The 56,702-nt window shown below is 71.8% G+C and carries 50 protein-coding genes (2 of these 50 running past the window's edge); 26 read left to right on the top strand and 24 right to left on the bottom strand.

Annotation, left to right across the window (positions count from 1 at the left end):
• From AC07AW_RS14545 to AC07AW_RS14535, 3 genes are all read left to right on the top strand, one after another.
• Positions 1-741, top strand: the 3' portion of a protein-coding gene (locus AC07AW_RS14545; RefSeq protein ID WP_478816244.1) for a carbohydrate ABC transporter permease. It extends 99 nt beyond the left edge of the window; the window shows 741 of its 840 coding nt (coding positions 100-840); its start codon lies beyond the left edge, outside the window; it ends in the stop codon at positions 739-741.
• A gap of 71 nt (positions 742-812) precedes the next feature.
• On the top strand, positions 813-2,183 hold the full coding sequence (locus AC07AW_RS14540; RefSeq protein WP_478815779.1) for a GH1 family beta-glucosidase: 1,371 nt from the start codon (positions 813-815) through the stop codon (positions 2,181-2,183).
• An 87-nt stretch (positions 2,184-2,270) separates the two neighbouring features.
• Complete coding sequence (locus tag AC07AW_RS14535) at positions 2,271-4,454, top strand: galactose-binding domain-containing protein (RefSeq protein ID WP_478815778.1); 2,184 nt, start codon at positions 2,271-2,273, stop codon at positions 4,452-4,454.
• Positions 4,455-4,501: 47 nt separating this feature from the next.
• Here AC07AW_RS14535 and AC07AW_RS14530 read toward each other — a convergent pair whose 3' ends face one another.
• Positions 4,502-5,329: a PhzF family phenazine biosynthesis protein gene (locus tag AC07AW_RS14530; RefSeq protein ID WP_478815777.1), complete on the bottom strand. Its 828-nt coding sequence runs from the start codon at positions 5,327-5,329 to the stop codon at positions 4,502-4,504.
• Positions 5,330-5,496: 167 nt separating this feature from the next.
• Positions 5,497-6,387 carry a fumarylacetoacetate hydrolase family protein gene (locus AC07AW_RS14525; RefSeq protein WP_478815776.1) on the bottom strand — a complete coding sequence of 297 codons (891 nt, stop codon included), beginning with the start codon at positions 6,385-6,387 and terminating at the stop codon, positions 5,497-5,499.
• 155 nt (positions 6,388-6,542) lie between these two features.
• Here AC07AW_RS14525 and AC07AW_RS14520 point away from each other — a divergent pair, with 155 nt between their 5' ends.
• The 4 genes from AC07AW_RS14520 to AC07AW_RS14505 all read left to right on the top strand — a co-directional run bounded on the left by AC07AW_RS14520 (position 6,543) and on the right by AC07AW_RS14505 (position 13,168).
• Complete coding sequence (locus AC07AW_RS14520) at positions 6,543-7,109, top strand: TetR/AcrR family transcriptional regulator (RefSeq protein WP_478815775.1); 567 nt, start codon at positions 6,543-6,545, stop codon at positions 7,107-7,109.
• A gap of 96 nt (positions 7,110-7,205) precedes the next feature.
• The gene (locus AC07AW_RS14515; protein WP_478815774.1) at positions 7,206-7,721 is read left to right on the top strand and encodes a VOC family protein; all 516 of its coding nucleotides are present in this window, start codon (positions 7,206-7,208) and stop codon (positions 7,719-7,721) included.
• A complete protein-coding gene (locus AC07AW_RS14510; RefSeq protein WP_478815773.1) occupies positions 7,718-9,385 on the top strand; it encodes an FAD-dependent monooxygenase in 1,668 nt (555 codons plus the stop codon). Before AC07AW_RS14515 ends, AC07AW_RS14510 begins: the two co-directional genes overlap by 4 nt.
• A 228-nt stretch (positions 9,386-9,613) precedes the next feature.
• Positions 9,614-13,168 carry an indolepyruvate ferredoxin oxidoreductase family protein gene (locus AC07AW_RS14505; protein ID WP_478815772.1) on the top strand — a complete coding sequence of 1,185 codons (3,555 nt, stop codon included), beginning with the start codon at positions 9,614-9,616 and terminating at the stop codon, positions 13,166-13,168.
• 92 nt (positions 13,169-13,260) lie between these two features.
• On the opposite strand, the gene AC07AW_RS14500 is transcribed toward AC07AW_RS14505, so the two are convergent.
• From AC07AW_RS14500 to AC07AW_RS14465, 8 genes are all read right to left on the bottom strand, one after another.
• The gene (locus AC07AW_RS14500; protein WP_478815771.1) at positions 13,261-14,271 is read right to left on the bottom strand and encodes an alpha/beta hydrolase; all 1,011 of its coding nucleotides are present in this window, start codon (positions 14,269-14,271) and stop codon (positions 13,261-13,263) included.
• Between the two features lie 177 nt (positions 14,272-14,448).
• Positions 14,449-15,852, bottom strand: a complete 1,404-nt coding sequence (locus AC07AW_RS14495) for an aldehyde dehydrogenase family protein (protein ID WP_478815770.1) — start codon at positions 15,850-15,852, stop codon at positions 14,449-14,451.
• A complete protein-coding gene (locus AC07AW_RS14490; protein WP_478815769.1) occupies positions 15,845-17,161 on the bottom strand; it encodes a flavin monoamine oxidase family protein in 1,317 nt (438 codons plus the stop codon). Before AC07AW_RS14490 ends, AC07AW_RS14495 begins: the two co-directional genes overlap by 8 nt.
• Positions 17,158-18,288 (bottom strand): ABC transporter ATP-binding protein, encoded by a 1,131-nt coding sequence (locus AC07AW_RS14485; RefSeq protein WP_478815768.1) that lies wholly within the window; start codon positions 18,286-18,288, stop codon positions 17,158-17,160. The genes AC07AW_RS14490 and AC07AW_RS14485 overlap by 4 nt, the downstream gene beginning before the upstream one ends.
• Before the next feature lie 5 nt (positions 18,289-18,293).
• Positions 18,294-19,187 carry an ABC transporter permease gene (locus AC07AW_RS14480; RefSeq protein ID WP_478815767.1) on the bottom strand — a complete coding sequence of 298 codons (894 nt, stop codon included), beginning with the start codon at positions 19,185-19,187 and terminating at the stop codon, positions 18,294-18,296.
• Positions 19,184-20,098, bottom strand: coding sequence for an ABC transporter permease (locus AC07AW_RS14475; protein WP_478815766.1), 915 nt, complete (start codon positions 20,096-20,098; stop codon positions 19,184-19,186). Before AC07AW_RS14475 ends, AC07AW_RS14480 begins: the two co-directional genes overlap by 4 nt.
• A 1-nt stretch (position 20,099) precedes the next feature.
• Positions 20,100-21,230 (bottom strand): polyamine ABC transporter substrate-binding protein, encoded by a 1,131-nt coding sequence (locus tag AC07AW_RS14470; protein ID WP_478815765.1) that lies wholly within the window; start codon positions 21,228-21,230, stop codon positions 20,100-20,102.
• 115 nt (positions 21,231-21,345) lie between these two features.
• Positions 21,346-22,563 (bottom strand): aromatic ring-hydroxylating oxygenase subunit alpha, encoded by a 1,218-nt coding sequence (locus AC07AW_RS14465; RefSeq protein WP_478815764.1) that lies wholly within the window; start codon positions 22,561-22,563, stop codon positions 21,346-21,348.
• Positions 22,564-22,910: 347 nt separating this feature from the next.
• On the opposite strand from AC07AW_RS14465, the gene AC07AW_RS14460 reads away from it, so the two are divergent.
• From AC07AW_RS14460 to AC07AW_RS14425, 8 genes are all read left to right on the top strand, one after another.
• Positions 22,911-23,342, top strand: coding sequence for a hypothetical protein (locus AC07AW_RS14460; protein ID WP_478815763.1), 432 nt, complete (start codon positions 22,911-22,913; stop codon positions 23,340-23,342).
• Positions 23,339-24,808, top strand: coding sequence for an NADH-ubiquinone oxidoreductase-F iron-sulfur binding region domain-containing protein (locus AC07AW_RS14455; RefSeq protein ID WP_478815762.1), 1,470 nt, complete (start codon positions 23,339-23,341; stop codon positions 24,806-24,808). The genes AC07AW_RS14460 and AC07AW_RS14455 overlap by 4 nt, the downstream gene beginning before the upstream one ends.
• Positions 24,805-24,996 carry a ferredoxin gene (locus AC07AW_RS14450; RefSeq protein ID WP_478815761.1) on the top strand — a complete coding sequence of 64 codons (192 nt, stop codon included), beginning with the start codon at positions 24,805-24,807 and terminating at the stop codon, positions 24,994-24,996. Before AC07AW_RS14455 ends, AC07AW_RS14450 begins: the two co-directional genes overlap by 4 nt.
• Position 24,997: 1 nt before the next feature.
• Positions 24,998-27,073 (top strand): acetate--CoA ligase family protein, encoded by a 2,076-nt coding sequence (locus tag AC07AW_RS14445; protein ID WP_478815760.1) that lies wholly within the window; start codon positions 24,998-25,000, stop codon positions 27,071-27,073.
• Positions 27,074-27,106: 33 nt separating this feature from the next.
• A complete protein-coding gene (locus tag AC07AW_RS14440; protein WP_478815759.1) occupies positions 27,107-28,282 on the top strand; it encodes an acyl-CoA dehydrogenase family protein in 1,176 nt (391 codons plus the stop codon).
• A gap of 234 nt (positions 28,283-28,516) precedes the next feature.
• Entirely contained in the window at positions 28,517-29,707 is a 1,191-nt protein-coding gene (locus AC07AW_RS14435; RefSeq protein WP_478815758.1) for an acyl-CoA dehydrogenase family protein, read from the top strand.
• A complete protein-coding gene (locus AC07AW_RS14430) occupies positions 29,704-30,564 on the top strand; it encodes a 3-hydroxybutyryl-CoA dehydrogenase (RefSeq protein ID WP_478815757.1) in 861 nt (286 codons plus the stop codon). Before AC07AW_RS14435 ends, AC07AW_RS14430 begins: the two co-directional genes overlap by 4 nt.
• A gap of 118 nt (positions 30,565-30,682) precedes the next feature.
• Positions 30,683-31,294, top strand: a complete 612-nt coding sequence (locus tag AC07AW_RS14425) for a TetR/AcrR family transcriptional regulator (protein ID WP_478815756.1) — start codon at positions 30,683-30,685, stop codon at positions 31,292-31,294.
• Positions 31,295-31,396: 102 nt separating this feature from the next.
• Here the strand turns inward: AC07AW_RS14425 and AC07AW_RS14420 are convergent, their stop codons facing one another.
• Complete coding sequence (locus AC07AW_RS14420; RefSeq protein WP_478815755.1) at positions 31,397-31,864, bottom strand: DUF6463 family protein; 468 nt, start codon at positions 31,862-31,864, stop codon at positions 31,397-31,399.
• 140 nt (positions 31,865-32,004) lie between these two features.
• On the opposite strand from AC07AW_RS14420, the gene AC07AW_RS14415 reads away from it, so the two are divergent.
• Together AC07AW_RS14415 and AC07AW_RS14410 are read left to right on the top strand one after the other, a co-directional pair.
• Positions 32,005-32,565, top strand: a complete 561-nt coding sequence (locus tag AC07AW_RS14415; RefSeq protein ID WP_478815754.1) for a TetR family transcriptional regulator — start codon at positions 32,005-32,007, stop codon at positions 32,563-32,565.
• Positions 32,566-32,697: 132 nt separating this feature from the next.
• Positions 32,698-33,303 carry a GOLPH3/VPS74 family protein gene (locus AC07AW_RS14410; protein ID WP_478815753.1) on the top strand — a complete coding sequence of 202 codons (606 nt, stop codon included), beginning with the start codon at positions 32,698-32,700 and terminating at the stop codon, positions 33,301-33,303.
• Positions 33,304-33,346: 43 nt separating this feature from the next.
• Here the strand turns inward: AC07AW_RS14410 and AC07AW_RS14405 are convergent, their stop codons facing one another.
• Positions 33,347-33,448: a LuxR C-terminal-related transcriptional regulator gene (locus AC07AW_RS14405; protein ID WP_478816243.1), complete on the bottom strand. Its 102-nt coding sequence runs from the start codon at positions 33,446-33,448 to the stop codon at positions 33,347-33,349.
• Between the two features lie 455 nt (positions 33,449-33,903).
• Here AC07AW_RS14405 and AC07AW_RS14400 point away from each other — a divergent pair, with 455 nt between their 5' ends.
• Complete coding sequence (locus AC07AW_RS14400; RefSeq protein WP_478815752.1) at positions 33,904-34,746, top strand: alpha/beta fold hydrolase; 843 nt, start codon at positions 33,904-33,906, stop codon at positions 34,744-34,746.
• Positions 34,747-34,765: 19 nt separating this feature from the next.
• Positions 34,766-35,461, top strand: a complete 696-nt coding sequence (locus AC07AW_RS14395) for an alpha/beta hydrolase (protein ID WP_478815751.1) — start codon at positions 34,766-34,768, stop codon at positions 35,459-35,461.
• Between the two features lie 116 nt (positions 35,462-35,577).
• Here the strand turns inward: AC07AW_RS14395 and AC07AW_RS14390 are convergent, their stop codons facing one another.
• From AC07AW_RS14390 to AC07AW_RS14345, 10 genes are all read right to left on the bottom strand, one after another.
• Positions 35,578-38,775 (bottom strand): glycosyl hydrolase family 95 catalytic domain-containing protein, encoded by a 3,198-nt coding sequence (locus tag AC07AW_RS14390; protein WP_478815750.1) that lies wholly within the window; start codon positions 38,773-38,775, stop codon positions 35,578-35,580.
• An 85-nt stretch (positions 38,776-38,860) separates the two neighbouring features.
• Positions 38,861-39,508, bottom strand: coding sequence for a LutC/YkgG family protein (locus AC07AW_RS14385; RefSeq protein WP_478815749.1), 648 nt, complete (start codon positions 39,506-39,508; stop codon positions 38,861-38,863).
• Positions 39,505-41,004 (bottom strand): LutB/LldF family L-lactate oxidation iron-sulfur protein, encoded by a 1,500-nt coding sequence (locus AC07AW_RS14380; protein WP_478815748.1) that lies wholly within the window; start codon positions 41,002-41,004, stop codon positions 39,505-39,507. Before AC07AW_RS14380 ends, AC07AW_RS14385 begins: the two co-directional genes overlap by 4 nt.
• Positions 41,001-41,741, bottom strand: coding sequence for a (Fe-S)-binding protein (locus AC07AW_RS14375; RefSeq protein WP_478815747.1), 741 nt, complete (start codon positions 41,739-41,741; stop codon positions 41,001-41,003). Before AC07AW_RS14375 ends, AC07AW_RS14380 begins: the two co-directional genes overlap by 4 nt.
• Complete coding sequence (locus AC07AW_RS14370) at positions 41,732-42,643, bottom strand: amidohydrolase family protein (protein WP_478815746.1); 912 nt, start codon at positions 42,641-42,643, stop codon at positions 41,732-41,734. Before AC07AW_RS14370 ends, AC07AW_RS14375 begins: the two co-directional genes overlap by 10 nt.
• On the bottom strand, positions 42,640-42,951 hold the full coding sequence (locus tag AC07AW_RS14365) for an L-rhamnose mutarotase (RefSeq protein WP_478815745.1): 312 nt from the start codon (positions 42,949-42,951) through the stop codon (positions 42,640-42,642). The genes AC07AW_RS14370 and AC07AW_RS14365 overlap by 4 nt, the downstream gene beginning before the upstream one ends.
• On the bottom strand, positions 42,948-43,958 hold the full coding sequence (locus tag AC07AW_RS14360) for an aldo/keto reductase (protein ID WP_478815744.1): 1,011 nt from the start codon (positions 43,956-43,958) through the stop codon (positions 42,948-42,950). The genes AC07AW_RS14365 and AC07AW_RS14360 overlap by 4 nt, the downstream gene beginning before the upstream one ends.
• On the bottom strand, positions 43,955-44,713 hold the full coding sequence (locus AC07AW_RS14355) for an SDR family NAD(P)-dependent oxidoreductase (RefSeq protein ID WP_478815743.1): 759 nt from the start codon (positions 44,711-44,713) through the stop codon (positions 43,955-43,957). Before AC07AW_RS14355 ends, AC07AW_RS14360 begins: the two co-directional genes overlap by 4 nt.
• On the bottom strand, positions 44,710-46,047 hold the full coding sequence (locus AC07AW_RS14350; protein ID WP_478815742.1) for an enolase C-terminal domain-like protein: 1,338 nt from the start codon (positions 46,045-46,047) through the stop codon (positions 44,710-44,712). The genes AC07AW_RS14355 and AC07AW_RS14350 overlap by 4 nt, the downstream gene beginning before the upstream one ends.
• An 11-nt stretch (positions 46,048-46,058) precedes the next feature.
• Positions 46,059-46,910, bottom strand: coding sequence for a fumarylacetoacetate hydrolase family protein (locus AC07AW_RS14345; protein WP_478815741.1), 852 nt, complete (start codon positions 46,908-46,910; stop codon positions 46,059-46,061).
• A 475-nt stretch (positions 46,911-47,385) separates the two neighbouring features.
• Between AC07AW_RS14345 and AC07AW_RS14340 the strand changes: the two genes are divergently transcribed.
• The 4 genes from AC07AW_RS14340 to AC07AW_RS14325 all read left to right on the top strand — a co-directional run bounded on the left by AC07AW_RS14340 (position 47,386) and on the right by AC07AW_RS14325 (position 52,042).
• Positions 47,386-48,435, top strand: a complete 1,050-nt coding sequence (locus AC07AW_RS14340) for a sugar ABC transporter substrate-binding protein (protein ID WP_478815740.1) — start codon at positions 47,386-47,388, stop codon at positions 48,433-48,435.
• A 187-nt stretch (positions 48,436-48,622) separates the two neighbouring features.
• The gene (locus AC07AW_RS14335) at positions 48,623-50,209 is read left to right on the top strand and encodes a sugar ABC transporter ATP-binding protein (RefSeq protein WP_478815739.1); all 1,587 of its coding nucleotides are present in this window, start codon (positions 48,623-48,625) and stop codon (positions 50,207-50,209) included.
• A 2-nt stretch (positions 50,210-50,211) separates the two neighbouring features.
• Positions 50,212-51,255 (top strand): ABC transporter permease, encoded by a 1,044-nt coding sequence (locus AC07AW_RS14330; protein WP_478815738.1) that lies wholly within the window; start codon positions 50,212-50,214, stop codon positions 51,253-51,255.
• A gap of 85 nt (positions 51,256-51,340) precedes the next feature.
• Positions 51,341-52,042 carry a FadR/GntR family transcriptional regulator gene (locus AC07AW_RS14325; RefSeq protein WP_478815737.1) on the top strand — a complete coding sequence of 234 codons (702 nt, stop codon included), beginning with the start codon at positions 51,341-51,343 and terminating at the stop codon, positions 52,040-52,042.
• A gap of 33 nt (positions 52,043-52,075) precedes the next feature.
• Here the strand turns inward: AC07AW_RS14325 and AC07AW_RS14320 are convergent, their stop codons facing one another.
• Entirely contained in the window at positions 52,076-52,840 is a 765-nt protein-coding gene (locus AC07AW_RS14320) for a DJ-1/PfpI family protein (protein WP_478815736.1), read from the bottom strand.
• 147 nt (positions 52,841-52,987) lie between these two features.
• On the opposite strand from AC07AW_RS14320, the gene AC07AW_RS14315 reads away from it, so the two are divergent.
• From AC07AW_RS14315 to AC07AW_RS14305, 3 genes are read left to right on the top strand one after another with little or no spacing between them, the layout of a single operon-like run.
• Positions 52,988-53,623, top strand: a complete 636-nt coding sequence (locus AC07AW_RS14315; protein WP_478815735.1) for a metal ABC transporter ATP-binding protein — start codon at positions 52,988-52,990, stop codon at positions 53,621-53,623.
• On the top strand, positions 53,620-54,498 hold the full coding sequence (locus AC07AW_RS14310) for a metal ABC transporter permease (protein ID WP_478815734.1): 879 nt from the start codon (positions 53,620-53,622) through the stop codon (positions 54,496-54,498). The genes AC07AW_RS14315 and AC07AW_RS14310 overlap by 4 nt, the downstream gene beginning before the upstream one ends.
• Positions 54,447-55,262 carry a metal ABC transporter solute-binding protein, Zn/Mn family gene (locus AC07AW_RS14305; RefSeq protein ID WP_478815733.1) on the top strand — a complete coding sequence of 272 codons (816 nt, stop codon included), beginning with the start codon at positions 54,447-54,449 and terminating at the stop codon, positions 55,260-55,262. Before AC07AW_RS14310 ends, AC07AW_RS14305 begins: the two co-directional genes overlap by 52 nt.
• 56 nt (positions 55,263-55,318) lie before the next feature.
• On the opposite strand, the gene AC07AW_RS14300 is transcribed toward AC07AW_RS14305, so the two are convergent.
• Positions 55,319-56,702, bottom strand: the 3' portion of a protein-coding gene (locus AC07AW_RS14300) for a class I adenylate-forming enzyme family protein (RefSeq protein ID WP_478815732.1). It continues 275 nt past the right edge of the window; the window shows 1,384 of its 1,659 coding nt (coding positions 276-1,659); the start codon falls outside the window, past its right edge; its stop codon occupies positions 55,319-55,321.

Here is a 56,702-nt window from a genome sequence, read left to right as displayed (position 1 = left end):
CTGAAACCCCTCGAGGACGTGTCGGGGACGTTCGAGTGGATTCCGTCCGGGCTCACGCTCCGCCCCTACGTCGACATCTGGGACACCGTCCCGCTCGCCGACTACTTCCTGAACTCCCTGGTCGTGGCCGGCGCGGCCACCGTGTTCTCCGTCGCCGTGGCGATCGTCGCCGCGTACGCGGTCAGCCGCTACGACTTCCGGGGCAAGCGGGTCTTCGCCGTCACCGTCCTGTCGACGCAGATGTTCCCCGGCATCCTCTTCCTGCTGCCGCTGTTCCTCATCTACGTCAACATCGGCAACGCCACCGGCATCGCCCTCTTCGGCTCGCGCGGCGGTCTGGTCCTCACCTATCTGACCTTCTCGCTGCCCTTCTCCATCTGGATGCTGACCGGCTACTTCGACTCCATCCCCCGCGAGCTCGACGAAGCCGCCCAGGTCGACGGCTGCGGCCCGCTCGGCGCCCTCTTCCGGGTCATCGTGCCCGCCGCCCTGCCCGGCATCGTCGCCGTCGCCGTCTACGCCTTCATGACCGCCTGGGGCGAGGTCCTCTTCGCCTCCGTCATGACCGACGACACCACCCGCACCCTCGCCGTCGGACTCCAGGGCTACGCCACCCAGAACGACGTCTACTGGAACCAGGTGATGGCCGCCTCCCTCGTGGTGAGCGTGCCCGTCGTCGCCGGGTTCCTGCTCCTCCAGCGCTATCTCGTCGCGGGCCTCACCGCGGGCGCGGTCAAGTGATCCGCCCTGCCGCACCCGCCGCGTCCGACGCTCCCTCCGCCGGCCTCCGGCCCTTCACGAAGAGGTCCACCGTGTCCGACACCACCGACCAGCACACGCTCGACCTGGGGGCGTTCCCCGCGGACTTCACCTGGGGCACGGCCACGTCCGCCTACCAGATCGAGGGCGCCGTCGCCGAGGACGGCCGCTCCCCCTCCATCTGGGACACGTTCTCGCGCGTCCCCGGTGCCATCGACAACGGCGACCACGGCGACACGGCCTGCGACCACTACCACCGCTGGCCCGAGGACATCGCCCTGATGAAGGAGCTGGGCACCGACGCGTACCGGATGTCCCTCGCCTGGCCCCGGATCGTCCCGAACGGCGACGGGTCCGTCAACAAGGCCGGGCTCGACTTCTACGACCGGCTCGTCGACGGGCTCCTCGACGCCGGCATCACCCCCAACGTCACCCTCTACCACTGGGACCTGCCGCAGGCCCTGCAGGACCGCGGCGGCTGGACCGTACGCGACACCGCCGAACACCTCGCCGCCTACGCGTCCGTCGTCGCCGAGCGACTCGGCGACCGCGTCACCCACTGGGCCACCCTCAACGAGCCGCTCTGCTCCGCCTGGATCGGCCACCTGGAAGGCCGGATGGCGCCGGGCCTCACCGACCTCACGGCCGCCGTCCGCGCCTCGTACCATCTGCTCCTCGGCCACGGCCTCGCCACCGCCGCCGTCCGCGCCGCCGCCCCCGGCGCCCACGTCGGCCTCGTCACCAACCACTCCACCGTCACCCCGGCCTCCACCCGCCCCGAGGACGTCGCCGCCGCCCGCCGCGCCGACGGGCACACCAACCGCTGGTGGCTCGACCCGGTGTACGGACGCGGATTCCCCGCCGACATGCGCGAGCTGTACGGGGTCGATCTCCCCGAACGGCCGGGTGACCCGGAACTGATCGCGGCCCCGCTCGACTGGCACGGACTCAACTACTACTTCCCGGAGACCGTGGCCGACGACCCTGCCGGGCCCGTCCCGCACGCCCGCTCCGTACGCCTGCCCGACGTGCCGCGCACCGGCATGGACTGGCCGATCGGCGCCGACGGCCTGGAGGCCTTCCTGCTGCGCCTCACCGAGGACTACGGCGTGCGGAAGCTGTACGTCACCGAGAACGGCTCGGCCTTCCCCGACGCCCTCGGCCCCGACGGCGAGGTGCACGACCCGGACCGCACCCGCTACCTGGAGCAGCACCTCGCGGCCTGCTCCCGCGCGCTGCGCAAGGGCGCCCCGCTCGCGGGGTACTACGCCTGGTCCCTGCTCGACAACTTCGAGTGGGCCTACGGCTACGACAAGCGCTTCGGCCTGGTGCACGTCGACTACGCGACCCAGCGGCGGACGGTGAAGTCGAGCGGCCGCCGGTACGCGGACATCATCCGCGCCCACCGGACGCAGAACGGCTGACCCGGGACGCCCGTACGGGCGTCCACCTGGCTCGAATGGTTCGAAGAGCGCTCTCCCCTTTTCCCCCACCTATCCCGAGGAGCCCCCATGTCCTCTGTCGGGTCCCCGCCGGCCTTCCGGCGCCCCGCTTCAGCAGTCCGACGGACCGCCGTCGGCGCACTCGTCGCCGCGCTCGCCGGCGGCCTCCTCGCCGTCGTCCCCGCCTCGACGGCCTCCGCCGCCCCCACCTTGCTCTCCCAGGGGAAGACGGCCACCGCCTCGTCCACGGAAGGCTCCCTCACCGCGGGCGGCGCCATCGACGGCGACCTCACCGGAACCCGCTGGGCCAGCGGGTGGTCCGACGCCCAGTGGTTCCAGGTCGACCTCGGCCAGAGCGCCACGCTCAGCAGCGCCGTCCTGACCTGGGAGACCGCCTACGGCAAGAGTTACGAGATCCAGGCCTCCGAGAACGGCACCGACTGGCGGACCGTCACCACGGTGACCGGCGGCGACGGGGGCACCGACGACGTCGCCCTCTCGGGCACCGGCCGCTACGTCCGGATGAACGGCCTCACCCGGGGAACCGTCTGGGGCTACTCGCTCTGGGAGTTCCAGGTGTACGGCACCACCGGCGGCGGCACCACCCTGCCCGGCGGCGGCGACCTCGGACCGAACGTCCACGTCGTCGACCCGTCCACGCCGAACATCCAGGCGCAGCTCGACAGCGTCTTCCAGCAGCAGGAGTCGGCCCAGTTCGGCAGCGGCCGGCACGCCTTCCTGTTCAAGCCGGGCACGTACAACGGCCTCAACGCCCAGATCGGCTTCTACACCCAGATCGCCGGCCTCGGCCTCCGTCCCGACGACACCACCATCAACGGCGACGTGACGGTCGACGCCGGCTGGTTCAACGGCAATGCCACCCAGAACTTCTGGCGCGGCGCCGAGGGCCTGGCCCTCAACCCGGTGAACGGCACCGACCGCTGGGCCGTCTCCCAGGCCTCCTCCTTCCGCCGCATGCACGTCAAGGGCGGGCTCAACCTCGCCCCCAGCGGCTACGGCTGGGCCAGCGGCGGCTACATCGCCGACTCGAAGATCGACGGCCAGGTCGGCAACTACTCGCAGCAGCAGTGGTACACCCGCGACAGCTCGATCGGCGGCTGGTCCAACGGCGTCTGGAACCAGGTCTTCTCCGGCACCGAGGGCGCGCCCGCGCAGGCCTTCCCCGAGCCGAAGTACACCACCCTCGACACCACTCCGGTCTCCCGCGAGAAGCCGTACCTCATCTGGGAGGACAACCAGTACAAGGTCTTCTCCCCCGCCGAGCGGACCAACGCCCGCGGCACCACCTGGGCGAACGGCACGCCCCAGGGAGAGAAGATCCCGCTGAGCCGGTTCTACGTGGTCAAGCCCGGCACCACCGCCGCCACCGTCAACCAGGCGCTCGCCCAGGGCCTGCACCTGTTGTTCACGCCCGGCGTCCACCACGTGGACCGGACGATCGACGTGAACCGGCCCGGCACGATCGTCCTCGGCCTGGGACTGGCCACGATCATCCCGGACAACGGCGCCACCGCGCTGCGCGTCGCCGACGTCGACGGCGTCCGCCTCGCCGGCTTCCTCATCGACGCCGGCCCGGTCAACTCGCCGACGCTCCTCGAGGTCGGCCCGCAGAACGCCTCCGCCGACCACGCCGCCGACCCCACCACCGTCCAGGACGTCTACGTCCGGATCGGCGGCGCGGGCGCGGGCAAGGCCACCACGAGCATCGTCGTCAACAACGACGACACCCTCGTCGACCACACCTGGGTCTGGCGCGCCGACCACGGCGACGGCGTCGGCTGGGAGACCAACCGGGCCGACTACGGCGTCCGCGTCAACGGCGACGACGTCCTCGCCACCGGCCTGTTCGTCGAGCACTTCAACAAGTACGACGTCGAATGGTTCGGCGACCGCGGCCGCACGATCTTCTTCCAGAACGAGAAGGCGTACGACGCTCCCGACCAGGCCGCCATCCAGAACGGCACGACCAAGGGCTACGCCGCCTACCGTGTCGACGACTCCGTCACCACCCACGAGGGCTGGGGCCTCGGCAGCTACTGCTACTACAACGTCGACCCGACGATCCGTCAGGACCACGGTTTCAAGGCCCCGGTGAAGCCCGGCGTGAAGTTCCACGGCCTGCTCACCGTCTCGCTCGGCGGCAACGGCCAGTTCAACCACGTCATCAACGACATCGGCGCGCCCACCCAGGGCACCGAGACCGTCCCCTCCACCGTCGTCAGCTTCCCCTGACAATCCGGCGGGACGCTTCTCCCGCCCGCCTCGCAGCTGTCTGCCGGTCAGGCGTGCAGGGTTCCTTCGAGGATGGTGACCGCGTACCCGGTGAGATGGACGCGGTCACCGTGCACAGCGGTCCTGACCAGCCCGGTCCGCGCGGACACCTGCAGGCCGGTGAGCCCGTCGCGGCCCATCCGCGCCGACCAGTAGGGGGCCAGGGCGGTGTGGGCGCTGCCGGTGACCGGATCCTCGAGGATGCCCTCGGCGGGTGAGAAGAAGCGGGAGACGAAATCGTATTCCAGGCCGGGTCCGGACGCCGGGGCCGTGATGATGACGCCGCGCAGGCCCTCACGGCGGGTCAGGTCGGCGATCGCGTCGAGGTCGGGTGTCACGGCCCGGACGGTGGCCTCGTCCGGCAGGACGGTCAGCAGGTCACCGAGCGCGCCGGTACGGAAGGTGGCCTCCGGCTTCACTCCCAGAGCCTCCGCCAGGCCTGCCGGCACCGGGACTTCGGTGCCGGGCGCGGCCGGGAAGTCCAGAGTGATGCTGCCGTCGTCGTTCGCATGCGCGGTGAGCATGCCGCTGAACCGGCTGCGGAACCGCAGCGCGCCGACAACCCCTCGCTCCCGCCGCAGCGTGTGCGCCGTGGCCAATGTGGCATGGCCGCACAGGTTGGTCTCGACGAGTGGGGCGAACCAGCGAATCTCCCAGTCGGCGCTGTCGCCCTCGGGGAGCGGACGCACGAACGCGGTCTCGGAGTGATTCATCTCGGCGGCGGTCTGCTGCATCCAGGCAGCTGAAGGCCAGTCTCCGGCGTCGAGCAGGCACACGCCTGCGGGGTTTCCGGCGAAGGGACGGTCGGTGAAGGCGTCTACGACGTGGATACGCATGCCGCGACCATATGGGCGCCAATCACAGCAGCACCAAGGCCAATCCGAGGGGATTGGACTGGCCAGCACTTCCGAGTCGCTGCCGGCTCGCCCACCGCTCCCCGGACGCTGTGGGCGGGTCGATCTGGCGTGCTCGCGGGCGTCCGACGTGCGGTGCGTTCCGACTGTCAGGCACCCGACGCCGCACCCTCGGGGGCGGCCCCCACACGGTTGCGGAGCGTGCCGATGCGCTCGACCTCGACCTCGACGAGATCGCCGGGGCGTAGATGGCGACCGGAGAAGACGCCGGCGCCGCGCGGTGTTCCGGTGAGGATCACGTCTCCGGGTTCGAGGGTCTGATAGCGGGAGAGGTAGGAGATCAGCTCGGGCACGTCGTGGATGAAGCCGCTGGTGCGGTCGTCCTGACGTACCTCACCGTTGACCAGGGTGCGCAGCCGCAGGTCGAACGGCGCGGTGAACTCGTCCGGGGTGACCAGGCAGGGGCCGAGCGGCTTGAAGGTGTCGAAGCTCTTGGCCACGCCGATGGACGCGGTCGGATCGCCCGACATGGCACGCTGCTGGATGTCGCGAGCGGAGACGTCGTTGGCGATGGTGAGGCCGGCGATGCGGCTCGCGGCCTCGGCGACGGAGACCGCGCTCGCGGACCGGCCGATCACGACGGCCACCTCGCCCTCGTAGTCGACCCGGTCGGCCGCGACGGCCGGGAGGCGGATGTCGTCGCCTGCTGCGATGACCGCGGATCCGGCGACCACCTGGAAATTCGGCTCGGCGGGCAGGACGATGTCGGGCCGCCCCATCGCGGCGAACATCTCCAGGGCCTCATCCGCGTGGCTGGAGTAGTTGAGGCCGACGATCAGGATCTTCCCGGGCCGGGGTACGGGGGCGTGCACCCGGGTCTCGCCGAGGGCGGCCCGCCGGACGACCGCCGCCGTGCGTGCGGCGTCGACACCTGGTCCGTGGAGGAGGGCTCCCAGGTCGGCGAACGGGAGGTCGAGTACGGAGAGCTCGCCGGGGCTCTCCTCCCTGGCGATGCCCAGGGCGGTGCTGTACAGGCGCATCACGGACTCCCACGTGTCGGGGACATGTTCTCTTGTTTACAAGTCAAGAGATTTCTTGTTTCCAAGTCAAGAGCTCGGCGATTGCCGCGTCCGATCCCGGATACGGCCCACGGGGGCCGGGGCGCCCCCGCGGATGCGCCGCCTAGGCTGGGCTGATGCCAAGGAACCGCCAACAGATCCCCAAAGCCGAGCGCGAGGCCGTCCTGGTCGACAGCGCCTGGGAGCTCTTCGCCGTCAAGGGATACAAGGGGACCAGCCTGACCGAGGTCGGAAAGGCTGCCGGCGTCGCGGCCAATGCCGTGCGCTGGTACTTCCCGACCAAGGACGACCTGTTCGCCGCCACGCTGGACCGCCTCTTCCTGCGCGAGCGGGAGCGCGTGGAGACGGATCCCGCGATCGGAGGGGACCCACAGCGGCAGCTGGTGACGTTCCTTTCCGACCTGGAGGCGTATCGCGGGCTGCACCGGGAGGCGTACGACCGCATGGACGAGTCTCCCGCCCTCGCCGAGGTCTACTCCCGGATGCGGGAATGGCTGGAGGGGCGCCTGCTCGCGGCCGTCGCGGACCAGCTGCCCGAGGGGGTCGATGTCGCACCCGTGGCGGACATGGCACATGTGCTCTTCGAGGGGCTGCTGGTCAGCGTCCGGGGGCTGGACCGGCCGACCGGGGACTTCATCGACCTGCTCATGGAGGCGCTGACGGCCGTCGCGGCGGCACGCTGACACCCTGCTCTTGACTGCCATACAAGAGATTGTCTACGTTCTCTTGTATGGCAGCCAAGAGGGCTGCCGTGCCCTCGACAAGGAGGTCGCCACGCCATGGCTTCTCCAGGCAAACTCGCCCACATCGTCCTGCGCACCGGCCGTCTGTCGCCCATGACTGACTGGTACGTACGCGTCCTCGAAGGCCGCGTCACCTTCGCCAACGAGGCCCTCGCCTTCCTGACCTACGACGACGAGCACCACCGGGTCGCGCTGGTCGCCACCGGAGCGTCCGAGCGTCCGACGGAGGCCCACACCGGCCTGCACCACGCGGCCTTCACGTACACCACGCTCGGCGATCTGCTCGGCACGTACCAGCGGCTGAAGAAGGACGACATCCTGCCCTTCTGGTGCATCAACCACGGCCCGACCACCTCGATGTACTTCGAGGACCCCGACGGCAATCACATCGAGCTCCAGATCGACAACTTCGCCACCGAGGAAGCCCTCGACGAGTGGTTCCGGTCCGGAGCCTTCGAAGCCAATCCGATCGGGGTCGAGTTCGACCCCGACGACCTGGTGCGCCGCTTCGACGCGGGCGAGCCCTTCGCCGAACTGGTCAGGCGCGCATGACCGGCATCGACGCCCCGGTCGTCATCGTCGGAGCCGGCCCCGTGGGCCTCGCCACCGCGCTCGTCCTGGGCCGGCACGGCGTCCGCAGCGTGGTCTTCGAGCAGTACGACGGGATCAATCCGCACCCCCGGGCCCATGTCGTCAACACCAGGTCCATGGAACTGTTCCGCAGCTGGGGCATCGCGGACGCCGTCCGAGCCGACGCGGCCGACCCGGCCTGGGCCGGCACCATCCTGTGGAAGCAGACCCTCGCCGGGGAACCTCTGGGCCGCATCGACCTCGTCGAAGGCCCGGAGGACCAGCTCCTGCACCGGATCCACGCCTCGGCCGAGCAGCTCACCTCCTGCGCCCAGGACCGTGTCCAGCGACACCTCCTCGACGCGGTCCTCGCCCAGGGCATGGCCACCGTGCACTACGGCACCACCGTCGTGGAGGTGACGGACCTCGGCGATCGCGTCGACGTCACCGTGGAAGGCGTGGCCGGGCGGCAGACGCTGCGCACCTGTTACGCCGTGGCGGCGGACGGGGCGACCGGGGGCCTGCGTGACAGGCTCGGCATCAGGATGGACGACTCCCCGATCCTCGGCCACCAGTTGAACATCTACTTCCACGCCGATCTCTCCCCGTGGATGAGTGAGGATCCCGCTCTGCTGGTCTGGCTGATCAACAGCGCCTCCCCGGGACTCCTCATCGGGATGGACGGCGTTCGCCGGTGGACCTTCCAGCGGAGCTTCGACCCTGCTGTCGAATCACCGCAGGACTACCCGCCCGAACGGTGTGCCCGGATCATCCAGGAGGCAGTCGGAACCACCGGACTCGACGTGGACATCCGCTCCGTGGGGTCATGGGTCATGACGGCCCGGACCGCCGAGACGTACCGCAGCGGCCGTGTGCTCCTCGTGGGCGACGCGGCTCACCAGTTCCCGCCGACAGGCGGCCTGGGGATGAACAGCGGTCTCGCCGACGCGGACAACCTCGGCTGGAGACTCGCCGCCGTCCTGAGGGGCGTTGCTTCCGACGCCCTGCTCGACGGGTACGAGCGTGAGCGCCGTCCCGTCGCCGTCGACAACGCCCGCCACAGCATGCTCAACGCCATGAAGATGGCCGAGGTCGGGATCGGGCCCGAGACGATCAGGATCGCCGCTCGCCTCGAAAGCTCCGACCCGGCAGTCGCCGGGGCGGAACGTCGGCGGATCGCGGAGGCCATTCCACCGCAGCGCCCGCACTTCGACGCGCTCAACCAGGAGATCGGATACGTCTACGGAGCGGCCCGGCACAAGAACCGCGCACCGTTCTCGGCCACCGACTACCGACCGATCGCCGCCCCCGGAGCGCGACTTCCGCACGCCTGGCTCGAACGTGCCGGAGAGCGGATGTCCACGCACGACCTCCTCATCGCGGGCTTCACTCTCATCACGGGGCGCGAGGGAGCTCACTGGGCCGACGCCTTCGAGGAGACCGGGCAGGACGTGCCGAAGCGGACGGTCGTACTCGGCCGGGACGTCACCAGCCCGGACGGCTACTGCCCCCGGATGCTCGGGATCGGTGAGGACGGGGCTCTTCTCGTCCGGCCGGACGGTCACATCGCGTGGCACAGCTCGGAGGGATCGTCCCCTGCCTCCGCGCTCGCGGCCCTGCTCAGCGGCACCGAGCAGGCCGCCTAGATCCTGTCGTCGAACTCCGTCGTCGCCGGCGGACGGCGGTTGACGGACGAGGCCAGGCCTGGCCTGGCACGGCCCGGCCTGGCACGGAGCGTCGGTGTGGCGTCGGGCCGACGCTCCCCATAGCCACGCCCCGCCGGCACGGCTGCTTCATACGCACCCCTTGCCGTACCGGACGGACTCCTCGTCCGCCCCGACGGCCACAGATGCCCTATCCGGAGGAACGCAGTGGTGACCCCCCAGAAAGCAACCGGTTCCCGCCCCACGCTTCAGGATCGATACCTACGCGAAGAAGGCATCGTCCACCTCACCGGCATCCAGGCCCTCGCCCGCCTGCCGCTGGACGTCCGTCGCGCCGACCGCCGCGAGGGCCGCGGCACGGCGGGCTTCGTCTCCGGATACGAGGGTTCGCCGCTCGCGGGATACGACATGGAACTCGCGCGCTGCGGCTCCCTTCTCGACGAGTACGACATCGTCTTCCGCCCGGGCGTCAACGAGGAACTCGCGGCGACGGCCGTCCAGGGCACCCAACTCGCCTCGGCACAGCCGGACAAGCGCGTCGACGGTGTCACAGCCATCTGGTACGGCAAGTCCCCGGGCCTCGACCGCGCTTCGGACGCCATCCGGCACAACAACCTGATGGGCACCCACCCGGACGGCGGCGCGCTGGCCCTGGTCGGCGACGATCCCGCCGCCAAGTCGTCGACCGTGCCCGGCGCCTCCGAACTGCTCCTCGCGGATCTGGGGCTGCCCACGCTCTACCCGGCCGACCCGCAGGAAGCCCTCGACTTCGGGCTGCACGGCGTGGCGATGTCCCGGGCGTCCGGGCTGTGGGTGGCGCTGAAGATCGTGACGGCCGTCGCCGACGGTTCCGGCACCGTCGATGTGAGCGCCGGACGGGTGTCACCGGTCGTTCCCGACCTCGCGGTCGACGGAGTGCCGTACCGCCACACCGTGGGCACCCGCATGGTGCAGCCGGCCCTCGGCGATCTGGAACGCAGCCGGGACGGCGCCCGTCTGGAGATCGCCCGCCGCTACGCCGCCGCCAACGACCTCAATCGGATCACCAGAACAGGCCCCGGCGACCGCATCGGCATCGTCGCGGCGGGCAAGACCTTCCTCGACCTCCGCCAGGCCCTGCGCATCCTCGGGCTCGACGACACGGAACTGGAGCGCCGCGGTGTGCGACTGCTGCACCTCGGCATGATCCACCCTCTGGAACCGACGGTCGTCGAACGGTTTACGAGGGGACTGCACCACATCGTCGTCGTGGAGGAGAAGCGGCCACTCGTCGAAACCGCTCTCAAGGACCTGCTCTACGGCCGGGGTGACCAGCCGTCCGTCTCCGGCAAGCGCACACCCGACGGCTCGGCCCTGTTTCCCCTCGACGGAGAGCTCGATCCCGACACCGTCGCCGCTCGGCTCGCGCCCCGCCTGAACGACCTGGGCGAATTCCCCACCGTACAGAGCTGGTTGGAGAAAGCGCGGGCGACGACCCGGCGCAAGGCCCTGCCCCTGCTGCCCTTGCTCACGCGCACCCCCTACTTCTGCTCCGGCTGCCCCCACAACCTCTCGACCAAGGCACCCGAGGGCGCCGCCGTCGGCGCCGGGATCGGCTGCCACGCCATGGTCACGCTCATGGCCCCCTCCCAGGCCGGGGACGTGATCGGCATGACCCAGATGGGAGGCGAGGGCGCCCAGTGGATCGGCATGCAGCCGTTCCTCGCACGCGACCACCTGATCCAGAACCTCGGTGACGGCACCTTCCACCACTCCGGCAGCCTCGCCATCCGCGCCGCGGTCTCGGCGGGGGTGAACGTCACCTACAAGCTGCTCTACAACTCGGCGGTGGCGATGACCGGCGGCCAGCAACCCGTCGGCGTCATGCCCGTGCCCGCGATCGTCCAAGGCCTCCTGGCGGAGGGCGTCAAGCGCATCATCGTCACGACCGAGGACGTCAGGCGCTACCGGAAGGTCACGCTTCCGAAGGGCGTCGCCGTCTGGCACCGCGACCGCCTGACCGAGGCCCAGGAAGTGCTCGCCCGGACCCCCGGCGTCACCCTGCTCCTCCACGACCAGGAATGCGCGACGGAACTCCGACGCAAGCGCAAGCGCGGCCTGGTGCCCGAACCCACCGAGCGCGTGGTGATCAACGAGCGGGTGTGCGAAGGCTGCGGCGACTGCGGACAGCAGTCCAACTGCCTCTCGGTGCAGCCCGTCGACACCGAGTTCGGCCGCAAGACCCGCATCGACCAGTCCTCGTGCAACAAGGACTACGCCTGTCTGGCAGGGGACTGCCCCTCGTTCCTCACCGTCGTCCCCACCGGCACGAAGCCCGCCTTCACCCCCGTCGCGATGCCGGACGACGCGGCCCTGCCCGATCCGGACCATGTCGTACCGGCATCCCACACCACCCGGATCACCGGTGTCGGGGGCTCGGGCGTGGTCACCCTCGCCCAGATCCTCAGCACCGCGGCTTCGCTCGCGGGCCGGCACGTCCGGGCCCTCGACCAGACCGGCCTGGCCCAGAAGGGCGGCGCGGTGGTCTCCGACATCAAGATCACGAAGGAGTCGACGAACCAGGCCGGCAAGGCGGCCCTGGACGAGTGCGATCTCTACCTCGGCTGTGACCTGCTCGTCGCAGCCGATCCACGACAGCTGGCGACAGCCGCCCCGGGGCGAACAGTGGCGGTCGTCTCCACGGCAGAGGTCCCGACGGGGCAGATGGTGATCGACCCTGAGGTGTCGTTCCCGCCCGTCGAACCCCTCAAGGAACGGATCCGGGCAGAGTCCGGGGACGCGGTCTTCCTCGACGCGCGCCGGCTCGCCAACGACCTGCTGGGTGAGGACCAGTTCGCCAATCTGCTGCTCACGGGCGCGGCCTACCAGACGGGCGGGCTGCCGCTGCCGGCCCACGCCATCGAGGAGGCGATCACCCTCAACGGCGTGAAGGTCGAGGCCAACCTCAAGGCGTTCCGTCTCGGCCGCCAGGCCGTCGCCGACCCCGAGGCCTTCGCCGACCTCGTGGAGGGGCGGACCGCAGCACCGAAGCCGGGGCGCGGCCCGTCCGCCGAGGCCAGACGCACCCTCGAACTGGTCGGGGCCGCCCCCGAGTCGGAGCTCGCCCGGCTCCTGGCGGTCCGGGTGCCGGACCTCATCGCCTACCAGAACGCCGCCTACGCAGCGACCTACGCACGCTTCGTCGAGCAGGTACGTCGAGCGGAGAGCGAGCGCGTCCCCGGCTCGACGGCGCTCACCGAGGCCGTCGCCCGGCACCTGTACAAGCTGATGGCGTACAAGGACGAGTACGAGGTCGCCCGGCTCTCCCTCGATCCCGAGGTCGAGCGGGAGGTGAGGGCCCGCTTCGGGGACGGCGCCCGGATCTCCTACCGTCTCCATCCGCCCGTACTGCGGGCGCTCGGGATGACGCGCAAGATCGAGCTCGGCCCGTGGTTCAAGCCCGCCTTCCAAGCACTCGCCGCGATGCGCAGGCTCCGTGGCACCCGCCTCGACCCCTTCGGAGCGGCTCGTGTGCGGCGCACGGAACGGGCCCTGATCGTCGAGTACAAGGCCACGATCACCGAGGTCCTCCGGAATCTCGACGAGGGCGGCCACGGTCTGGCCGTCGAGATCGCCTCGCTGCCCGACAGCGTGCGTGGCTACGAGGAGATCAAGATGGCATCGGTGGCGCGATACAGGGCCCGGTCCGCGGAACTCGTCGGTCGGCTGTCCTCGGAACGCGCACGTACGGGCGCCGACGCGGTGGCATCCCGAGACGTGCTGTGAGAGCAGCACGCTCTGGCCGGCGTACGGGGCGGACTGCGGCATCCCGAGACGTGCTGTGAGGACAGCACGCTCTGGCCGGCGTACGGGTCGGACTATCGAGGTCCGCCCGGCGCCCGGGAGGGATGCAGCGCCCGGTCGAGTGCGCTCATGCGGTAGCCGGTGATGCGGGCACTGAGTTCGGCGTCGGGGGCGAGCAGTTCGCCGGCGTGAATACCTCCTGGGTAGACGTGGAGTTCGACGGGCACACCGGCCTGCATGAGCCGGTTGGCGTAACTGAGGTCTTCGTCGCGGAAGAGGTCGAGGTCGCCGACGTCGAGATACGTCGGCGGCAGTCCGCTCAGGTCTTCGGCCCGGGCGGGGGCGGCGTAGGGGCTGACCTCGTCGGTGCCGAACCTGTCGCCCAGGAGGGCCTGCCAGCCCTGGAGGTTGGCGGCACGGTCCCAGATGCCGATGTCGGTGATCTCGTGGCTGGACGGCGTCGTGTTGCGGTCGTCGAGCATCGGGTAGGGCAGCATCTGGAAGGCCGGGCGAGGGCCCCCGCGATCGCGGGCGAGCAGGGCGACACCGGCGGCCAGGCCGCCGCCCGCGCTGCCACCGTAGAGGGCGATCCTGTCGGGGTCGACGCCGAGCACGGAGGCGTTGCGGGACATCCACAGCAGTGCGGCGTAGCAGTCCTCGACGGGGGCCGGGTCGGGGTGTTCGGGCGCCAGGCGGTATGCGACGGAGACGACGACCGCGCCGACCGTCTCGACCAGGGGCAGCACCTGCCGGTGATCGGTCAGGATACTGCCGGTGATCATGCCGCCGCCGTGGATGTACAGGATGCCCGGGAGGGTGCCGGTGTCGGTGCTGTCCGCGGGACGGTAGACCCGTACCTTCACCTCCGGGTCACCCGCCGGTCCGGGCACGGAGAGGTCCTCGTACCGCACCCGGTCGTTGGGCGGCAGCGCCGCGAGGGCCGCCCGGTTCATCTCCTCGTACAGCTCGCGTTGGCGCGGGATGTCGAAGTTGATGAGACCGCCCGGTCCGGTCAGCTGGTGCAGGTTCCGCAGGCCTTGGTGTGTCTGGGGGTCGATGCGGTCGGTGGTGCTCGGGTCGGACATGTGGGTGGCCCTTTCCTGTCTGGGGGCTGACATGCAGAAACCTAAAACCCTCACGTGAGCGTGAGGGTCAACAGGACAAGGCGTGAGGTGGGACACAGGAAGGTCGGCGAACGCCCGCGGAAGGCTGTGACCGTGCCCGGACCGGTCGCGGTCCGTCGGCCGGAACGGGCGCCGGTGTCACAGCATGACGTGCTTCGGCTGGGTGTAGTCCAGAAGGCCCGCCAGGGAGAGGTCGCTGCCGTAGCCGGAGTGCTTGACGCCGCCGTGGGGCATTTCGGAGACGGTGGTGCCGTGGGTGTTGACCCAGACGATGCCCGTGCGGAGGGCGCGGGTGGCGCGCATCGCGCGGTCGTGGTGCGTGGTCCAGATGCCGGCGGCGAGACCGAATCGGACGTCGTTGGCCAGACGGAGGGACTCCTCTTCGGTGCTGAAGGGCTGGACTGTCACCACGGGGCCGAACGTCTCCTCCTGGACCAGTTCGTCCTGCTGGCGGACGCCGGCCACGACCGTCGCCCGGTGGAAGAAGCCGGGGCCCGGGATGGCCTCTCCACCGGTGACGATCTCGGCGTGCGGCGGGAGACGCTGCAAGAGGGCCTGGACCGAGGCCAGTTGGGTCGCGCTGTTCAGCGGGCCGAAGGCGGCCTCCCGGTACGCGGGGGCGGCCGTCGCGGCCGAGAAGGCCGCGAGGAACGCGTCGTACACGCGCTCGTGGACCAGGAGGCGGCTGGGTGCGGTGCAGTCCTGACCGGCGTTGTAGTACGCGACCTCGGCGAGGGCCGCAGCGGTGGACTCCACGTCCACGTCGTCGTGGACGATGACCGGGGCGTTCCCGCCGAGCTCCAGATGCAGTCGCTTGAGGCCGGCGGCCGCGGCGGCCCCGATCTCCTGTCCCGCCCGTACGCTGCCGGTGACGGCGATCAGGGCGACGTCCCGGTGTGCGGTGAGCGCCCGGCCGGTGTCGCGGTCGCCGCAGACGACGTTGAGTACGCCCGGTGGGAGGTGCGCCGCCGCGATGCGGGCCAGGAGCACCGCGGAGGAGGGGGTGGTGTCGGCCGGCTTCAGGACCGTGGTGTTCCCGGCCGCGATCGCCGGGGCGATCTTCCAGGCCGCCATCATCAGCGGGTAGTTCCAGGGCGTGATCTGGACGCACACGCCGACCGGTTCGCGGCGCAGCACCGATGTACGGCCCTCGGTGTACTCGCCCGCCGCGGCGCCCGGCAGGGTCCGCGCCGCTCCGGCGAAGAAGCGGACCGTGTCGACGATCGCCGGGAGTTCGTCCTCCCGGAAGCGCTCCTTCGGCTTGCCCGTGTCCCGGCACTCGGCCGCGACCAGGACGTCGGCGTGCGCCTCGATGGCGTCGGCGATGCCGAGCAGCGCGCGCTGGCGGGTGGCCGGGGTGGTCGCCGACCAGCGCGGGAACGCCGCTGCCGCCGCCGCGCAGGCCGCGTCGGTGTCGGCCGGACCGGAGCGGGGGGCGTGGCCGTGGACCGCGCCGGTGGCGGGGTCCACCAGTTCCGTCGTCTCGCCGGAGGCGGAGGGGCGGTCCTCGCCTCCGATGTGGTTCGTCAGAAGCTCAGCCACGGGTCAGTGCCTCCTTCGCCGCCGCACGGCCGGTGCGTACGGCTCCTTCCATGTAGCCGGCCACCCACTGGTCGGATCCGCAGACGTAGAAGGGCGGTTCGTGGGTGGCGTGGCGAGGTCCCACGGCCATGACGTCGCCGGGGGTCCAGTGGGTGACGTACCCCTGGGTCCACGGGTCGGTGCCCCACATGCGCAGGTACGTGGCGAGCGGCCGGTGCGCCTCCTCGCCGTAGAGGCGGGCCACCTCGGCAAGGAGCTCGGGGGCGCGCAGCGCGGGCGGCGTGCCGAGGAGTACGCCGTACCGCTCGGGCGGGACGAGGGCGGAGAGGATGCCCTCGCTCTGCGGCCAGGTGCTGCCCAGGACGCCTTCGTTCTCGGAAAGGCCGCTGAGTCCGCGGCGCCGCCAGAACGGCTCCTCATACGCGGCGGCGAACTTGGCGGCGACCGCGTGGCGCTGCCGGTGCAGCGAGGCGAGGCGCTCGTCGGAGACTCCGGTGACGGCGATCGAGCGGAGCGGGCCTACGGGCAGGGCGCTGACGACGGCGCCTGCGGTGAGGGTCTCGCCGCCCGCCAGGCGTACGGTGCAGCCGCCGGGCCGCCGGACGTCGACGGCCTCGACCGGCGCGCCCGTACGGACCCGGCCGCCGAGCTCCTCGGCCATGCGCAGGGGCATCGTGGCCGAGCCCTCGGCCACCCGCAGGCCCTCCCACGCCTCGTACGCGTAGTGCCCGTCGGCGGGTACGGCGGCGTGCTTGCGCAGGGCGGCGAGGAGGGAGGTTCGTTCGTACGAGCCGTCGGCGAGGGCCAGTTGGCCGATCTCCCAGAGGCGTACGACGCCGGGGGACGCCCCCTCGGAGCGCAGCCAGTCGCCCACGGAGAGCCGGTCCAGGGCGGTGGCGTCGGGGTGGGACCAGGGGTCGGCGGGGTCGACGGTCGCGGCGAGCGCGACGAAGGCGGCGGTCGCCTTGCGGTGGCAGGAATCGTCACCGGGGCCGAACCAGTGGGGCGGGTCGCCGGCGGAGACGCCTTCGGGGGTGGCGCGGGTGAGGGCGCCGGGTTCGGCGACGTAGCTGGGGACCAGGGTGAGGCCGAGCTCGGCGGCGAGGTCCGTGTACGCGGTGTGCGCCCGGCCCACCACCTCTCCGCCGAGCTGGACGAGGCGGCCGTCGGGGAGCCGGCTCTGCTCGACACGTCCGCCGACCCGCTCGCGGGCTTCGACGACGAGGACGTCGGCTCCGCCCGCGGCGAGGTCGCGTGCGGCGGCGAGTCCGGCGAGACCGGCGCCGAGCACGATGACGTCGTGGTTCATGAGGTCCTCCGGTCGTTGTCGGGCAGGGGTGCGGCGGGTCGGTCGAGCACCAGGCAGTGTGCGGGCTTCCAGCCGATCTCGACCTCCTCGCCGCCGCTCCAGCGGTCCTCCATACGCGCGCGGACCGTGTTCTGCTCCAGGACGGAGACCATGACGCCGGGGGCCAGTTCGATGAGGTACGTGGTGGTCGGGCCGGAGTAGACGGTCTCCCGGACGACCCCGCCGAGCTTGGCCATGCCCGGCTCGAAGTCGGAGAGCCAGATCTTCTCGGGGCGGATCGAGAGGCTGACCCGGCTGCCGTCGGCCACGTCGGGGCGGGGGCCCACGGGCAGGGCCGGGCCGCCCTCGTCGGGGACCACCTCGCCGGCGCGGTAGGTGCCGGCGACCAGGTTCGACGTACCCATGAAGGAGGCCACGAAGCCGCTCGTCGGGCGCTCGTACACGTCCTCCGGCGTGCCGCACTGCTCGACGCGCCCCTCGTTCATCACGGCGAGGCGGTCCGACATGGTCAGCGCTTCGTCCTGGTCGTGGGTGACGAAGACGAAGGTGATGCCGACCTCGCGCTGGATCTGCTTGAGCTCGACCTGCATCTGACGGCGCAGCTTGAGGTCGAGGGCGGCCAGCGGCTCGTCGAGGAGCAGCACCTGGGGGCGGTTGACCAGCGCGCGGGCGAGCGCGACGCGCTGACGCTGGCCGCCGGAGAGCGTGGGCGGCTTGCGGCCGGCCAGGTGGCCGAGCTGGACGAGGTCGAGCATGTCGGCCACGCGCCGGCGGATCTCGACGCGGGCGACGCCCTTGCGCTTGAGGCCGAAGGCCACGTTGTCCGCCAGCGAGAGGTGGTCGAAGAGGGCGTAGCTCTGGAAGACGGTGTTGACGTTGCGCTTGTCGGGCGGCAGGCCCGTGACGTCCTCACCGTCGAGCAGGACGCCGCCTTCGGTGGGGTCGGCGAAGCCGCCGATCATCCGCAGCAGGGTGGTCTTGCCGCAGCCGGAGGGGCCGAGGAGGGAGAAGAACTCGCCGGGGGCGATGTCGAGCGTGACGCCGTCGACCGCGTAGGTGTCGGCGGCGGCGCCGGCGTACCGCTTGCTGACCCGGTCGAGACGGACGGCGGGGTGCGGGTGCTGCATGGGTGTCACTTCCCCGAGAGCAGATCGAGGCCGCCGCGGCGGCCGAACAGGCGCGGGATGGCGAGTGCGAGGGCGATGAGTGCGATGGATCCGGCGAGCATCAGGGTGCCGACGGCGTTGATCGTGGGCTGGACCCCGAACCTGATCGCCGAGTAGATGCGCACGGACAGCGGCTGTGGGTCGACGCCGGTGGTGAAGTAGGCGAGCACGAAGTCGTCGAAGACGAGGGCGAAGATCAGCACCGCTGAGGCGAGGATGCTGGGGAGCAGGGCGGGCAGGGTCACGAGGCGCAGTGCCTGGCGGCGGGTGGCTCCGAGGTCCATCGCGGCTTCTTCGACCTCGGGATTGAGCGCGGCGATGCGGGAGCGCAGGATCACCGTCACGTACGAGATGGAGAACGTGATCTCGGCCAGCATCACGGTGGTGGTGGACAGGGTGATGCCCAGGCCCTTGAAGAGCAGCATCGCCGCGACTCCGGTGACGATCTCCGGGGTGATCAGCGGGACGAGCATGATCAGGCCGGCGAAGGAGCCGAGGCGGCTCCGGCCGCGGACCAGGCCGAGGGCCAGGGCGACACCGAGGACCAGGGAGCCGGCCATGGCGACGAGGGAGACCTCCAGGCTCATACCGATCGAGTCGATGAGCACGTCGTCGTGGACGAAGGCCTGGTACCAGCGGAGGCTGAAGTCCTCGAAGACGGTGAGGGACTTCTGCGAGTTGAAGGAGAAGAGGACGACGACGGCGATGGGGAGGTAGAGCAGGGCGAAGAAGGCCACGGTGACCGCGATGGCGAAGCGGGGGCGGCGCTCGGCGCCGCGGCGCCGCCGGCGGCGGGCCGTCCCGACGGCGGCCGGGCGGGGCCGCGCGCCGGGCAGGGAACGGGAGGCGGGGAGGGTCATCGGGTCGCCTCCGTCTCGTCCTTGCGGGTGCGTCGCAGGTAGCCGAGCATCCCGAGGAACAGCACCGCCATCAGCAGCATGGTGAGGGCGGAGCCGAGGGGCCAGTTCTGGCCCTGGAAGAACTTGTCCTGGATCAGGTTGCCGATCATGATCTGGTCGGGGCCTCCCATGAGCTGGGCGCTGACGAAGTCGCCCATGGCGGGCAGGAAGACGAGGACGCAGCCGGCGGCGGCCCCCTGCCGCGTGGCGGGTACGGTGACGAAGAAGAAGGTCCGCAGGGGGCCTCCGTAGAGGTCGCGGCCTGCCTCGATGAGCGAGGTGTCCATGCGTTCCAGGGCCGCGTACAGCGGGATGATCATGAACACCACGAAGCCGTAGACCAGTCCCGCGATGACGCCGAAGCCGGACTGGAGGATCTTGGTGTCGCCGTCGGCGAGGCCGATCGCCCGCAGGGCTTTCAGCAGCGGTCCGTCGTCGGAGAGGACGACGGACCAGCCGTACATCCGCACCAGGTAGTTGGCGAAGAACGGCACGACGATCGCGGCGATCAGCAGGTTCTTGAAGCGCCCGCCGCACAGCGCGATGGCGTACGCGACGGGGTAGGCCACGGCCAGGCAGACGAGGCAGGTGATCAGGGCGTAGCCGAGGGAGCGCAGCAGGACGGTGCGGTACGCCGGGGCGGCCAGGGCCGTGATGTTGCCGAAGTCCAGGCCGAAGTGCGGGTTCCCGAGGGGGTCGGTGGTGCCGAACGCCAGCGTGCCGACGAGCAGCAGGGAGACGACGAGGAAGCCGGTCATCCAGAGGGTCCCGGGGAGCATGAGCAGGGTCCAGAGCCGCGCCCCCGCCGCGGCCGGTCCCCCGCGGGGGACCGGCGGGCGGGCGGCCGCGCCGGTGCGGTCGCGTCGTGTCATGTCAGCCGGCCTTCACATCGGTCCAGGCGGCGTCGCGGGCCCGTTCGCCCTTGGCGGTGCCGTTGCGGAAGAAGAGGTCGTCCTTGAGGTCGTCTGCGGTGACCTGGCACTGCGGGAAGGGCTCCACGAGCGCCGTGTAGGTGTCCTCGCTGCCGTGGACCGGCATCGGGTAGCCGATGTACTCGATGTTCTTCTTCACGTTCTCCGGACGGAGCATGTAGTCGATGAAGAGCATCGCGGTGCCGGGGTGCCGGGCGTCGGCGGGGATGGCGTAGCAGTCGGAGTTGACCGGGGCGCCCTCCCGGGCGACCTCGAAGCCGAAGACGGAGGGGTCCTTCGCCTGGGCGAGCATGGCGGCCATGTCCCCGCTCCACGCCTGGGTCATGTCGGCGTTGCCGTTGAGCAGGTTGTTGTAGCTGTCGCTGGAGAAGCCCCGCAGGCGGGGGCGGAGCGTGCGCAGGGTCTCGGTGATCGTCCTGAGGTCGTCCGGGTCCTCGGTGGCGAGGTCGAGGCCGTGCTTGAGCGCGCCCATGCCGAGCACTTCGTCGCGGTCGTCGAGGACGAAGACCTTGCCCTCGGCCTTCGCGTTCCAGAGGTCGTCCCAGGAGCCGGTCAGGTCACCGAGCCGGTCCTTGCGCCAGCCGATGCCGGTCTTGTACATGGTGAAGGGGACGGTGTGCGCGGAGCCCTTGTCGTACCAGGGGTCGGCGAAGTAGGCGTAACTGCCGAAGACGGCCTCGGCGTTCTTGAGGCGGGTGTGGTCGATCGTGCGGAGCTTGCCCCCGGCGGTGAGGCGCTGCGCCCATTTCGCGGTGGGGAAGACGATGTCGTAGCGGTTGCCGGCGTTGAGCTTGGCCGCCATGCCTTCCATGGAGTCGAAGTTCGACTGGACGACCTTGACGCCGTACTCCTTCGAGAAGCCCTCGAAGACGGCCGGGTCGACGAAGTCGGCCCAGTTGAAGTAGACCAGGTCGCCGTCGACCTTGACGTCGATCGGCTTGTCGCCGGCCTCCTTGGCGGCCGGGTCGGGTTCGGAGGAGAAGCCGCAGCCGGCCGCGGTGAGGCCGAGGGCCGTGGCGGTGCCGGCGCGGAGGAGCGAGCGGCGGGACAGGGGACGTGCCTCGGGGGACATGGGGGTCCTCTCCGTAAGGCCGCTGGGGGACGGCGGGGGGAACGAACGGTGCGTCAGCGCGCGGACGTACCGGGGTGCGCGCACGGGTGGCTCTCGTTCTGCGTAGGGCCCCGGCTCACCGCTCCGCGGCGTCGAGGTCGGCCCGGATGCGGGCGGCGAACCACCCGACCGCGGACTCGCGGCGCGACAGGGGTCCGGGTTCGAACCCGGGGGTGGCGAGCCCCTTCTGGACGCGGGCGACCAGTTCGGCGTCCTCGTCGTTGGTGATCCAGCCGATGTGGATGTTCAGGCGCCGGGCGAGCCGGGTGCGCAGGCTCGTACCGCGGCGGGTGTAGAACGCGCCGGGTACGGCCACCCGGTCCACCGCCGTCGGAATCGCGGTCCAGGCCAGCACGTGGTCGGGGTAGAAGTCGATGAGCGTGTTCGGGTAGATCACCGCGTACCGCCAGACCCTGCGGTCGGCCTCGTCGAGGCCGGGCATGGGGGCGGCGACGCGCTGGTAGAGGCGCTCGGCCCAGTTCGATGAGGGCTTGTCGCGCAGGGGCGAGGCGAAGAGCGCGTACGACTCCTCGGTCCGGCAGCTGTAGTTCTGGTAGTCGAGCAGCCGCATCAGTCCGGGATGGGCGACCGGCACGTGGTAGCCCTCCAGGTAGTTGTCGACGGCCACCTTCCAGTTGGCCTCCTGGACCTCGGCGCCGGCCAGGTCGTGGATCCGGGCGCGGCCGACGGGCACCAGGTCGGCTCCCGCGTAGTGGCCGATCTCCTCGGCCAGGCCCGCGCACTGTTCCGCCAGCGGTACGGCGTCCATGTCGAGGTTGACGAAGACGAAGCCCAGGAACGATTCGACGCGGGCCGGGAACAGGCCGAGCCGGGGCTTGTCGAGGCAGGGGATCTGTCGGGCCTCGGGGGCGCCCACCAGGCTGCCGTCGAGGCGGTAGGTCCACCCGTGGTACGGGCAGCGGATGGCCTTGCCCTCCCGCTCGGGGGCGGTGACGAGTCTCGTTCCCCGGTGGCGGCAGACGTTGAGGTGGGCGGCCAGGCCGCCGTCCTCGGTGCGGACCACCAGGACTTCTCGGTCCGCGACGGTGGCGGCGAGCCGGGCCCCGGGGTTCGGCAGGTCGGACTCGTGGCAGACGAGCTGCCACGCCTTGGCGAAGACGTGCCGCATCTCCGCGGCGGACGCGTCGGGATCGGTGTAGTAGCGGGCCGCCAGCGCCGGCCCGGGGTCGTCCCGGCGGGAGATCTGTGGGCCGGAGGCTTCGCGGCTCGGAGCCGTGCGGGGAGTCTCCCGGCCGGGCTCGTCGAGTGGTGTCTCTGGCGCTCTGGACTGCATCGGGTGACTCCTCCATGCCGTGCGTACGGCGATCGGATGTCGAGGCGTGCCAGTAGGGGCAGCACGTCGGGGCGGAGGCCGCGAGCATGCTGACCGATTGGACAGCCAGATTGCTGGCTGATTTCCGCTGGGTCAAGACTTGCACGCTGACCGATCGGTCAGCTAGCGTGAATCGAGTCGCTGACCGATCGGTCAGTCAATGTGATGCCTTTTGCCTCGGTCGCGTCCTTCGACGTTCGCGCTGGTCCTGGGGCCGCGAACGGCCCGGATCACCCCACCCCCGCCTCACTCTCCCGCCCCACCGCCGGCCCGGCTGTGGCGGCACCCCACCCCTCCCGGAGGCACGCATGTGCGGTCGTCGGCGTCTGGACTGGCTCGGTCTCACCCCCGAGCCGGAGCGGGAACTGCCCGCGGCGGTCGCCGCCCTGCGCGCCTCGCTCCCCCGCCCGCCCACGGCATCGGCGGGCGGCCCGGCCTCAACAGCCGCCCTGGAGGCCGCCGAACGGCACCGCGTGGAACGTCTGGTCCTGCGCGGCAGCCGGCACAGCTGGCTCCGCTACCTCGCCGAGGTCACCGACCTGGTGACCGCCGTGGCCACCGGGGTCCGCCCCGGCGATCGCGCGGCCGCGCTGCTCACCGCCGAGGTGGTCCTGGATCACCACCGCATGCTCATCGGCCTCCCGGGCGCGGGATACGGCCGCACCGCCGGGGACCGCACCGCACTCGAAGAAGCGGTACGGGCCCTGCGTACCCCCACCCGCACAGGAGACCCCCGATGACCGTGATCCGGTACCTGACCGCACCGCCCCCAGGCGGCGTGCTCGGCGCCGCGCCCGACGTGACGGAGAGCGTCGAGGCCTACCGGGCCACAGGCGGCTACGCCGACACGACCGGCCCGGACGAGTTGCTCCGCCACCTCGCCGACTCCGGACTGCGCGGCCGTGGCGGCGCCGGCTTCCCGACCGCCGTCAAACTCCGCGCGGTGCGCGACGGAGCCGTACGCGAGGGAGCCGTGCGTGAGGGAGCCGTGCGTGAAGGAGCCGAACGTGACGGAGCCGTACGTGAGGGAGCCGTACGTGACGGAGCCGTGCGCGAAGGAGCCGAACGTGACGGAGCCGAACGTGACAAAGCCGTACGCGACGGAGCCGCCCTCGACCGCGGCACACGGGACCACTGCGGCGCCCCGGTCGTGGTGGCCAACGGCGAGGAGGGCGAGCCGGGTTCGGTCAAGGACCGCTGGCTGCTGCGGGCCCGCCCCCACCTGGTCCTGGACGGCCTCGCCCTGGCCGCCGCGATCACCGGGGCCGCCCGCGGCTACGTCTACCTCTCGGACCCGGAGGCCGCCGCGCGCGTCCGCCAGGCCCTCGCCGCACACGAACCGCGCCTGCCCGTCGAGGTGGTCGAGACCGACCGCACCTACGTGGCCGGCGAGGAGAGCGCGGTGGTCCGCAGGATCGACGGCGGTCCCGCCCTCCCCACCGCCAAGCTACCCCGCCCCTTCGAACGGGGCGTGGGCGGCGCGCCGACCTTGGTCGCCAACGTCGAGACCCTCGCCCGCATGGCCCTCATCGCCGCCCGGCCCGACCTGCGCCGGCGCATCGCCCGGACCACCCTGGTGACGCTCTCCGGCGGGCCCGGCGCACCGCTGCTCACCGAGGTCCCGTACGGCACCCCTCTGCGTGCCCTCGCGGACGCCCACGGCACGCCGGACGCGGCCGGGGCCCTGATGGGCGGGCTGTTCGGCGGACTCGTCGACGTCTCCGCCCTGGACCTCCCCCTCGAACCGGACGCGCTGGCCGCGGCGGGCTCCGCGCTGGGCTGTGGAGCCGTCCGCTTCCTCACCCGCCGAGCCTGCCCGGTGACCGTCGCCGCCGACGCCGTCGGCCACCTGGCGTCCGAGAGCTCCCGGCAGTGCGGCGTCTGTGTCTCGGGGACGGCGGCCGTCAGCGGAGCCCTGACCGCCCTCGCCGCGGGCTCTGCCGGCCCGGACACCGTGGCGCACCTGGAGCGGTGGGCGGCGGACCTGCCCGGACGCGGCGCCTGCGGTCTGCTCGATGCCGCCGCGGCCAACGCCGGGAGCCTCCTGCGCGCCTTCCCCGCACTCGTCCGCTCCCACCTCGACGCTCCCTGCCCCGCCTGCGCTCGCGGGATCGACCCGCACCGCCTCGCCGTGCCCGTGCCCGGGGTCGCCGACGCACCGACCGCCCGTACCCCGCTTCCGGCGCTGAAAGGAACGACGCCATGAAACTCCTGCTGGACTCCACCCGCTGCCAGGGCTACGGGCTGTGCCAGGAACACGCCCCGGAGCTGATCGAACTCGACGAATGGGGATACGCGAAGGTCATCGTCCTCGACGTGCCACCCACCGCCGAGGAATCCGCGCGCACCTGCGCCGAGAGCTGCCCCAACTCCGCGCTCCGAGTGGAGCGCTGAGATGGGACGTGATCTGACCGCACTCTTCGACCCGGCCTCGGTCGCCGTCGTCGGCGCCAGCGACGACCCGGCCAAGTACGGCCACGCGGTGGCCTCCCAGGCGCTGCGAGCCCCCGGCCGGCGGCCCGTGCACCTGGTGAACCGGCGCGGCGGCACCGTCCTCGGCAGGACCTCCGCCACCTCGCTCGGCGCGATCGGCGAGCCCGTCGAGCTGGTGGTGATCTCCGTCCCCGGCGCCGGGTTCGAGGCGGCCGTGGACGACGCGCTGGCGTGTGGCGCGAAGGCGATCGTCGCCATCACCGCCGGCTTCGCGGAGGCCGGTGCCGCGGGCCTGGCCCGCCAGCGGGCGGTCGCCGAGCGCGTCCGGGCCGCCGGGGCCGTCCTCGTCGGGCCCAACTGCCTGGGCATCGCCGACAACACCACCGAGCTGTACCTCGCCTCGGACCGGTTCGCGCCCGGAGGCGTCGCCCTGCTCAGCCAGAGCGGCAACCTCGCCCTCGAACTCCAGCTCCGCGGCGCCCCGCACGGCCTGGGCTTCTCCCGCTTCGTCTCGCTCGGCAACCAGGCCGACGTCACCCTCGTCGACCTCGTCGAGGACTGCGCCCTGCACGAGGCCACCTCGGCCATCGCCGTGTACGCCGAGGACTTCGGCGACGGCCGGGCCTTCGCCCGGGCCGCCTCCGCAGCGGGCAAGCCGGTGGTCCTGCTCACCGCGGGCCGGGGCGGCGCCTCCGCCCGCAGCGCCCAGTCGCACACCGGGGCGCTGACCTCCTCGGCCGACGTGGTGGCCGCCGCCTGCCGCGACGCCGGCGTGGAACTGGTGCGTACGCCACGGGAGATGACGGTGGTGCTGGCCGCCCTCGGCACCGGGCGGGGACCGCGGTCGAGGGGACGACGGACCGCCGTCTTCACCGACGGCGGCGGCCACGGTGCCGTCGCCGCCGACGCGGCCGAGGACGCGGGGCTCGACGTGCCCGAGCTCTCCGGGCCGACGCAGGACCGGCTGAGGACCGCACTGTGGGAGCAGTCCGCGGTCGGCAACCCGGTCGACCTCGCGGGCATGGGCGAGCAGCGCCCCCTCTCGTACGCCGACACGGTCGCGGAACTGCTGGCGGCCGACGAGGTCGACGCCGTCCTCATGACCGGCTACTTCGGTGGCTACGCCGCATCCGAGGGAGGGCTCGGCGGCGGCCCGACCGGCGGCTCCGTGCTCGCGGAGGGCGAGACGCGGGCCGCGAAGGAGATCGTCGCGCAGCTCGCCTCGGCGCCGAAGCCGCTGGTCGTGCAGTCGATGTACCCCCGGTCGCCGAGCTGCCGGGTGCTTGCCGAGGCCGGGGTACCGGTGTTCGCCGCCACCGAGGACGCCGCCCGCGCGCTGGCGGCGATGACCGGCCGGGCCACCGCCGGACCCCACGGTGTGCCCGCGCCGCCACCCGCCGCCGACCCGCTGCGGGACCCGGGATACCACGGGGTACGGGCGCTGCTCGGCGCTGCCGGGGTGCCCTTCCCGCCCGCGCGCGAGATCACCGACGAGGCCGGACTGCTCGCCGCGGCCGAGGAGTTCGACGGCCCGTACGTGCTCAAGGCACTGCACCTCCTGCACAAGTCCGACGCCGGCGGTGTGGCGCTCCGGCTTGCCGACCGCGACGCCCTGCTCGCCGCGTACCGCGCGATGCACACCCGGCTCGGCGCGCCCGCGTACTCGGTCGAGGCGATGGCCGACCTGACCGACGGTGTCGAACTCATCGTGGGCGTGAACCACGACCCCCGGTTCGGGCCCGTGGCCATGGTCGGGCTCGGCGGAGTCCTCACCGAGACCCTGCGCGACGTCGCCTTCTCGCTCGCGCCCGTACCGGCCGGCCGGGCGGAGGACCTGCTGCGCGGCCTGCGGACCGCCGCGCTCCTGGGGGGCGTACGCGGCCGGCCGGCCGTCGACATCCCCGCCGCGGCGGCCGTGATCGAGCGCATCACCACCGTGGCCGCCGCGCATCCGGAGATCGCCGAGCTGGAGGTCAACCCCCTGCTGGTCCGTCCGGACGGCGCCCTGGCCCTGGACGCACGGGCCGTCCTGCACTGACCCGCCCCGCCACCACCCTCCGGAGGAGACACGATGGACTTCCGCTACACCCCCGAGCAGGTCCGGCTGAAGGCCCGCGCGGCCGCCTACGCACAGCTCCTGATGCGGTACGAGGACCAGTCCGAGGAGACGGGCGGCCCCCTGCCCGCCGACACCGTCCGGGAACTGACCCGGGCCGCCGTCGACGCCGGCGTCTACGCCATCAACATGCCCTCCGAGTGGGGCGGCGCCGGACTGTCCCTGCTGGACCAGGTCATCGTCGAGGAGGAGTTCGGCAAGGTCACCAACTGCCTGTGGGACATCCCCTGGCGGCCCGCCAACGTCCTCGCGTACGGCACCGAGGCCCAGCGCGAGAAGTACCTGCTGCCCGTGATCCGGGGCGAGCGTTTCGACGCGTTCGCGGTGACCGAGCCCGGCGCCGGATCGGACCCCGGCTCCGGTTCGAGCACCGCGACCCGCACCGCGGGCGGCTGGCTGCTGAACGGCGAGAAGTGGTTCGTCACCTGCGGGGACATCGCCGACTTCCTGCTGGTGCAGGCCGACGCCGGCCCGGAGCGGGCCGCGACCCTGTTCTTCGTCGACAAGCAGGCGCCCGGGGTCGAGATGACGCGCGTCCCCCGTTTCATGCACTCCGCGGTGAACGGGCACCCCGAGTTCACCTTCACCGACGTCTTCGTCCCCGACGAGGACGTGCTCGGCGGTGTCGGCGACGGCTACGAGCTGACCAAGGAATGGTTCACCGACGAGCGGCTGATGATCGCCGCGCGGACGATCGGCGCCGCCGAGCGCGCTCTGGAACTCGCCCGTGACTGGGCGGTCGAGCGCCGCCAGTTCGGCTCCCCCATCGCCGACTTCCAGCTGATCCAGGGCATGCTCGCCGACAGCGCCGTCGACATCGCCGTCAACCGCGCCTACACCCACCAGGTCGCCTGGGAGGCCGACCGGCCCGAGACCGACCGCAAGACGCTGCACGCCAAGGCCTCGACGGCGAAGCTCGCCGCGAGCGAGGCCGCAGGGCGGGTGATCGACCGGTGCGTGCAGATCTTCGGCGGGCGCGGCTACGACCGCTCGTACCCCGTCGAGCGCATGTATCGCGAGCTGCGCGTCGACCGCATCTGGGAGGGCACCTCCGAGATCCAGCGGCTGATCATCGCCAACGAGCTGATCAAGCGCGGCACCCGGGCTCTCGCCCTGCCCACCACGGTCTGAAAGCCCGCATCCACCGCTGGAAGCCCGCTTCCACCGTCCGAAGCCCGCTTCCACCACCTGAAGCCGCTTCCACCGTCCGAAGCCCGCTTCCACCACCTGAAGCCGCTTCCACCGTCCGAAGCCCGCTTCCACCACCTGAAGCCGCATCCACCGTCCGAAGCCCGCTTCCACCACCTGAAGCCGCATCCACCGTCCGTAGCCCCTTCCCCACCCCGATCCGGAGGACTCACCGGCATGGACTTCCGTCTCACCGCCCGTCAGGAAGAGCTCAGGAGCGCGGCGCGCGCGCTGACCGAGTTCATCATGAAGTACGAGCTCGACTGCGAGGAGAACAACGGCCTGCCGCCGCAGGCCCACACCGAGATCCGGGACGCCGTCCTCGACAGCGGCCTGCAGGCCGTCAACATGCCGGTGGAGTGGGGCGGCGCGGGCCTCACCATCCTGGAGCAGGTCACCGTCCAGGCGGAGCTCGGGCGGCTCACCGGCGCGCTGTGGGACATGGTGTGGCGGCCGGCCAACGCCCTGTCCTTCTGCACGCCCGAGCAGCGCGAGCGGTACCTCGTCCCCGTGATCCACGGACGGCGCCGCGACTGCTACGCGGTGAGCGAGCCGGAGGCCGGCTCCGACCCGCAGGGCATCACGACCACGGCGACCCGGACCAGCGGCGGCTGGGTACTGAACGGCGAGAAGTGGTTCGTCACCGTCGGCGACCACGCCGACTTCATGATCGTGCTCGCGGCGGCCGGCGAGGAACGGGCACCGACCCTGTTCCTCGTGGACAAGGACACGCCGGGCGTGGAGATGACCCGGGTGCCCCGCTGGATGCACACCTTCGTCTACGAGCACCCGGAGTTCACCTTCACCGATGTGCACGTGGGCGACGACGCGGTCCTCGGCGAGGTCGGCGACGGCTACGACATCACCCGCTCCTGGTTCACCGAGGAGCGCCTGATGATCGCCGCCCGCACCATCGGCGCCGCCGAACGGGCCTTGGAACTCGCCCGTGACTGGGCGGTCGAGCGCCGCCAGTTCGGCTCCCCCATCGCCGACTTCCAGCTCATCCAGGGCATGCTCGCCGACAGCGCCGTCGACATCGCCGTCAACCGCGCCTACACCCACCAGGTCGCCTGGGAGGTCGACGAGGGCCTCGTCGACCGGAAGACCCTGCACGCCAAGGCGGCGATCGCCAAGCTGGCGGCGAGCGAGGCCTCCGGCCGCGTCGTCGACCGCTGCCTGCAGATCTTCGGCGGACGCGGCTACGACCGCTCGTACCCCGTCGAGCGCCTCTACCGCGAGCTGCGCGTCGACCGCATCTGGGAGGGCACCTCCGAGATCCAGCGCCTGATCGTCGCGGGCGAACTCGTCAAGCGCGGAACGGGCGTCCTGCAGATGCCGGCCGCCGCCCGGGGCGCGGAGGACCGGTGAGCGATGTCGAGCGGATCGGAGTCGTGGGCTGCGGTCTGATGGGCTCCGGCATCGCCGAGGTCTGCGCCCGTGCCGGCCGGGACGTCGTGGTGGTGGAGACGGACAGGGCGGCGGCGGAAGCCGGCCGGAAGCGGATCGCTCGCTCGCTGTCCCGGGCCGCGGCCGCCGGGAAGCTCTCCGCCGCCGAACGGGAGGCCGCGGCCGGGCGGATCACGATGGCCACCGACATGGACCGGCTGGCCGACCGCGACCTGGTGGTCGAGGCGGTGGCGGAGGACGGGCGGGCGAAGACGGAGGTCTTCGCCCGGCTCGACGCGGCGGTGGAGCGCCGGGACGCCGTCCTGGCGACGAACACCTCCTCCCTCCCTGTCGTCCGGCTGGCGGCCGCCACTTCGCGGCCGGCCCAGGTGATCGGTCTCCACTTCTTCAACCCCGTCCCGGTGCTCCCTCTCGTCGAGCTGGTGCCGTCCCTGCTCACCGGCGAGGACACGGTCCGGCGCGCGGAGGAGTTCGCTTCCGGCGTCCTCGGCAAGCGGGTCGTCCGCGCCCGGGACCGGGCGGGGTTCGTGGTGAACGCGCTGCTTGTGCCGTACCTGCTGGCCGCCGTGCGGATGGCCGATGCCGGCACCGCATCGGCCGAGGACATCGACCGGGGCATGACCCTGGGCTGCGCCCATCCGCTCGGACCGCTCGCCCTGGCCGACCTCATCGGCCTCGACACGGTCCGGGCCATCGCTCAGTCGATGTACGCGGAGTACCGCGAGCCGCTGTACGCCCCGCCCCCGCTCCTCGCGCGGATGGTGGACGCGGGCCTGCTCGGCCGCAAGACGGGCCGGGGGTTCCACACGTATCCGTGACCGCCGCCCCCGGACGGAGGCAGTCCGGGGGCGGAATGCGCGAGGATGATGAGCAGGTGGGCCCGGCAGCCGGGCCCACCCGTCCGCGCCGCGGGCGCCGAAACGGGGAGTAGCCAACGTGACCAAGGCCGAGCGCGCACTCGAGACGCGGGAGCGGATCCTCAGGGCCGCGTGCGAAGTGATCGCCGAGATCGGCTTCGAGAACATCAGCATGCGGAAGGTCGCCGAACACGCGGGCGTGTCGAAGGCCTTGCTGCACTACCACTTCGACACCCGCGAGAAGCTCTTCGCCGAGGCGATGACGCACTCCTTCGCCCAGACCGGTGCGGACACCGAGGCCGACGCCGACTCGGTCCCGGCCACCGTGCTGCTGGCCCGCATCCTGCGCAGCATGCTGCCGACGGACTCGGAACTCCGTCAGGACTGGAAGCTCTGGCAGGAGCTGTGGGTGCGCGCACAGCGCGACCCGGCGGCGCGTCACCTCGCTGTCGACCTGTACGACCAGCTGCATGTCTGGGTCGCCGGCGCGGTCGAACGCGGCATCGAATCGGGAGAGTTCAAGGAGTGCGACGTCACCGCGCTCAGCACCTTGGTGCTGGCGCTCTGCGACGGGCTCGGCATTCGCGTGATGCTGGACGACCCCAGGGTCGACCTGGCCACGGCCCGGTCGACGATCTGGGGAACCATCGCCCCCACCCTCGGGATCGACCCGGAGTTCCCGGAGAACTGAGCAGAGGCGTCGGGTACGCCCACCCGGCTCAGGGGATCTCGTAGCTCCCTGGGGCGGGCGATTCCGGCCCCGAAGGGCCGGCCGCCTCGACTGCCATGGCGTTCACCGGCCCCGATCATCGGGTCGGCCGGTCTCCGCCGTGGCCACGGCTGTGTGAGCGCCGCTCTGCGGGCCGTTGCGTGCCTGATCCCTTCGTGCCGCGAAGATGACGAGCGCTCCCGGGACGATTCCGACGAAGAACGGCGACGGTACGAGCAGGACACCGCCCACCGCGCACCACGTCACGATGGCCCAGCCGATGGAGGCGGGCACCGTCACCCCCCGTACGGCGAGGTTCCGGATCAGGAAGCCGAGGAGGACCAGCGGTGCGGCGAAGCTGCCCGGGCCGGCCCAGAAGGCGATCTTGTTCTCCAGCCCGTCGACGGTGTCGGTCTCCCCCGGGGCCAGGGGGACCGCTGCCCATATCCCGTGATCCACCCACTCGGCGATCTCGTCCCCGGCGGTGAGCGTCAGCAGGGCCAGGTGCCCCACGCCCAGCACGATCAGGATTCCGGCGGCCCAACGGAGCATCCTTGCCGCGGAGTTCGCTCCTTGGCCCGACGCATGACTCTTCCCACCCACGAGAACCCCCTAGTTTCTATGTCGGTCAGCACAGGCTATACCTGCCAACACTTTCACTGCTGATCGGCACAGCTGGTTAGATGGGCCGCATGGCAACACGACGCGCCGAACGCACCCAGGAGAGCCGCCGGCTACTGATCGCGGCCGCCGCCGAGCTGTTCGCCGAGAAGGGGTACCGGCAGACGAGCTTCATCGACATCGCGGACCGGGCCGACATCAGCCGCGGCTCGATCCCCTGGCACTTCGGCAACAAGCTGGGCCTGCTGGAAGCCGTGGTCGATGAGCAACTCCGGGCCGTGCTGGCCGGGTTCACTCCCTCGCCCGGTGATCCGCTCGACCAGATGGTGGACTTCATCCGCCGGCCCGACACACGCCTGTTCATCACCCTGCTCGCCGAGGCGGTCGAGGTCGGCTCGCCGCTCCGCGAGCACTACGCGCGCCTCCACGCCGCCCTTCGGCAGGGCGTGCAGTCCCACATCCCCGCCGCAGCCCTGCCTCCTGGCGCGACCCCGGAGGCCACCGCGGTCCTCCTGGTCGGCGCCGTCATCGGCCTCCACGCCCAGTGGCGGGTCGCCCCCGAAGCGGTCGACCTCGACGACGTCCGCGCCACGATCCGCGCCCTGCTGCCCACCGGACCGAGGCAGGCCTGACGCTCCGGCCTCAGCCGCCGCCGGCACTCGGGCCGAGGCCGCGAGCGCCTCTCGGCTCCGGCCCGGCGCCCACGGATGCGGGCCGGGCCGGTGGAGACGTACCTTTGTCGGTGTCTTCGAGGGGAGCCGTTCATGACCACGGCGAAAGACCTGTTGATCATCGCGATAGACCGGAGCCCGGAGCATGCTGTGGGACAGGGTGACCTGTCGCTCGCACTCGCGGGAGCCGAGCTGATCGATCTCATCGGTGCGGGGGCGGTCACCGTGGACGGCGACCGCATCGTGCCGGGCGGGCCGGCGACGCCGGAGGATCGTCTCCTCGGCGAGGCTGCGGCACAGCTCACCCGGCAGGCGCCCCACGAGCGGATCGACGACTGGTTGTGGCGCCGGGGCCGGGACCTCTCGGCCGCTTACCAGGCCGCGCTGGAGGCGGACGGCGAGCTGACGCGGAAGCCGCACGGCCGGTTGCCCTTCGGCCCGCAATTCGTGGAACCGGTCGACACGCCCACCCGTCGCCGGGCAGCCGACCGCTGGAACGAGAGGGAACCCGTCCTGGCCGCCCTCGCCTCGGCCGTGGGCATCGCCGTCGAACGGTCCGACATCGAGCCCGGCCTCGATGACGAGGCGACGACGACGGTCGTGGCGGCCGTCCACGACGCGGTGATGGAGCTGGAGGCCGTACGCCAGAGGCGGACCATCGAGAACGCAGCCTTCGCCAACCTCTGGCGCGGACCGTGAGTCCGGTTCGGTCCCACGGCAGAGGCCGACGGGGGCGGAACACCTAGTGCGCGTGGCCGGCCGCGGGGAGGATGCCGTCGGCGATCTCCTTGTTGCTCCGCCCGCGTACCAGATGGGCGATCACCTCCGCCTCACGCGGTGACAGGGTGTTGCCGTAGGCCTTCCGCCCTCCTCTGCGTGCCCGGCCCGTGATGACGCCGTACCCACGCAGCAGATCCGCGCCATGGTCGGCGTCGCCGAGGGCGCCCAGTCCGGCCAGAGACTCGTGTGCGGGGCGGAGTCGGTCGACGCCGTCCGGAGTGCCTGCGCGGCGCGCGGGGCGTCGGCGTCAACGGCGTGATCAGGGGCGGTGAACGTCCACGCGTACGGCTCGCCGGCGTTGCCCTCGAAGCCGGAGGGGCCGAACCTCGGCGTCCGACCGAGCTTGTCGGGCCGGGGCGTCCACTTCTTCGCGGCGGCGGCGAGGTTCGCCGTCGGGCCGCCGCCATCGGGCCCCACTCCCTCACCCGCTCGGACGTCACACCGTGCCGGGCACCAGGGGTGTCGTAAGACTCACCCTCAGTAGCCGCGGCACTCCTCCCCCTTCCCGCAGGAGCCCCCATGCCCACGCTCGTCCCCTCCGCCGTGTCCGCGAGGCGCCGCACCGCCGGAGCCGTCGCTCTGCTGATCGCTGCCGCGGCGGCGACGGTCACGCCCGCGACGGCGTCCGAGAGCGGCGCTCGCGCGACACACGGCACCAAGCCGACGGTGGTGCTCGTGCATGGCGCGTTCGCCGACGCATCCGGCTGGAACGAGGTGGCCGAGCGGCTCCAGCATCAGGGCTACAACGTCGTGGCCCCCGCCAACCCGCTGCGCGGCCTGAGCAACGACTCCACCTACACCGCCAGCGTCCTGAAGAGCATCGCGGGCCCGATCATCCTGGTCGGCCACTCCTACGGCGGCGCCGTCATCAGCAGCGCCGCGGCCGGCAATCCCAACGTCAAGGCCCTCGTCTACATCGCCGCGTTCATGCCCGACACGGGCGAGTCACCCGCCGAGCTGTCGACGAAGTTCCCCGGCAGCGACCTCGGCACCGCCCTGCGCCCCGTCCCGTACACCGACAACGCCGGCAGTGGCATCGACGTCTACATCCAGAACGACAAGTTCCACAGCGTCTTCGCCGCCGACCTGCCCGAGGAGCAGACCCGGGTCATGGCGGTCGAGCAGCGACCGATCACGGCCGCCGGCTTCGCCGAGAAGGCCCAGGTGGCCGCTTGGAAGACGATCCCGTCCTGGTTCCTCGTCGCCCGCCAGGACAGGGCGATCGCCCCGGACCTGGAGCGCTTCGAGGCCGAGCGGGCCGGCTCCCACACCGTGGAGATCAACTCCTCGCACGTCGCCATGATGTCCCACCCCGGCGCTGTCACCCGCCTGATCGACGAGGCCGCCGAATCCACCTGCTGAAGCCAAAGGAAGAAGAGCCATGAACGACAAACCCACCATCGTGCTGGTCCACGGATTCTGGGGAGGCGCCGCCCACTGGGCGAACGTCATCGTCGAACTGAAGAAGCGTGGTTACGACAAGCTCCACGCCGTCGAGAACCCGCTGACCTCACTCGCCGACGACGCCGAACGCACCCGCAAGATGATCAAGCAGGTCGACGGCCCCGTCGTCCTGGTCGGTCACTCCTACGGCGGCGCCGTCATCACGGAGGCGGGCGACCTGCCCAACGTCACCGCCCTCGTCTACATCGCCGCCTTCGCCCCCGACGCCGGCGAGAGCCCGGGCCAGATCAGCCAGGAGCACCCGCCGGCCGCCTTCGAGAACATCGCGCCCGACTCCGACGGCTACCTGTGGATCAAGCAGGACAAGTTCCTGGAAAGCTTCTGCCAGGACCTCACCCCGGACGAGGGCCTGGTCATGGCCGTCACCCAGAAGGCTCCGCTCGGCTCCACCTTCGGCGACAACGTCACCGCCCCGGCCTGGCGCAACAAGCCGACCTATTACCAGGTCTCCACCCAGGACCGCATGATCGATCCGGACAACGAACGCCGGATGGCCGCACGGATGAACCCTCGCAAGGTCGTCGAACTCGACGCGAGCCACGCCTCCCTGGCCTCCCAGCCCGAGGCCGTCGTCGCCCTCATCGAGACAGCCGCGAACGAGACCGCCGGCTGACGGCCCCGCAGGTCCGGCCTGAACCGCCCGCTCCACGCGACGGCTCAGGCCGGACCCGCTCCGTCATGAGGACGGGCCCGCCCCCGCGGCGGCAGTGGCCTTCCGGGTTCCCGGCGTCAGCGCTTGGCCGGCTTCACGTTCCTGTCGACGCCGTTCACCCGCACGGCGACGGTCGCCCGGGCGGGCGCCCGGTCGGCCACGATCCGGTAGGACGTGACCTTCCCGTCCCGCCATGCGCAGCTGACCTCGTATCCTCCGCGGGCGCGCAGACCCCTGAAGGACCCCTTGGCCTTCCATTCGTCCGGGAGCCCGGGCAGCAGCCGGATGACGCCGTCGTGGCTCTGCAGGAGCATCTCCGCCACGGCACCCGAGATGCCGAAGTTGCCGTCCATCTGGAAGGGCGGATGGTTGCAGAACAGGTTGGGCAGCGTGTTGAACGTCAGCAGCCCGCGCAGCATGATCCCGGCGCGGTGCCCGTCGCCGAGGCGGGCGAAGAGGGCCGCACGCCAGGGCCAGGTCCACGAGCGGCGGCTGTCGCCCGACACCGTCGCGGCCGTGAACGGGACGCCTTCCCGCTCTCCGCACCTCGCCTTGAGCGAGACCAGGGCGGCGGCCGCGAGGTCCGGCGTCCTCGTGGTGATCTGCCGGCCCGGGTAGACCGCGAAGAGGTGCGAGGTGTGGCGGTGGGTGTCGGTGGGGCTGTCGATGTCCTCCTGCCACTCCTGCAACTGCCCCCACCGGCCGATCCTGTTCGGCGCGAGGCGCGCCTGCAGGTCCGCGACCGTGGCCCGATAGGAGGGGTCCGCGCCGAGTACCGCCTCGCAGTCGAGGTAGTTCTGGAACAGGTCCCAGATGATCTGCTGGTCGTACATGACCCCGTCCTCGCGCGGCCCGTGCTCGGGGGACCAGCCGTTCGGCGCGACGAGCAATCCGTCCTCGCGTTCCTTGAGGTGCCCCTCCCAGAACGAGCAGATCTCCTTGATCATCGGGTACGCGACGGTGCGGAGGTAGTCCATGTCCTGGGTGAACGCCCAGTGCTCGTACAGGTGTTGCGCGTACCAGGCGCTCGCGACGGTGTTCCACTCCCACGCGTTGCCGCCGAAGACGCTCTGGCTGGTACGGGCTGTCCAGCCCCGGGTGTCCGCGCCGAAGGCGTTGCGGGTCGCCACGCGGCTGGGGACCGCCACCTGCTGGACGAACCCGACGAGCGCCTCGTGGCACTCCGGCAGGTTCGTCGTCTCGGCTCCCCAGTAGTTCATCTGCACATTGATGTTGGTGTGGTAGTCGGAGGCCCACGCCGGCGCGTTGCTGTCGTTCCAGAGCCCCTGGAGGTTGGCGGGCAGTCCTCCCGGCCGCGAGGAGCTGATCAGCAGATACCGTCCGAGGTCGAACATCGTCTGTTCGAGGGTCGGGTCCTGCCCGCCCGCCGCGTACCGTGCGAGCCGGACGGGGGTGGGGAGGGCGACGACTGTGTCGTCGGATGTGCCCCAGTCGACGGAGACACGGTTCATGAGGGCCCGTGTCGCGGCGGTGTGCTCCTCGCGCAGCTCCTCGTAGGACCGGGCTGCCGCCGCGTCGAGCGTTCTCACGACGACCGGTTCCGGATCGACTCCGCGCCACCCGGCGGCGGCGTCGAGCTTGTAGTCGGTGCGGGCGTCGAGCAGCAGAGTCAGGCTCGTACAGCCGCTGAACCGGAGCGTCGCCCCCTCCGCACGCACCTCTCCGTCCGTGTGCGCGACCTGGACGGTGCACGCGTGCTGGAGACCGTTGCCCATGACGCCGCGGAAGGCGATCCTCCCGGCGGTGGCGTCGACGGTGGTCGGAGCCCCCTCTTGTCCGGATGTCAGGGAGATCACTCCGGACAGTCCCCGGTCGGCGTCCGAGGTGTACCGGAAGACCATGACGTCCGCGGACCGGCTGGCGAAGGCCTCCCGCAGGGCGCGCCGTCCCGGTGCGCCGAAGCGGGTGACATGGAGGCCCTGGGCGAAGTCCAGGGCCCGCTGGTAGTCGACGAACGTGCGCAGCGTGCGCGTGTCGAGACCCGTACCCGCCAGGGCGACCTCCGCGATCTGGAAGCCGGTGGACGCCGTGCCGGGGGTGAAGGTGAGCCGGTAGGTGCGGTAGGCCGTGGTGTTGGTGATCCGGTAGGTCCGGGTCTCACCGCGGGCGGCGAAGGGCGCGCCAGGGTTCTGCGCGTCGAGGGTCACCCAGGCCTGCCCGTCCTGCGACGCCTCGAGCGCCCACCGCCGGGGGTCGTCCTGCGGGCGGTCCGGGGCCGCTGTCAGCGCGTACGAGGTGACGACGGCCGCGCGGGGCAGGTCGGCCTGCCAGACGACCGCGGGTGAGTCTCCCTCCACCCGCCAGACGGTGGCGGGATCGGCGTCCAACGAACGAGAGATGTCCTGCGCCCCGGCCCCGGCGCCGGATCCCTCGGAGTGTCCGCTCGGCGAGGACAGGTACATCGCACCTCCCCCGGCAAGGTCGACTCCGGACAGGGCTATCTCGCTCACCTGGAAGTGGCTGACTCCGGCCTTGGGGACGAAGTCGAAGCGGTAGAAGCGGTAGGCCCCGGTGCCGGCACAGGTGAACTCCTTCGTCTGGAAGCGGCTCTCGAAAGGCGTCGCCAGAGTGCGGCTGTCCACCGTGGTCCAGGTGGCGCCGTCGGAGGAACCGGACAGGGTCCATTCCTGCGGGTCGCGCTCCGGAACGTCGTTGGCGCTCGTCAGACGGTAGGACGCGACCGCGACGGGGGCGGGCAGCTCGACCTGCCACTGCACCTTCGCGCCCGGTCCGTCGATGCACCACTTGGTGCTCGGCGTGCCGTCGTACGTCTTGTCGACGCCCTCCGTCGAGGAGGTCCGGTACGGGCCTCCGGGCGCCGAGACCTTCGGGCGGGCGTGGAAGGAGACCACGACGTCACCGAAGTTCCGGTACGAGCCGAAGCCGGTCATGCCGGTGTCGAAATCGCTGTCCGGCTTGCCCGCGAGGGCGTTGTCGTAGTCGTTGACCCCGCCCCACAGGCTCTGCTCGTTGAACTGGATGCGCTCCTGGTCGGGGTCGGCGAAGAGCATGGCGCCCAGTCGGCCGTTGCCGATCGGCAGGGCCTGCGACTGCCAGTCGAGGGCCGGGACAGGGTACTTCAGCGCCGTACGCGAGAGGGTCGGCCACTGGACGGCCGCCGACGCGGGGGCCGGCGCGGCGGCGGCTTCTCCGGCAGGGGTCCCGCCGGTCAGCTGGGTCATCAGAGGCGCGAGGGCGAAGGCACCGCCGAACTTGAGGATGCTTCGTCGCTGCGGTTGGGCCTCATCGGACATGGCACGGTCTCCCATCCATGGAGGGGTTCTCTTACGGGGGAAGTGGGGGCTAGGGGAAGCGGGGGGCTAGGGGAAGCGGGGGGGCTCAGGGGAAGCGGGGGCTCCCCTCCTCGATCACGACGATGTCCAGGACCCTCGGCCCGTGCACGCCCTCCACGCGGTCCAGTTCGATGTCACTGGTGGCCGAAGGTCCCGAGACGAGCGTCAGCGGTCGGTACGGGTCGAGCAGGCCCAGCGCCTCGGGCACGTCGGGGGCGATCTGGTCCGCCCTGATCACGCAGACGTGCTGGTCCGGCAGCAGGGTCAGCGCCCTGCGGCCCTGACCCGGGCCGTGGTCGAGGGCCACCGTGCCGGTGACGGCAATGCCGGCGGCGACGGTGGTGACCACGGCGTCCGCCCTGTCCAGCCGGCCCACCGTCAGGGGTGGTACGTCCGCCAGCCACGACCACGGCCCCTCCGGGAGCAGATCCGCGGGAAGTCCGGGCGGCACGACCACGGACCGCGCTCCGGTACGCGCCAACGCCCGGCCGACCGCCGCGGCGGCGTCGGCCGCCGCCACCTTGACCACCACGGCCCGGTACTCGGCGGCGCGCTCGACGAACAGCGCGACGACGTCCGGCCCCGCGTGGTCGGCGCCAGGGCCTCGCGGCGGAGTGTCGTCGGGGCTCTCGGAGTCCGGTACGCCGGCCAGCGCCGTCCTCACCGCGCTCAGGACGGCCTCACGATCGCTCATCGCCGTTCCTTCCCCTCGGTCTCCGTACGGCCCGCGTCTCGCGTGCCCGTTCTCGTACGGCGCCACCAGGCGCGCATCGACTCCCGGGGCGGCACGGGCGTGTCCCGGGTGCCGGACCAGCGGGCGAACGGCCCCGGCAGCGCGCCGATCCGGCCGTCGCGAGTCACCAGACGGGCTCCGAGGGCGGCGAGCTTCTGGACCGCGGCCAGCCGCCCCGGCGAGGACAGGACGGCACTCGCGGCCTTCATCGCCAGCGCCTCCGTGGTGGGCAGCAGACGGCCCCGCCGCTCCGCCTCGACGGCTTCGGCCCGCAGATGGACCAGCACCTCCGGGATGTCGATCTTCACGGGGCAGGCGTCGTAACAGGCACCGCACAGAGTCGAGGCGAAGGGCAGGGAGGCGGCGTTCTCGACGCCGACGAGCTGCGGGGTCAGGACGGCGCCGATCGGCCCGGGGTAGACGGAGCCGTAGGCGTGACCGCCGGTGCGCTCGTACACCGGGCAGACGTTGAGGCAGGCCGAGCAGCGGATGCAGGACAGCGCCTGACGGCCCACCTCGTCGGCCAGGGTGGCGGTGCGGCCGTTGTCGAGCAGGACGAGATGGAAGGTGCTCGGTCCGTCTCCGTCGGTGACGCCGGTCCACAGCGAGGTGTACGGGTTCATGCGCTCGCCGGTCGAGGAGCGGGGCAGCAGCTGGAGGAAGACCTCCAGGTCGGCGAAGCTGGGCAGGACCTTCTCGATGCCCATGACGGTGATCAGGGTCTCCGGCAGGGTCAGGCACATGCGCCCGTTGCCCTCCGACTCCACGACCACCACCGTGCCGGTGTCGGCGGCGGCGAAGTTGGCTCCGGAGACGGCGACCTTGGCCCGGAGGAACTTCTCCCGCAGGTGGAGCCGCGCGGCTTCGGCGAGCTCGCGTGGGTCGTCGGTGAGCGTGTCGGGGGCGGGCCTGCCCCACTCCCCCATCTCCCGCCGGAAGATCTCCCGGATCTCGGAGCGGCCCCGGTGGATAACCGGCACGAGGATGTGGGAGGGGCGGTCGCCTCCCAACTGCACGATGAGTTCGGCGAGATCGGTCTCGTAGGCGCGGATGCCGGCGTCGGCGAGCGCCTCGTTGAGGCCGATCTCCTGCGTGGCCATCGACTTGACCTTGACGACCTCGCGCTCGCCGGTCGCCCGGACCAGCTCGGTCACGATGCGGTTGGCCGCCGCGGCGTCGGCGGCCCAGTGGACCGTTCCGCCCGCCGCGGTCACCGTCTCCTCCAGGCGCAGGAGGTGGTGGTCCAGGTGGCGGAGCGTGTGCCGTTTGACGGCAGCCGCCTTCTCCCGCAGCTCCTCCCAGTCCTCGAGTTCGGCGGCGACAGCCAGCCGTTTGTCCCGGATGGTGCCGGTGGCCCGGCGCAGGTTCGCGCGCAACCGGGTGTCGGCGAGCGCGCCGCGCGCGGCTTCGGGGAAGGCCGGGGCGCCCAGCCATACGACGTTGTCGGCACCGCTCACCGTGCGTGTCCTTCCGTGAAGGCCAGGATCTCGGCCAGGTGCAGGGTGCCGACGCCCGTACGGAGGCGGGAGAGACCGCCGCCGATGTGCGCCAGACACGAGTTGTCGCCCGCGCACAGGAACTCGGCGCCGGTGCCTTGGACATGGCGCATCTTGTCGGAGAGCATGGCGTTGGACACGTCCGCGTTCTTCAGCGCGAACGTGCCGCCGAAGCCGCAGCAGGATCCGGCGTCGGGCAGTTCGACGAGGTCGATGCCCCGGACGGCGCGCAGCAGTCGCAGGGGCCGGTCCCCGACCCGCAGCATGCGCAGCGAGTGGCAGGTCGGGTGGTAGGTGACGCGGTGGGGGAAGTAGGCCCCGACGTCGGTGACGCCGAGCACGTCGACGAGGAGTTCCGACAGCTCGTACACCGTGGGCACCACCTGCTCGACCGCCTCGGCGAGGGCCGGGTCCCCGTGCTGGGCGGCCAGCACCCGGTGGTGGTCGCGCACCATGCCCGCGCACGATCCGGAGGGGGCGACGACGGCGTCGTAGCCCGCGAAGACCTCGGTGAAGCGGCGCACCAGGGGCAGCGCCTCGGGGCGGTATCCGGTGTTGAAGTGCATCTGGCCGCAGCAGGTCTGCTCCTGCGGGAACTCGACGGTGTGGCCGAGGCGCTCGAGGAGTTCGGTGACCGCGCGGCCCGTACGGGGGAACATCGTGTCGTTGAAGCAGGTGATGAAGAGGGCTATGCGCATGGTGTTTCCTTCGGCGTACCACCCGGGGATCCGGTGACGGTCAGCCCGTAGGTCCGCGTGGCGGTGCCGGCGAAGACCTCGTGGCGTTCCGCTGGATCGAGCCGTGCCGTCACCTCGTGTGCGGCGCCGAGGACTTCGGCGTAGGTGGCCGCGAGACGGCAGACGGGCCAGTCGGATCCGTACATCAGCCGCTCCGGACCGAAGGCGTCGACGACCGTGTCGGCGTACGGCTTGAGGTCGTCCGGCGTCCATGCGTCCCGGTCGGCCTCGGTGACCATGCCGGAGAGTTTGCAGACGGTGTTCGGCAGGGAGGCGAGCCGTCGGATCCGCCGGGCCCAGGGGTCGAGTTCACCGGATCCGATGGGCGGTTTGCCCAGGTGGTCGAGGACGAAGGTGAGTCCCGGCAGGAGCTCGGCGGCCTCGGTAGCGGCCTCGATCTGATGAGGCTTCACCAGGAGGTCGTAGACGAGTCCCGCCTCGGCGACCGCGGCCAGACCGCGCAGCACGTCGGGGCGCACGAGCCAGCGGGGGTCCGGTTCTCCCTGCACCTGGTGGCGGATGCCGACGAGGTACGCGCCGCCGGGTCCCTCGCGCAGGCGCGCGAGGGTGTCGGCGACGTCGACGGCGGTCAGGTCGGTCCAGCCGACCACACCGGCGACCAGGTCGCTGCGCGCGGCCAGGGCGAGGAATTCCGGGGTCTCCTCCGGCACGGTGATCGTCTGCACCAGCACGGTGGCGGCGACCCCGGCCGCGCGGGCCTCGGGCTCCAGGTCGGCGAGGGTGAAATCGCGCCGCAGCGGCGCCAGTTCGGGTCCGGAGATCCAGTCCTGGTCGCGTACGGACAGCTGCCAGACGTGATGGTGGGCGTCGACGACACGGAGCTCGGGGTAGGAGGCGGTCACAGCTGCCACACCACCGGCAGCGAGGCGTCCGCTCCCTCGGCGGAGTAGTCGTGGACGACGTCCAGGAGTTCGGCCATCCGTGCCTGCCAGGCGATGTTGGCCGGCAGCTTCTCGAGCGCGGCGATCATCGACGCGTAGTCGTCCACCTCCAGGACGTGGAACAGATCGGTGCCGCTGCGCCAGATGGTCCACGCGCTCACGCCGGCGGCGCGGATGGCGGCGGTCAGCTCCTCGGGCACCTCGCGGTGCGCCGCCTCGTACTCCTCGACGCGGTCGGCGCGGACCCTGGTGTGCAGGGCGACCCTCATGACTCCTCCTTCGACGGTCCGGCATGGGGGACGGGGGCGCCGGGGGCGAGGAGACCCTCGGCGCGCAGGTCGTCCCACAGCGCGTCCGGGACCGGCCGGCGCAGCTGCTCCACGGTGTCGCGCACCTCCTCGGGGGACCGCGCACCCGTCAGGACGCTCGCGACGGCGGAGTGAGCGAACGGGAAGTGCAGGGCGGCGGCGCGCAGCGGGACGCTGTGGCGTTCGGTGATCTCCAGGAGCCGCAGGGCACGGTCGAGCACCGGCTGCGGGGCGGGCGCGTAGTCGTACGTGGCACCCGGCTTCGGAGCGGTGAGCAGGCCGGAGTTGAACACGCCTCCGATGATCACGCGACGGCCGCGCGCGGCCGCCTCCGGCAGCAGCTCGCCGAGCCCGTCCTGATCGAGCAGGGTGTAACGGCCGGCGAGGAGGACCACGTCGATGTCGGTCTCGCGCAGGAAGCGGGTGGGCAGCGCGGACTGGTTCATCCCGACGCCGATCGCCCCGACCACGCCTTCGGCGCGCAGCCGCTCCAGCGCCGGGTACGCCTCGCGCAGGGCCTGCTCGGCGTGGTCGTCCGGATCGTGCAGGAGGGCGATGTCGACACGGTCGAGGCCGAGGCGGTCCAGGCTCGCCTCCAGGGAGCGCCGCACGCCGTCGGCGCTGAAGTCCCAGACGCGGCGGTGGGTCGTCGGAACGGCGAAGCCGTCGGCGAGGTCGTCGCCGGTGCCGCCCTCCGTGTCGGGCACGAGGAGGCGGCCCACCTTGGTGGAGAGGGTGTACGCGTCGCGGGGGCGGCCGTGCAGGGCCGCCCCGAGGCGTCGTTCCGAAAGACCGAGGCCGTAGTGGGGTGCGGTGTCGAAGGTGCGGACGCCGGCGTCCCAGGCGGCGTCCACGGTGGCGTGGGCCGCCTCGTCGCTCACCGGCTCGTAGAGGTTGCCGAGGGCGGCGCAGCCCAGCGCCAGCCGTGAGACACGGGGTTCGCCGCCGCCCGGGGTGGTGGTCCTCACGACTGGACCGCCGGGCGCAGCCGCAGTCCCTGCATGCCGCCGTCGACCGCGAGGGCGGTTCCGGTGACACTGGCCGCGGCCGGGCCGGCGAGGTAGACGATGGCGGCCGCCACTTCCTCGGCCGTGACCAGGCGGCCCATGGGCTGGCGGGCTTCGAGGGCGGCGCGCTCGGCCCGGGGGTCGTCGGCGGCGTCCAGGAGCCGGCTCACCCAGGGGGTGTCGGCGGTGCCGGGGTTGACGCAGTTGACCCGGATGCCCTCGCGGACGTGGTCCGCGGCCATGGCGAGGGTGAGGGACAGGACGGCCCCCTTGCTCGCGGAGTACAGGGCGCGCTGCGGCAGCCCTGCGGTGGCCGCGATGGAGCAGGTGTTGACGACGGCGGCGTGCGCGGAGCGGCGCAGATGGGGCAGGGCGGCCCGGGTGGTGCGGACCATGCCGACGACGTTGACGTCCAGGACGCGGTGCCACTGCTCGTCGTCGTTGTCCTCGACGGTCCCGGCGGCGCCGATGCCCGCGTTGTTGACGAGGATGTCGATGCCGCCCAGCTGTGCGGCGGCGGCGTCCACGGCCGTACGTACCGAGGCGTCGTCGCCGACGTCGGCCTTGAGGGCGAGCAGCGGTTCGGGTACGCCGGCCGGGTCGAGGTCGAGCACGGCGACCGCCGCGCCGCGGGCGGCCAGCGCGCGGGCCGTGGCCCGTCCGATGCCGGAAGCGCCGCCGGTGACGACGGCCCTGAGGCCTGCCAGCTCGGTCATGCCGCGTTCTCCTGTCCGGTGCGGTCGGCGACCCAGAAGGTTCCGTCCGGGTAGCGGTACTCGGCGATGGACTCCGTCCGCATGGCGGCGGAGAAGCCGGGGGCGAGCGGTGCGGTGTAGTGGCCGTCGCGTATCACCACGGGCTCGGTGAAGTGCTGGTGGAGGTGGTCGACGTATTCGATCACGCGGTTCTCCGTGGTGCCGGACAGCGCCAGGTAGTCGAACATCGACAGGTGCTGCACCAGCTCGCACAGTCCCACCCCGCCGGCGTGCGGGCAGACCGGCACACCGGCCTTGGCGGCGAGCAGCAGGATCGCGAGGTTCTCGTTCACGCCGCCGACCCGGGCGGCGTCGATCTGGAGGACGTCGATGGCGCCGGCTTCCAGGAGCTGCTTGAAGACGACACGGTTCTGCACGTGCTCGCCCGTGGCGACCTTCACGGGCGCGACGGCCTTGCGGATCGTCGCGTGGCCGAGGATGTCGTCGGGGCTGGTGGGCTCCTCGATCCAGTACGGGTCGAACTCGGCGAGGGCCTCGGTCCAGTCGATCGCCTCGTCGACGTTCCACCGCTGGTTGGCGTCGATGGCGATGCGGATGCCGGCACCGACGGCGGCACGTGCGGTGCGCAGCCGCCGGATGTCGTCGTCGAGGTCGGCGCCGACCTTGAGCTTGATCTGGGTGAAGCCGTCCGCGACGGCCTGCCGGGCGAGCCGGGTGAGTTTGTCGTCGGGGTAGCCGAGCCAGCCCGGGGATGTCGTGTAGGCGGGGTAGCCGCGTTCCAGCAGGGCCGTCTCGCGCTCGGCGAGTCCGGCCCGCCCCTCGTGGAGGAGATGGAGGGCCTCCTCCGGGGTGAGGGCGTCGGCGATGTAGCGGAAGTCGACCTGGGAGACCAGCCACTCCGGCTCGGCGTGGGCGAGCAGCTGCCACAGCGGCTTGCCTTCGCGCTTGGCGGCGAGGTCCCACACGGCGTTGACGACGGCGCCGATCGCCATGTGCATCACGCCCTTCTCGGGGCCGAGCCAGCGCAGCTGGCTGTCTCCGATCAGGTCGCGGCTGAGTGAGCCCGGGTCGGCGCACAGTTCCGCCACGGGGCGTCCCACCACGTGGTGCCGCAGCGCGTCGATGGCGGCGACCTGGACGTCGTTGCCGCGTCCGATGGTGAAGGTGAAGCCGTGTCCTTCGTGCCCGTCGCCGGCGTCGGTGCGCAGGATGAGGTAGGCGGCGGAGTAGTCGGGGTCCGGGTTCATCGCGTCCGAGCCGTCCAGCTCCCGTGAGGTCGGGAAGCGGACGTCGAAGGTGTCGACCGCGGTGATCCGGGCGGGGGTTGCAGTCACGGGGGTGCCTTTCACGCGTGGCCGAAGGTCTGGCGCTGGCTGCCGAGCCCGTCGACGGACAGCTCGACGCTGTCACCGGGGGTGAGGAAGGGGGTGCCGGGCAGGCCGAGGGCGACGCCCGCGGGCGTGCCCGTGTTGATCACGTCGCCCGGCTCCAGGACCATGTACTGGCTGAGGTACGACACGATGTGGTCGACCGGGAAGATCATGTCGCCGGTGTGGCCGTCCTGCCGCTTCACACCGTTGACGCTCAGGTGCAGTCCGAGGTTCTGGGGGTCGCCGACCTCGTCGGCGGTGACGAGCCAGGGGCCGAGGGGGTTGAAGGTCTCGCAGGACTTGCCCAGGTCCCACTGGGACGAGTACTCCAGCTGGAACGCGCGCTCCGACACGTCGTGGCTGACCGCGTACCCCGCGATCACGGCTCGTGCGGCGGCCGGCCCGTCGAGGTAGCGCGCCCGGCGGCCGATGACGACGGCGAGTTCGACCTCCCAGTCGGTCTTCACCGAGCCGCGGGGGATCAGCACCTCGTCGTACGGGCCGACGACCGTGCCCGGGTCCTTCATGAACACGACCGGCCGCGCGGGGATCGGCGCGCCGGTCTCGGCGGCGTGGTCCCGGTAGTTCAGGCCGACGCAGACGACCTTGCCGGGGCGGGCCACGGGTGCCCCGACGCGTAGTCCTTCCGGTTCGAGCTCGGGCAGGGACCCGGCCGCCAGTGCCGTACGAGCGCGGTCGAGACCGCCCGAGGCGAGGAAGGCGCCGTCGATGTCGGCGGTGACGGAGGAGAGGTCGAGCAGCCGGCCGTCGTCGGTGCGGACGGCGGGCCGCTCCTCACCGGGGGCACCGACACGTAGCAGTTTCACAGGACAACTCCCTTGCCATGGCTGGTTCGTCGAGGAGGTCGACCGCAGACGTCTTCGATGGCCCGCGCCTTCAGGCGGGGGGGACAGAGTCATCGGATGTATGGCGGCAACGCGACTGTAGACACAACGGGGCGGGACCCGCAACGGATACATCCGATGTCTCTACGAGTGAGGGAACGCGGCCCGGTTCAAGGCCTTTCCATTAAGGCAGTTCTCTGCCCCTGGACGTCCGGGAATTCGGTGGGAGCGGACTCTTGTCAACGTCGGCAACACCGTCGTAACGTCCTCGACGTCCGAGATACATCGGAGGAATTTTGGGATGTCTCCAGCGTCCGCTCCCTGCCGCCGCGATGCGTCCACCCGCCTCCGAAGCCTCGGTCACCGGCTGCACCTACTGCCGTTCCCCTCGGGAGAGTCCGCCCCCTCCCGCCCTCGCTCTGCGGCCCCCCGCCCCGGCTCAGGAGAGAACACCGCCATGAAGCTCGCTCGCACCCGTTCCACCGCCACGGCAGCCGCCGCCGTCCTCGCGGCGCTGTCCCTCACCACCGCGTGCAACCGCGAGGGCGCGGACTCGACCGCGTCCGGCGGCGGCAAGCCGGCCATCGGCATCGATCTGCCGCGCTCCGACTCCGACTTCTGGAACTCCTACGCGCAGTACCTGAACAAGGACATCGCGTCCGGAGGCGTCCACACCCTGCCGCTGAGCAACTCGCAGAACGACGTCACCAAGCTGGTCGCCAACGTGCAGGTCTTCCAGAACACCGGGGCCAAGGCCGTCGTCATGGCGCCCCAGGACACCGGGGCCGTGGCCTCGACCCTCGACACCCTGGCGGCGGCGAAGATCCCGGTGGTCAGCGTCGACACCCGGCCGGACAAGGGCGACGTCTACATGGTGGTCCGGGCCGACAACCGGGCGTACGGCACCAAGGCCTGCGAGTTCCTCGGCAAGCAGCTGAACGGCGAGGGGAAGGTCGCCGAGCTTCAGGGCGCCCTGGACTCCATCAACGGGCGCGACCGCTCCGAGGCGTTCGCCGCGTGCATGAAGACGAAGTTCCCGAAGATCAAGGTCTTCGAGCTGCCCACCGACTGGAAGGGCGACGTGGCCTCCGCGAAGCTCCAGTCGCTGCTCGCCCAGAACCCGGACCTGAACGGCATCTACATGCAGGCGGGCGGCGTCTTCCTGCAGCCGACCCTGGCGCTCCTCGAACAGAAGGGCCTGCTGAAGCCGGCCGGCGCGAAGGGCCACATCTCGATCATCTCCAACGACGGCATCCCGCAGGAGTTCGACGCGATCCGCAAGGGCCAGATCGACGCCACCGTCTCCCAGCCCGCCGACCTCTACGCCAAGTACGCGCTGTACTACGCCAAGGCCGCGACGGAGGGCAAGACCTTCCAGCCGGGTGCGACGGACCACGGCTCCACCGTCGTCAAGATCCCGAACGGTCTGGAGGACCAGCTGCCCGCTCCGCTGGTGACCAAGGAGAACGTCGAGGACAAGGCCCTGTGGGGCAACAACGTCGGCTGACCGCCGACACCCGCGGCGGGGAGGGTGACGTCGTCCTCTCCCCGCACCGCGCCACTCCCCGCGCCACTCCTCGCGCCACTCCCCGCGTCCCTCAGCACCTCAGCTCCCCGGCACCCACGCACCCCGGCACCCCGGCACCCCAGCACCCCAGCACCCCGGCATCCGCACCCGAAGGACGGTATCCACCATGGCGGACACCGCGACCGCCCCGACGACAGGCCCCGGGCACCCGGCCCCGGTGGCCGAGGCCACCGGCATCACCAAACGGTTCGGCGCGACCGTCGCCCTGCGCGACGCCCGCATCAGCGTCGCGGCGGGCGAGTCGCACGCCCTGGTCGGACGCAACGGCGCCGGCAAGTCGACGCTCGTGTCCGTCCTCACCGGACTCCAGCGGCCCGACACCGGATCCCTGCGCTTCTCGGGCGCACCGGCACCCGCCGTCGGCGACATCGACGCCTGGCGGTCCCGCGTCGCCTGCGTCTACCAGCACTCCACGGTCATCGGCGACCTCACGGTCGCCGAGAACCTCTTCCTGAACCGGCAGAGCGCCGGACCGCTGCGGCGCATCCGATGGAAGCAGCTCCGGGTCCGCGCGGAGGAGCTGCTCGGCGAATTCGGGGTGGAAGTCGACCCCGCCGCACGGGCGAAGGACCTCACCGTCGAGCAGCGGCAGTTCGTCGAGATCGCCCGGGCACTGTCCTTCGGCGCCCGCTTCATCATCCTCGACGAGCCGACCGCCAAGCTCGACGCCCGTGGCATCGGCCGCCTCTTCGACAAGCTCCGCGACCTCCAGGAGCAGGGCGTCGCCTTCCTCTTCATCTCCCACCACCTGCAAGAGGTGTACGACCTCTGCAGCACCGTCACGGTCTACCGGGACGCGGCACACGTGCTCACCGCACCGGTGGACCGGCTCGGCCGTCACGAGCTGGTCGAGGCCATGACCGGCGAGTCCGCCTCCGTCACGCCCGTGATGCAGGGCAGGCCCCCTGCGGAGCCCGCCGACGCCCCGGAGCTGCTGACCATCGACGCGCTCACGCTGCCCGGTGCCTGCGAGGAGCTGTCGCTCTCGGTCCGCTCGGGCGAGGTGGTCGGGCTCGCCGGCTCGGCGGCCAGCGGCAACGTGCGGGTGGGCGAGGCCGTCGCCGGTCTGCACCGCGCCAAGGACGGCAGGATCTCCGCAGGCGGCAGGGTCGTACGCACCGGCAGCGTGCCGTCCGCCCTCGCCGCCGGAGTCGGTCTGGTCCCCGAGGACCGCCACCTCCAGGGCTTGGTGAACGACCGCAGCGTGGCGGAGAACGCGACGCTCACCGTCACGGATCAGCTCGGCCCGTTCGGCACGGTGCTGCCCTCGCGGACGAAGGTCTTCGCCCAGCGCATGATCCGGGATCTCGACATCAAGACCCCGGGGGCCGCCACCCCGGTCTCCGCTCTCTCCGGCGGCAACCAGCAGAAGGTCGTGGTCGCCCGCGCCCTCGTCACGGACCCCCAGGTCCTGGTGGCCATCCGGCCCACGAACGGCGTGGACGTCAAGTCCAAGGAGTTCCTGCTCGGCAGGATCCGGCAGGTCGCCGACAGCGGCAAGGCCGCGCTGATCGTCTCCGACGAGCTCGACGACCTCAAGGTGTGCGACCGGGTCGTCGTCATGTTCCACGGACGGGTGGTCGCCGAGTTCCGGCGCGGCTGGAAGGACGAGGACGTCGTCGCCGCGATCGAGGGCGTCGCCGACGCCGGCACCGCACCCCAGGCATCCGGCACCGACAAGCACGGAAGGTAGTCATGTCCGCCACCACAGATCTCACCGAGCCCGCGACGAGCGCGGCGGAGCCGGCCGCCGCGGGTCCCGCACGCCGCCGCGCCGACCTCGGCCGCTTCCGCGAGCTGTCCCTCGTCCCCGCCATCCTGGTACTCGGCCTGATCGGGTTCATCGTCTCGCCGGCCTTCCTCACCGCCGACAACCTCATCGGTGTCGCCCAGCAGTCCACCGAACTGAGCCTGCTCGTCCTCGCCACGACGTTCATCCTGATCTGCGGGCGGATGGACCTCTCCCTGGAGTCGACCATCGGCGTCGCTCCGCTCGTCGCCGTCTGGCTGGTCCTGCCCACCGACGGAGGCCGGTTCAGCGGCCTCGGGCTCCTCCCTGGGTGGACGGCCGTACCGCTGTGCCTGCTCGTCGGCGCGCTGATCGGCGCCGTCAACGGATTCCTGATCCTCAAGCTGCGCCTCAACGGCTTCATCGTCACGCTGGGCGCCCTCACCATGCTGCGCGGCCTCCAGGTCGCCCTGTCCGAGGGCCAGTCCATCATCGACCTGCCGCCGTCGTTCACCTACCTGGGGAAGGCGTCCTGGCTCGGCGTGCCCGCCGCCATCTGGGTCTGCGCGGCGCTCTTCGCGATCGGTGGCAGCGCGCTGGCCTGGCTGCGGCACGGCCGGGCCCTGTACGCGATCGGCGGCAACCCCGAGGCGGCCCGCACCGCCGGCATCCGCGTCGAACGGACCGTGTGGATCGCCCTCGTCGTCGGCGGTGTGCTCGCCGCGTTCGCCGGTATCCTCTACAGCGGCCACTACGGCTCCATCTCCGCGACCCAGGGCAGCGGCTGGATCTTCCAGGTCTTCGCGGCGACCGTCATCGGCGGGGTGAGCCTCAACGGCGGCAAGGGCTCGGTGTTCGGAGCCCTCACGGGTGTGCTGACCCTCCAGCTCGTCGTCAACGTCATGACGCTGGCGGGGGTGCCGCCCCTGTGGAACCAGTTCCTCAACGGCCTCATCATCATCGTCGCCCTGGTCATCTCCCGCTTCGCCTCCGGCGAGAAGCAGGAATAGCCTCACCTCACGAACGGCTCCGCCCGGTGCGCACCGGACGGGCGGAGCCGCCGCCCCGTACGCACCGGCTTGGAGAGACACACGCGTGGCACTGACCGACGAGGCCATCGACAAGATCAAGGCGATGATCGTCACCGGCGAACTCGCACCCGGCTCCCGCCTTCCGAAGGAAGAGGTCCTCGCCGAACAGCTCGGCCTGTCCCGCAGCTCGCTGCGCGAGGCCGTCCGTGCGCTGACCGCCATGCGGATCCTGATCACCCGGCAGGGCGACGGCACGTACGTCTCCAGTCTGGAGCCCCACCTGCTCCTGGAGAGCCTCTCCTTCGCGGCCGACGTCTCCCAGGGGCAGACCGCCCTGCAACTGCTCCAGGTCCGCAGGCTGCTCGAACCGCAGGCCACCGGACTCGCCGCCGCCCTGCTGCAGCCGGACGACCTGAGGGAACTGCGTCAGCTCCTCGACCAGTGCCGCTCCGCGGCCACCGTCGAGGAGTTCGTCGCGCACGACATCGCCTTCCACCTCAGGATCGTCGAAGCCGTCGGCAACCCGGTGCTGTCCATGCTGCTGTCCGTGCTCTCCACCCGTACCCAGCGTGTACGCATCATGCGCGGCAGCCGGACCAGCCACGCCCTGGAGAACGCCCACAGGGACCACGAGGAGATCCTCCGCGCACTGGAGGCGCGGGACACCCTGCTCGCCGTCTCCACCGCGACCACCCACATCAGCGCCGTCGAGCAGTGGCTGGCGGCGAGCCTGGACGACGACTCGCTGGGATCCATCGACGACTGACCTCCCGGAGAAGCGAGCAGACTTCTCGCCGCCTCAGACGGTCGGAGACGACGTCCAGACGGTGCCGCGCGCCTCGTGCTCCAGCATGGCCTCCAGGCTGTTCGCCGCGTCCGGGCCGATCTCCCGGCGGACCAGCCACAGGGCGAGTTCGAGGCCGGAGGTGACACCACCGGCGGTGACGAGGTCGCCGTCGTCGACGACGCGCGCGCTCTTCACCAGGCCACCCTGCTGTTCGAGGTCCGGCTTGGCCTTGTGGTGGGTGGTGCAGGGGCGGCCCTTGGTGAGGCCGCCGGCGGACAGGAGCATCACGCCGGTGCACAGGGCGCTGACGGTGAGGCCGGGGCGTACGGCGTCGGCGAGGGCGCGGGGCAGGGTGCCGCGGTCGATCTCCGCCCAGACGCCGGGGCTGTCGCGGCGCGCGTAGCCGCCGCCCGGGACGACGAGCAGGTCCGCGTCCTCGGGGGCCCAGGGACGGATGCCGCGGACGGTCGTGCCGTACGCGCCGGTGACCGTGCGGGCGCCGGTGGCGGAGACGTACCGGACCTCGACCGGGCGCGGGGTGAAGAACCCGGCCGCGGAGAAGACCTCGTACGGGGCGGCGAAGTCCAGTTCCTCGACTCCGTCGAACATCGCGACATGGACGCGCAGAGGCCGGGTCGGCTCGGCGGCGGTCGCGGTGGTGGGGGCGGCCGCGGCAGAAGGGACGGCGGCCGCGGTGGAGGGGACGGCGGCGGTGCCCGCCAGCGCGCCTGTGGCGCCCAGGGCTGTGGTGGCGCGGAGTAACTGCCTGCGGTTCATGTGGGGCTCCTGTTCCGGAGGGGGCGAGCTGTCACGGAGGGGGTCGGGCGGCGGCGCTCCGGGGTTCCCGGCCGGTCCGCGGGAACTCGGCGTGCCCCACGTCCGACTCCTTCACCGCACCGGCACGACAGCGGCGAAAGGCAGAGGATGGGCGGACTGGACATACGCATGCGCGGAGTCGCCTGCCGGCACGGCCGCAACGAGGCCGTCGCGGGGGTGGATCTGGAGATCGCCGCCGGTGAGCGCGTGGCGCTCACCGGGACGAACGGGTCCGGGAAGACGACGCTGCTGCGTGCGGTGCTCGGTCTGCACCGGCAGACGAGCGGTTTCATCGAGGTCGGCGGGCGCGCGGCGCGCTCGGCCGCCGAGTGGGCGTGGCGGCGGCGGTCGTGTGCGTGGATTCCGCAGAAGCCGGCCGCCGGGCGGTTCCCGCTGCGCGGGGACGAGTTGCTGGCGAGCGGCGGGGCGCCCGTGGAGGCGGCCGAGGCAGCGACACGGCTGGGCGTCGGCGAGCTGACCGGCCGGCCCGTGGGCACGCTGTCGGGTGGCCAGTTGCAGCGGATGTACCTGGCGCGGGCGATCGGTTGCGTCGCCGCCGGCGCGCAGGTGCTGCTGGCCGACGAGCCGACCGCCGCCCTCGACTTCGACGGCCAGGAGGAGGCGGCGGACGTGCTGACCGCGCTGCCGGTCACGCTCGTCGTCGTGACCCACGACCGGGCGCTCGCCGAGCGCTGCGACCGGGTCCTGGAGATGGCCGCCGGCCGGCTGAGGGAGGTGCGGTGAACACGCTCGCGGCCGCCGATCTCGGTGCCATGCTCCAGCTCGTGCCGGTGCAGCGGGCGGGCGCGGCCCTGCTCCTGGCGGCCGTCGGGCTGCCGGTGATCGGCGTCGTCATCGTCGGTCTCGACATCATGCCGGTGCGGTTCGCCATGATGCACGTGGCGCTCCTCGGCATCGCGGTCGGTCTGCTGACCGGCCTCGATCCGATGCTGTGCGCGCTCGCGGCCTGTGCCCTGTCGGGGGCCGGAGTCGCGCCGCTGGCCCGTACGCCGGACGGCCTCTCCGGTGCCATGGGCCTGTTGATGAGCCTGGCGATCGCCGCCGCCCTCCTGGTCCTCGCCGTGTCCGGCGTCAACGCCTCCGGGGCGTTCGCGCTCCTGTGGGGGTCGATCCTCTCGGTCGGCACCGCCGACCTCGTCGTCCTCGGCGCGCTCGCCGTGGCCGTGCCGTCGCTCTTCTGGTGGCGGCGTCGCGAGGTGGCGCTGCTCCTGTACGACCGGGAGCTCGCCCAGTGTTCGGGCGTACCGGTCCGTCTCCTCACCACCGCGCTCCTCGTGCTCGTCGCGGTGGCGGTCGCCGGAGCCATCAAGCTCACCGGCGCTCTTCTCGTCGACGCCCTCACCCTGCTGCCCGCGCTCGCCGCGCGGCGCCTGGGCCGCTCGCTGGGGTCGATCACCCTGTGGGCGGTCGGCATCGGCGTCGCCGTCAATCTCACCGGCTTCCTGCTGGCCCTGTGGCTGGACTGGCCCCCCGGGCCGGTCCTGGTCCTGACGGCGGGGGCCGTGGTCCTCGCCGCACACCTCATTCCCGAACGGAGAAACAGCTCATGGCGCGCACCCGCGTCCGTACCGCCCGTCTCACTTCACTCCTCGCACTGAGCGCGACGCTGCCGCTGCTCACGGGGTGCGGGAGCGAGGACGCCTCCTCCTCGAACCCGTCGGACCACGAGGCCGCCGGCCACAAGCCGGTGGTGGTGGCCACGACGACCTGGGAGGGTGCCTTCGCCAAGGCGGCCGGGGCCGAGGACGTCACGGTGATCGTGCCGCAGTCGGTGCACCACGCGCCCGACTACGACCCGAAGCCGTCCGACCTGGCCGCGATCGCGAAGGCCGACTTCGTGCTGTACGCGCCGTTCGAGCCGTACGCCGCGAAGATCAAGGAGGCGGCCGGCTCGAAGGCGAAGCTGGTCGAGGTGAACCTCGACAACGACCCGGCCGCGGCAGGCGCCGAAGTCACGCGTCTGGGCGGCCTGTTCGGCACGAAGGGCGCCGCCACCCGGTGGAAGACCCGTCTCGACGGCGAGGTGAAGAAGCTGAACGGCGAGCTCAAGGCCGCCTGGCCGGGCGGCAGGAGCCCTGTCGTCGTCACCCAGGTCTTCACCGGCTGGGCGGCCGGTCTGGCCGGCGCCACGCCGGTCGGCACGTACGGCCCGGAGCCCGTCACGCCCGCCCAACTGGCCACGCTCTCGGCGAAGAAGCCCGCCTTCGTCCTCGACAACGCCCACATGTCGACGGGCCCGGTCCTTCCGGACTCGGGCGCGAAGCAGGTCGAGATCGTGAACTACCCGGGTGAGGACCTGGACCTTCTCGTGGTGTACCGCAACGCGGCCGCCGAGATGAAGAAGGCCCTGTCCGGAGCCTGACCGGTCCACGACCGGACGTGAGGGGGAGGACCGCGGTGCGCGGCCCTCCCCCTCCTTCACGCCTGGGCGAGCGCGACGCCCTGCCCCTCCGCGACCAGCCTCCGCAGTGCGGCCCGGTCGGGCTTTCCCGCCGCGGTGAGCGGCAGTTCGGCCAGCAGGAGCAGGCGCTCCGGGTGCTTGTGCCGGTCGAGACCCCGCCCGGTCAGGTACGCGCCGAGCTCGGCGAGGCTCGGCAGGCGCGTGCCCTTGGCCACCAGGCAGGCGGCCAGCCGCTCTCCCATCAGGGGGTCGGGGACACCGACGCACACGGCGTCCCGCACCTGCGGATGGGAGACGAGTTCGCGCTCGACCTCGGCGGGGCTGATGTTCGCCCCGCCGCGTATCACCACGTCCTTGAGACGGCCGACGACGTGCAGGACGCCCTCGTCGTCGAGGTAGCCGAGGTCGCCGGTCCGGACCCAGCCCTCGGGCGTGCGGTAGCGGGCGTCGAGCTCGGGCGAGGCCACGTAGCGGAGCGGGGTCATCGGGCCGCGCGAGACGATCTCGCCGAGGGAACCGTCGGGCAGCGGCTCGTGGGACTCGGGGTCGGCGATGCGGATCTCGGCCACCCGCGGGTCGGGCGTGCCCGCGACGACGCCGGAGCGGTCGGTGGGCGGCACGTGGTGGTTCAGCCCGGTGTGGCAGTTGACGCCGTCGGCCGACCCGTACAGGTTGACGACGGAGCAGCCGAACGCCTCGGCCGCCGCCGTGGCCGTGGCCGCGTCGAGGGGGGCACCACCGAGGACGAGCGCGGTGGGGGCCGGCAGCGGACCGTCCTCCTTCTCCAGGGCCTCCAGCATCATCCGGATCATCGTCGGGACACCGAGGATGTGGGTGGGGGCGTGTTCGCGCACGGCTGCGAGGGCGGTCTCGGGGGTGAAGTGGTCGAGCAGGACGAGCGTGCCGCCGTGGCGGGCGAGGGTGACGGCCGTGCCGTTCGAGCCGAAGGCCGAGCCGAGCGGGACGAGGAAGAGGCAGCGGGGCGGGGTGCCGTCGGGCATGAGGGAGGCGAAGAAGTTCCCCCGGCCGCCCGCCAGGGCGTTGTGGGAGTACGCGATCATCTTCGGCTCCGCCTCCGAACCGGAGGAGACGAGGATGCGCGCGGCGCTGTCGGGGTCGGGGCGGGCCGGGACGAAGGCGGTGGGGTCGGTGCGCAGCAGCTCTCTGAGCGGAATCGTTCCTGCGGGTGCGGTTCCGGGACCGGCGGAGATCACGTGCCGGAGAGCGGGCAGAGCCCGTGCGAGGGTGACGAGATCAGCCGCGTGGGTACGGCCCCGGTGCTCGGTGGCCACGATCACGGCGGCGGCCTCGGCGCGGCGCAGCAGGCACTCGGCCTCCACGGCGCCGCGCCCGACAGGGAAGGGGAGCGCGACCGCCCCGAGGGCGGCGATGGCCAGATCG

The sequence above is a fragment of the Streptomyces sp. NPDC044003 genome, assembly GCF_056435185.1.
The sequence above is the reverse complement of the archived record's forward strand: the minus strand, read 5'-3'. Positions and strand labels throughout refer to the sequence as shown.

What these genes read in the sequence shown, in the direction of transcription:
- AC07AW_RS14475 (WP_478815766.1), bottom strand. Translation starts at nt 20,098, where the DNA reads ATGACACGACGCGACCGCACCGGCGCGGCCGCCCGCCCGCCGGTCCCC.
- AC07AW_RS14490 (WP_478815769.1), bottom strand. Translation starts at nt 17,161, where the DNA reads ATGAACCACGACGTCATCGTGCTCGGCGCCGGTCTCGCCGGACTCGCC.
- AC07AW_RS14335 (WP_478815739.1), top strand. Translation starts at nt 48,623, where the DNA reads ATGGCGGACACCGCGACCGCCCCGACGACAGGCCCCGGGCACCCGGCC.
- AC07AW_RS14340 (WP_478815740.1), top strand. Translation starts at nt 47,386, where the DNA reads ATGAAGCTCGCTCGCACCCGTTCCACCGCCACGGCAGCCGCCGCCGTC.
- AC07AW_RS14390 (WP_478815750.1), bottom strand. Translation starts at nt 38,775, where the DNA reads ATGTCCGATGAGGCCCAACCGCAGCGACGAAGCATCCTCAAGTTCGGC.
- AC07AW_RS14525 (WP_478815776.1), bottom strand. Translation starts at nt 6,387, where the DNA reads ATGCGCCTGTACAGCACCGCCCTGGGCATCGCCAGGGAGGAGAGCCCC.
- AC07AW_RS14510 (WP_478815773.1), top strand. Translation starts at nt 7,718, where the DNA reads ATGACCGGCATCGACGCCCCGGTCGTCATCGTCGGAGCCGGCCCCGTG.
- AC07AW_RS14435 (WP_478815758.1), top strand. Translation starts at nt 28,517, where the DNA reads ATGGACTTCCGTCTCACCGCCCGTCAGGAAGAGCTCAGGAGCGCGGCG.
- AC07AW_RS14515 (WP_478815774.1), top strand. Translation starts at nt 7,206, where the DNA reads ATGGCTTCTCCAGGCAAACTCGCCCACATCGTCCTGCGCACCGGCCGT.
- AC07AW_RS14320 (WP_478815736.1), bottom strand. Translation starts at nt 52,840, where the DNA reads ATGAACCGCAGGCAGTTACTCCGCGCCACCACAGCCCTGGGCGCCACA.
- AC07AW_RS14445 (WP_478815760.1), top strand. Translation starts at nt 24,998, where the DNA reads ATGGGACGTGATCTGACCGCACTCTTCGACCCGGCCTCGGTCGCCGTC.
- AC07AW_RS14420 (WP_478815755.1), bottom strand. Translation starts at nt 31,864, where the DNA reads ATGCTCCGTTGGGCCGCCGGAATCCTGATCGTGCTGGGCGTGGGGCAC.
- AC07AW_RS14460 (WP_478815763.1), top strand. Translation starts at nt 22,911, where the DNA reads ATGTGCGGTCGTCGGCGTCTGGACTGGCTCGGTCTCACCCCCGAGCCG.
- AC07AW_RS14395 (WP_478815751.1), top strand. Translation starts at nt 34,766, where the DNA reads ATGAACGACAAACCCACCATCGTGCTGGTCCACGGATTCTGGGGAGGC.
- AC07AW_RS14315 (WP_478815735.1), top strand. Translation starts at nt 52,988, where the DNA reads ATGGGCGGACTGGACATACGCATGCGCGGAGTCGCCTGCCGGCACGGC.
- AC07AW_RS14500 (WP_478815771.1), bottom strand. Translation starts at nt 14,271, where the DNA reads ATGTCCGACCCGAGCACCACCGACCGCATCGACCCCCAGACACACCAA.
- AC07AW_RS14375 (WP_478815747.1), bottom strand. Translation starts at nt 41,741, where the DNA reads ATGCGCATAGCCCTCTTCATCACCTGCTTCAACGACACGATGTTCCCC.
- AC07AW_RS14520 (WP_478815775.1), top strand. Translation starts at nt 6,543, where the DNA reads ATGCCAAGGAACCGCCAACAGATCCCCAAAGCCGAGCGCGAGGCCGTC.
- AC07AW_RS14470 (WP_478815765.1), bottom strand. Translation starts at nt 21,230, where the DNA reads ATGTCCCCCGAGGCACGTCCCCTGTCCCGCCGCTCGCTCCTCCGCGCC.
- AC07AW_RS14465 (WP_478815764.1), bottom strand. Translation starts at nt 22,563, where the DNA reads ATGCAGTCCAGAGCGCCAGAGACACCACTCGACGAGCCCGGCCGGGAG.
- AC07AW_RS14440 (WP_478815759.1), top strand. Translation starts at nt 27,107, where the DNA reads ATGGACTTCCGCTACACCCCCGAGCAGGTCCGGCTGAAGGCCCGCGCG.
- AC07AW_RS14365 (WP_478815745.1), bottom strand. Translation starts at nt 42,951, where the DNA reads ATGAGGGTCGCCCTGCACACCAGGGTCCGCGCCGACCGCGTCGAGGAG.
- AC07AW_RS14305 (WP_478815733.1), top strand. Translation starts at nt 54,447, where the DNA reads ATGGCGCGCACCCGCGTCCGTACCGCCCGTCTCACTTCACTCCTCGCA.
- AC07AW_RS14480 (WP_478815767.1), bottom strand. Translation starts at nt 19,187, where the DNA reads ATGACCCTCCCCGCCTCCCGTTCCCTGCCCGGCGCGCGGCCCCGCCCG.
- AC07AW_RS14450 (WP_478815761.1), top strand. Translation starts at nt 24,805, where the DNA reads ATGAAACTCCTGCTGGACTCCACCCGCTGCCAGGGCTACGGGCTGTGC.
- AC07AW_RS14385 (WP_478815749.1), bottom strand. Translation starts at nt 39,508, where the DNA reads ATGAGCGATCGTGAGGCCGTCCTGAGCGCGGTGAGGACGGCGCTGGCC.
- AC07AW_RS14400 (WP_478815752.1), top strand. Translation starts at nt 33,904, where the DNA reads ATGCCCACGCTCGTCCCCTCCGCCGTGTCCGCGAGGCGCCGCACCGCC.
- AC07AW_RS14535 (WP_478815778.1), top strand. Translation starts at nt 2,271, where the DNA reads ATGTCCTCTGTCGGGTCCCCGCCGGCCTTCCGGCGCCCCGCTTCAGCA.
- AC07AW_RS14355 (WP_478815743.1), bottom strand. Translation starts at nt 44,713, where the DNA reads ATGACCGAGCTGGCAGGCCTCAGGGCCGTCGTCACCGGCGGCGCTTCC.
- AC07AW_RS14330 (WP_478815738.1), top strand. Translation starts at nt 50,212, where the DNA reads ATGTCCGCCACCACAGATCTCACCGAGCCCGCGACGAGCGCGGCGGAG.
- AC07AW_RS14485 (WP_478815768.1), bottom strand. Translation starts at nt 18,288, where the DNA reads ATGCAGCACCCGCACCCCGCCGTCCGTCTCGACCGGGTCAGCAAGCGG.
- AC07AW_RS14455 (WP_478815762.1), top strand. Translation starts at nt 23,339, where the DNA reads ATGACCGTGATCCGGTACCTGACCGCACCGCCCCCAGGCGGCGTGCTC.
- AC07AW_RS14415 (WP_478815754.1), top strand. Translation starts at nt 32,005, where the DNA reads ATGGCAACACGACGCGCCGAACGCACCCAGGAGAGCCGCCGGCTACTG.
- AC07AW_RS14410 (WP_478815753.1), top strand. Translation starts at nt 32,698, where the DNA reads ATGACCACGGCGAAAGACCTGTTGATCATCGCGATAGACCGGAGCCCG.
- AC07AW_RS14530 (WP_478815777.1), bottom strand. Translation starts at nt 5,329, where the DNA reads ATGCGTATCCACGTCGTAGACGCCTTCACCGACCGTCCCTTCGCCGGA.